Source organism: Streptomyces sp. NPDC018833 (assembly GCF_044390825.1).
Taxonomy (GTDB): Bacteria; Actinomycetota; Actinomycetes; order Streptomycetales; family Streptomycetaceae; genus Streptomyces.
The window spans coordinates 148,813-204,204 of sequence record NZ_JBIRZM010000014.1; the positions used below are offsets into that span (position 1 = coordinate 148,813).

Annotated in this window: 52 protein-coding genes and 3 pseudogenes (1 of these 55 only partly in view); 20 read left to right on the plus strand and 35 right to left on the minus strand. The window is 69.9% G+C overall.

Annotated features, from left to right (window positions below; translation table 11 throughout):
- Nucleotides 1-156 precede the first annotated feature (156 nt).
- Nucleotides 157-1,119 carry a hypothetical protein gene (locus tag ACH5AF_RS26055; protein WP_398904684.1) on the plus strand — a complete coding sequence of 321 codons (963 nt, stop codon included), beginning with the start codon at nt 157-159 and terminating at the stop codon, nt 1,117-1,119.
- A gap of 366 nt (nt 1,120-1,485) precedes the next feature.
- On the opposite strand, the gene ACH5AF_RS26060 is transcribed toward ACH5AF_RS26055, so the two are convergent.
- Nucleotides 1,486-1,719, minus strand: a complete 234-nt coding sequence (locus ACH5AF_RS26060; RefSeq protein WP_215186128.1) for a hypothetical protein — start codon at nt 1,717-1,719, stop codon at nt 1,486-1,488.
- Nucleotides 1,720-2,308: 589 nt separating this feature from the next.
- On the opposite strand from ACH5AF_RS26060, the gene ACH5AF_RS26065 reads away from it, so the two are divergent.
- On the plus strand, nt 2,309-3,223 hold the full coding sequence (locus ACH5AF_RS26065; RefSeq protein WP_398904686.1) for an SDR family oxidoreductase: 915 nt from the start codon (nt 2,309-2,311) through the stop codon (nt 3,221-3,223).
- A gap of 42 nt (nt 3,224-3,265) precedes the next feature.
- Here the strand turns inward: ACH5AF_RS26065 and ACH5AF_RS26070 are convergent, their stop codons facing one another.
- The 4 genes from ACH5AF_RS26070 to ACH5AF_RS26085 form a co-directional block, all read right to left on the minus strand.
- Nucleotides 3,266-3,835: a YrhB domain-containing protein gene (locus ACH5AF_RS26070; protein ID WP_398904688.1), complete on the minus strand. Its 570-nt coding sequence runs from the start codon at nt 3,833-3,835 to the stop codon at nt 3,266-3,268.
- 223 nt (nt 3,836-4,058) lie between these two features.
- Complete coding sequence (locus ACH5AF_RS26075) at nt 4,059-4,598, minus strand: hypothetical protein (RefSeq protein WP_398904690.1); 540 nt, start codon at nt 4,596-4,598, stop codon at nt 4,059-4,061.
- Nucleotides 4,599-4,671: 73 nt separating this feature from the next.
- Entirely contained in the window at nt 4,672-5,637 is a 966-nt protein-coding gene (locus ACH5AF_RS26080) for a hypothetical protein (protein ID WP_398904692.1), read from the minus strand.
- 528 nt (nt 5,638-6,165) lie between these two features.
- Entirely contained in the window at nt 6,166-6,780 is a 615-nt protein-coding gene (locus tag ACH5AF_RS26085) for a TetR/AcrR family transcriptional regulator (RefSeq protein WP_398904694.1), read from the minus strand.
- Between the two features lie 182 nt (nt 6,781-6,962).
- Here ACH5AF_RS26085 and ACH5AF_RS26090 point away from each other — a divergent pair, with 182 nt between their 5' ends.
- On the plus strand, nt 6,963-9,749 hold the full coding sequence (locus ACH5AF_RS26090; RefSeq protein WP_398904696.1) for an AAA family ATPase: 2,787 nt from the start codon (nt 6,963-6,965) through the stop codon (nt 9,747-9,749).
- Between the two features lie 102 nt (nt 9,750-9,851).
- Here the strand turns inward: ACH5AF_RS26090 and ACH5AF_RS26095 are convergent, their stop codons facing one another.
- The 3 genes from ACH5AF_RS26095 to ACH5AF_RS26105 form a co-directional block, all read right to left on the minus strand.
- Nucleotides 9,852-11,444: a cation acetate symporter gene (locus tag ACH5AF_RS26095; protein WP_398904697.1), complete on the minus strand. Its 1,593-nt coding sequence runs from the start codon at nt 11,442-11,444 to the stop codon at nt 9,852-9,854.
- Nucleotides 11,441-11,854 carry a DUF485 domain-containing protein gene (locus ACH5AF_RS26100; protein ID WP_398904698.1) on the minus strand — a complete coding sequence of 138 codons (414 nt, stop codon included), beginning with the start codon at nt 11,852-11,854 and terminating at the stop codon, nt 11,441-11,443. Before ACH5AF_RS26100 ends, ACH5AF_RS26095 begins: the two co-directional genes overlap by 4 nt.
- 277 nt (nt 11,855-12,131) lie before the next feature.
- A complete protein-coding gene (locus ACH5AF_RS26105) occupies nt 12,132-12,797 on the minus strand; it encodes a TetR/AcrR family transcriptional regulator (RefSeq protein ID WP_398904700.1) in 666 nt (221 codons plus the stop codon).
- Between the two features lie 183 nt (nt 12,798-12,980).
- On the opposite strand from ACH5AF_RS26105, the gene ACH5AF_RS26110 reads away from it, so the two are divergent.
- Both ACH5AF_RS26110 and ACH5AF_RS26115 read left to right on the plus strand, forming a co-directional pair.
- Nucleotides 12,981-13,607, plus strand: a complete 627-nt coding sequence (locus tag ACH5AF_RS26110) for a carboxymuconolactone decarboxylase family protein (protein WP_398904702.1) — start codon at nt 12,981-12,983, stop codon at nt 13,605-13,607.
- Nucleotides 13,600-14,403, plus strand: coding sequence for an SDR family NAD(P)-dependent oxidoreductase (locus ACH5AF_RS26115; protein WP_398904704.1), 804 nt, complete (start codon nt 13,600-13,602; stop codon nt 14,401-14,403). Before ACH5AF_RS26110 ends, ACH5AF_RS26115 begins: the two co-directional genes overlap by 8 nt.
- A 53-nt stretch (nt 14,404-14,456) precedes the next feature.
- Here the strand turns inward: ACH5AF_RS26115 and ACH5AF_RS26120 are convergent, their stop codons facing one another.
- The 7 genes from ACH5AF_RS26120 to ACH5AF_RS26150 all read right to left on the minus strand — a co-directional run bounded on the left by ACH5AF_RS26120 (nt 14,457) and on the right by ACH5AF_RS26150 (nt 20,930).
- The gene (locus ACH5AF_RS26120; RefSeq protein ID WP_398904706.1) at nt 14,457-15,116 is read right to left on the minus strand and encodes a TetR/AcrR family transcriptional regulator; all 660 of its coding nucleotides are present in this window, start codon (nt 15,114-15,116) and stop codon (nt 14,457-14,459) included.
- A 316-nt stretch (nt 15,117-15,432) separates the two neighbouring features.
- Nucleotides 15,433-15,795 carry a hypothetical protein gene (locus ACH5AF_RS26125; RefSeq protein WP_398904708.1) on the minus strand — a complete coding sequence of 121 codons (363 nt, stop codon included), beginning with the start codon at nt 15,793-15,795 and terminating at the stop codon, nt 15,433-15,435.
- Nucleotides 15,796-16,002: 207 nt separating this feature from the next.
- Nucleotides 16,003-17,280 (minus strand): ABC transporter substrate-binding protein, encoded by a 1,278-nt coding sequence (locus ACH5AF_RS26130; RefSeq protein WP_398904710.1) that lies wholly within the window; start codon nt 17,278-17,280, stop codon nt 16,003-16,005.
- Nucleotides 17,281-17,285: 5 nt separating this feature from the next.
- Complete coding sequence (locus ACH5AF_RS26135; RefSeq protein WP_398904712.1) at nt 17,286-18,500, minus strand: branched-chain amino acid ABC transporter permease; 1,215 nt, start codon at nt 18,498-18,500, stop codon at nt 17,286-17,288.
- Nucleotides 18,497-19,378, minus strand: coding sequence for a branched-chain amino acid ABC transporter permease (locus tag ACH5AF_RS26140; protein ID WP_398904714.1), 882 nt, complete (start codon nt 19,376-19,378; stop codon nt 18,497-18,499). Before ACH5AF_RS26140 ends, ACH5AF_RS26135 begins: the two co-directional genes overlap by 4 nt.
- Before the next feature lie 5 nt (nt 19,379-19,383).
- Nucleotides 19,384-20,175 (minus strand): ABC transporter ATP-binding protein, encoded by a 792-nt coding sequence (locus tag ACH5AF_RS26145; RefSeq protein ID WP_398904716.1) that lies wholly within the window; start codon nt 20,173-20,175, stop codon nt 19,384-19,386.
- Nucleotides 20,172-20,930: an ABC transporter ATP-binding protein gene (locus ACH5AF_RS26150; RefSeq protein WP_398904718.1), complete on the minus strand. Its 759-nt coding sequence runs from the start codon at nt 20,928-20,930 to the stop codon at nt 20,172-20,174. Before ACH5AF_RS26150 ends, ACH5AF_RS26145 begins: the two co-directional genes overlap by 4 nt.
- A 188-nt stretch (nt 20,931-21,118) precedes the next feature.
- Between ACH5AF_RS26150 and ACH5AF_RS26155 the strand changes: the two genes are divergently transcribed.
- From ACH5AF_RS26155 to ACH5AF_RS26165, 3 genes are all read left to right on the plus strand, one after another.
- Nucleotides 21,119-22,414: a PucR family transcriptional regulator gene (locus ACH5AF_RS26155; RefSeq protein WP_398904720.1), complete on the plus strand. Its 1,296-nt coding sequence runs from the start codon at nt 21,119-21,121 to the stop codon at nt 22,412-22,414.
- Nucleotides 22,411-23,076, plus strand: coding sequence for a TetR/AcrR family transcriptional regulator (locus ACH5AF_RS26160; RefSeq protein WP_398904721.1), 666 nt, complete (start codon nt 22,411-22,413; stop codon nt 23,074-23,076). The genes ACH5AF_RS26155 and ACH5AF_RS26160 overlap by 4 nt, the downstream gene beginning before the upstream one ends.
- Before the next feature lie 265 nt (nt 23,077-23,341).
- Nucleotides 23,342-23,599 (plus strand): hypothetical protein, encoded by a 258-nt coding sequence (locus ACH5AF_RS26165; RefSeq protein ID WP_398904723.1) that lies wholly within the window; start codon nt 23,342-23,344, stop codon nt 23,597-23,599.
- A gap of 133 nt (nt 23,600-23,732) precedes the next feature.
- Here the strand turns inward: ACH5AF_RS26165 and ACH5AF_RS26170 are convergent, their stop codons facing one another.
- Entirely contained in the window at nt 23,733-24,482 is a 750-nt protein-coding gene (locus ACH5AF_RS26170; RefSeq protein ID WP_398904725.1) for a TioE family transcriptional regulator, read from the minus strand.
- Nucleotides 24,483-24,540: 58 nt separating this feature from the next.
- On the opposite strand from ACH5AF_RS26170, the pseudogene ACH5AF_RS26175 reads away from it, so the two are divergent.
- The 4 genes and pseudogenes from ACH5AF_RS26175 (at nt 24,541) to ACH5AF_RS26190 (ending at nt 28,856) form a co-directional block, all read left to right on the plus strand.
- Nucleotides 24,541-25,744: pseudogene (locus ACH5AF_RS26175) on the plus strand (erythromycin esterase family protein).
- A gap of 606 nt (nt 25,745-26,350) precedes the next feature.
- Complete coding sequence (locus tag ACH5AF_RS26180) at nt 26,351-27,922, plus strand: sodium:solute symporter (protein WP_398904727.1); 1,572 nt, start codon at nt 26,351-26,353, stop codon at nt 27,920-27,922.
- Nucleotides 27,919-28,563, plus strand: coding sequence for an RNA polymerase sigma factor (locus ACH5AF_RS26185; RefSeq protein ID WP_398904729.1), 645 nt, complete (start codon nt 27,919-27,921; stop codon nt 28,561-28,563). Before ACH5AF_RS26180 ends, ACH5AF_RS26185 begins: the two co-directional genes overlap by 4 nt.
- Nucleotides 28,560-28,856: a hypothetical protein gene (locus ACH5AF_RS26190; protein WP_398904730.1), complete on the plus strand. Its 297-nt coding sequence runs from the start codon at nt 28,560-28,562 to the stop codon at nt 28,854-28,856. The genes ACH5AF_RS26185 and ACH5AF_RS26190 overlap by 4 nt, the downstream gene beginning before the upstream one ends.
- Nucleotides 28,857-29,260: 404 nt before the next feature.
- On the opposite strand, the gene ACH5AF_RS26195 is transcribed toward ACH5AF_RS26190, so the two are convergent.
- A complete protein-coding gene (locus tag ACH5AF_RS26195) occupies nt 29,261-29,587 on the minus strand; it encodes a DUF6193 family natural product biosynthesis protein (RefSeq protein ID WP_398904732.1) in 327 nt (108 codons plus the stop codon).
- Between ACH5AF_RS26195 and ACH5AF_RS26200 the strand changes: the two genes are divergently transcribed.
- The 3 genes from ACH5AF_RS26200 to ACH5AF_RS26210 are packed head-to-tail and all read left to right on the plus strand — an operon-like array spanning nt 29,569 to nt 32,218.
- Nucleotides 29,569-29,823, plus strand: a complete 255-nt coding sequence (locus tag ACH5AF_RS26200; protein ID WP_398904734.1) for a DUF3311 domain-containing protein — start codon at nt 29,569-29,571, stop codon at nt 29,821-29,823. The genes ACH5AF_RS26195 and ACH5AF_RS26200 overlap by 19 nt on opposite strands.
- Before the next feature lie 50 nt (nt 29,824-29,873).
- Nucleotides 29,874-32,030: a carbon starvation CstA family protein gene (locus tag ACH5AF_RS26205; RefSeq protein WP_398904736.1), complete on the plus strand. Its 2,157-nt coding sequence runs from the start codon at nt 29,874-29,876 to the stop codon at nt 32,028-32,030.
- Nucleotides 32,027-32,218: a YbdD/YjiX family protein gene (locus ACH5AF_RS26210; protein WP_398904738.1), complete on the plus strand. Its 192-nt coding sequence runs from the start codon at nt 32,027-32,029 to the stop codon at nt 32,216-32,218. The genes ACH5AF_RS26205 and ACH5AF_RS26210 overlap by 4 nt, the downstream gene beginning before the upstream one ends.
- A 301-nt stretch (nt 32,219-32,519) precedes the next feature.
- On the opposite strand, the pseudogene ACH5AF_RS26215 reads toward ACH5AF_RS26210, so the two are convergent.
- Together ACH5AF_RS26215 and ACH5AF_RS26220 are read right to left on the minus strand one after the other, a co-directional pair.
- A pseudogene (locus tag ACH5AF_RS26215) lies at nt 32,520-32,724 on the minus strand (site-specific integrase); the annotation flags it as partial.
- 22 nt (nt 32,725-32,746) lie between these two features.
- Nucleotides 32,747-33,217, minus strand: coding sequence for a MarR family winged helix-turn-helix transcriptional regulator (locus tag ACH5AF_RS26220; RefSeq protein WP_398904740.1), 471 nt, complete (start codon nt 33,215-33,217; stop codon nt 32,747-32,749).
- 161 nt (nt 33,218-33,378) lie between these two features.
- Between ACH5AF_RS26220 and ACH5AF_RS26225 the strand changes: the two genes are divergently transcribed.
- The 5 genes from ACH5AF_RS26225 to ACH5AF_RS26245 all read left to right on the plus strand — a co-directional run bounded on the left by ACH5AF_RS26225 (nt 33,379) and on the right by ACH5AF_RS26245 (nt 39,179).
- Nucleotides 33,379-34,878 (plus strand): MFS transporter, encoded by a 1,500-nt coding sequence (locus ACH5AF_RS26225; protein WP_398904742.1) that lies wholly within the window; start codon nt 33,379-33,381, stop codon nt 34,876-34,878.
- Between the two features lie 65 nt (nt 34,879-34,943).
- Nucleotides 34,944-35,870, plus strand: coding sequence for an NADP-dependent oxidoreductase (locus ACH5AF_RS26230; protein WP_398904744.1), 927 nt, complete (start codon nt 34,944-34,946; stop codon nt 35,868-35,870).
- 97 nt (nt 35,871-35,967) lie between these two features.
- On the plus strand, nt 35,968-36,672 hold the full coding sequence (locus ACH5AF_RS26235; protein WP_398904746.1) for a type 1 glutamine amidotransferase domain-containing protein: 705 nt from the start codon (nt 35,968-35,970) through the stop codon (nt 36,670-36,672).
- 89 nt (nt 36,673-36,761) lie between these two features.
- Nucleotides 36,762-38,081 carry an aldehyde dehydrogenase family protein gene (locus ACH5AF_RS26240; RefSeq protein WP_398904748.1) on the plus strand — a complete coding sequence of 440 codons (1,320 nt, stop codon included), beginning with the start codon at nt 36,762-36,764 and terminating at the stop codon, nt 38,079-38,081.
- A 48-nt stretch (nt 38,082-38,129) separates the two neighbouring features.
- A complete protein-coding gene (locus tag ACH5AF_RS26245) occupies nt 38,130-39,179 on the plus strand; it encodes an NADP-dependent oxidoreductase (RefSeq protein WP_398904750.1) in 1,050 nt (349 codons plus the stop codon).
- A 200-nt stretch (nt 39,180-39,379) separates the two neighbouring features.
- Here ACH5AF_RS26245 and ACH5AF_RS26250 read toward each other — a convergent pair whose 3' ends face one another.
- The 16 genes and pseudogenes from ACH5AF_RS26250 to ACH5AF_RS26325 form a co-directional block, all read right to left on the minus strand.
- Complete coding sequence (locus ACH5AF_RS26250) at nt 39,380-41,455, minus strand: 3-hydroxyacyl-CoA dehydrogenase NAD-binding domain-containing protein (RefSeq protein ID WP_398904752.1); 2,076 nt, start codon at nt 41,453-41,455, stop codon at nt 39,380-39,382.
- A gap of 62 nt (nt 41,456-41,517) precedes the next feature.
- Entirely contained in the window at nt 41,518-42,399 is an 882-nt protein-coding gene (locus ACH5AF_RS26255) for an acyl-CoA thioesterase (protein WP_398904754.1), read from the minus strand.
- Nucleotides 42,400-42,419: 20 nt separating this feature from the next.
- A pseudogene (locus ACH5AF_RS26260) lies at nt 42,420-42,701 on the minus strand (long-chain fatty acid--CoA ligase); the annotation flags it as partial.
- A gap of 216 nt (nt 42,702-42,917) precedes the next feature.
- Nucleotides 42,918-43,715, minus strand: coding sequence for an SDR family oxidoreductase (locus ACH5AF_RS26265; protein ID WP_398904757.1), 798 nt, complete (start codon nt 43,713-43,715; stop codon nt 42,918-42,920).
- A complete protein-coding gene (locus ACH5AF_RS26270) occupies nt 43,712-43,849 on the minus strand; it encodes a hypothetical protein (RefSeq protein ID WP_398904759.1) in 138 nt (45 codons plus the stop codon). The genes ACH5AF_RS26265 and ACH5AF_RS26270 overlap by 4 nt, the downstream gene beginning before the upstream one ends.
- Before the next feature lie 54 nt (nt 43,850-43,903).
- Nucleotides 43,904-44,938: a phosphotransferase family protein gene (locus tag ACH5AF_RS26275; protein WP_398904761.1), complete on the minus strand. Its 1,035-nt coding sequence runs from the start codon at nt 44,936-44,938 to the stop codon at nt 43,904-43,906.
- On the minus strand, nt 44,931-45,713 hold the full coding sequence (locus ACH5AF_RS26280; RefSeq protein ID WP_398904763.1) for an SDR family oxidoreductase: 783 nt from the start codon (nt 45,711-45,713) through the stop codon (nt 44,931-44,933). The genes ACH5AF_RS26275 and ACH5AF_RS26280 overlap by 8 nt, the downstream gene beginning before the upstream one ends.
- Before the next feature lies 1 nt (nt 45,714).
- The gene (locus tag ACH5AF_RS26285) at nt 45,715-46,950 is read right to left on the minus strand and encodes an acyl-CoA dehydrogenase family protein (protein WP_398904765.1); all 1,236 of its coding nucleotides are present in this window, start codon (nt 46,948-46,950) and stop codon (nt 45,715-45,717) included.
- The gene (locus tag ACH5AF_RS26290) at nt 46,937-47,749 is read right to left on the minus strand and encodes an enoyl-CoA hydratase-related protein (protein ID WP_398904767.1); all 813 of its coding nucleotides are present in this window, start codon (nt 47,747-47,749) and stop codon (nt 46,937-46,939) included. The genes ACH5AF_RS26285 and ACH5AF_RS26290 overlap by 14 nt, the downstream gene beginning before the upstream one ends.
- Nucleotides 47,746-48,564: an SDR family oxidoreductase gene (locus ACH5AF_RS26295; protein WP_398904769.1), complete on the minus strand. Its 819-nt coding sequence runs from the start codon at nt 48,562-48,564 to the stop codon at nt 47,746-47,748. Before ACH5AF_RS26295 ends, ACH5AF_RS26290 begins: the two co-directional genes overlap by 4 nt.
- Nucleotides 48,565-48,914: 350 nt before the next feature.
- Complete coding sequence (locus ACH5AF_RS26300) at nt 48,915-49,487, minus strand: hypothetical protein (RefSeq protein ID WP_398904770.1); 573 nt, start codon at nt 49,485-49,487, stop codon at nt 48,915-48,917.
- A gap of 625 nt (nt 49,488-50,112) precedes the next feature.
- Nucleotides 50,113-50,805, minus strand: a complete 693-nt coding sequence (locus ACH5AF_RS26305; RefSeq protein WP_398904772.1) for a TetR/AcrR family transcriptional regulator — start codon at nt 50,803-50,805, stop codon at nt 50,113-50,115.
- A 207-nt stretch (nt 50,806-51,012) separates the two neighbouring features.
- Nucleotides 51,013-51,978: an NAD(P)H-dependent flavin oxidoreductase gene (locus ACH5AF_RS26310; RefSeq protein ID WP_398904774.1), complete on the minus strand. Its 966-nt coding sequence runs from the start codon at nt 51,976-51,978 to the stop codon at nt 51,013-51,015.
- A 66-nt stretch (nt 51,979-52,044) separates the two neighbouring features.
- Entirely contained in the window at nt 52,045-53,571 is a 1,527-nt protein-coding gene (locus ACH5AF_RS26315; protein ID WP_398904777.1) for an AMP-binding protein, read from the minus strand.
- Between the two features lie 194 nt (nt 53,572-53,765).
- Nucleotides 53,766-54,404 (minus strand): HAD family hydrolase, encoded by a 639-nt coding sequence (locus tag ACH5AF_RS26320; RefSeq protein WP_398904779.1) that lies wholly within the window; start codon nt 54,402-54,404, stop codon nt 53,766-53,768.
- Between the two features lie 90 nt (nt 54,405-54,494).
- Nucleotides 54,495-55,392 carry the 3' portion of an acetyl-CoA C-acyltransferase gene (locus ACH5AF_RS26325; protein ID WP_398904781.1) on the minus strand. Its footprint extends 302 nt past the window's final position, so 898 of the gene's 1,200 nt are visible here — the last part of the coding sequence; its start codon lies beyond the right edge, outside the window; its stop codon occupies nt 54,495-54,497.

The window sequence follows — 55,392 nt, forward strand, 5'->3', positions numbered from 1 at the left end:
GGTTATCCCACCCCCCCCTAAACACCGGGGTCTACACCTCCGCCCGGCCGCGGTCCCACGAACCCCCTGGGGGGGGGGCCGCCCCGCCCCCGGGGGGGGGGGGGCCCCCCCCGCCCCCCCCCCCCCCCCCCCCCGACGCCGTTCAGGGAGGAACACATGAATCATCTCGACGTCGTCCGACTGCTCGGCCTCGACGCCCCGACGCGACCGGCGGACGGGTACGGCCGAGTCGTCCCCGAAGACTTCGAGTTCCTGGTCCAGGCTGTGCCGGCGGGAGTCTTCGCGGGCTCCGTACTGCTCGAACGGCCCGATGGCCTCCCCGTGCGCTCCCTGGAAGAGTTCACCCGGCCCACCTCACTGCGCATCGGGGACATGGAGCTGTCGCTGCGCAGCCGCGATCAGCGGCTGTGGCTCCCCCTCTACCCGGAGCCCGGCGGCATGGTGCCGTGGGGCCGCACCGCCACCGACGGCGTGCTGCTGTGGGACACCACCGCCGCCGACACCGCGGACTGGACGACCGTCGTCACAGACGACGATTTCCAACTGTGGCTCGACCTCCCTTTCCCCGCCTCGGAGTTGGTCGCGCGGGCGCTGCTCGGACGTAGCGAGGGGATTCCCGCATTCGAGACCATCGAGGAATACGAATCGGGTTCCTTCTGGAAGGTCGCCGACGACATGCGGGCGACGGCCACGGTCCTGTCGAACCCGGACATCGGCGCAGTGGAGGAGCTTGTCGCCCGGATCCGGAACATCGGTGTTCCGGGCGTCCGGCAGTACGCGCAGGAGCTCGCCGACCGGGCCGTGGAGAATGCGAGGGAGTCGTCCATCGTGTTCCCGGAGGACTACCTGACGGTCATGAGGGAGTTCCCCGGGGGAGTGATCGCAGGGATGCGGGTGTTCCCCGTCGCCAGGGTCGCCTGGCTGACCGAGGACCCGGTGTTCCTGCAGTGGGGCGAATGGGAGGGCAGGGCGTTCGGCTGGCTCGCCCTGACGAGCGACCCGCAGGACTGGCGCGTCGGGTACGTCGAGCCGGGGGGCACCTCGCTCACGCATCTGGAGGACCAGACCTTCGCCTCGTTCCTGCGACGTCGGCTGCGGGGCGACAACTCACTGTTCTGACGGGGCGCCCATGGAGTGGCAGATCCTGGTGGCGGGACCTTCTGGGCCGCTCGGGCACCGACTCCCAGTCGACGGACCGCCACGTGCGACTGGCGCAGAGCATCACCATGGCCGCCTTCAGCGTTCCCGGGTCGTTGGTGCGGACATGGGACGCGCCGAAGTGATGCGCGAGTCCGAGCTGGTCGGCAGCGCGGCCGACAGGCACAGGTTCCTTCACGGCGTGCCGCTCAACCGGTCCATCCTGGGGGCGGCCGGATCTGTCTGATGCTCACGGAGCCATCGGGACGACTTCCGGTGGTTTCTCGCAGTGCCATGTGGGGACCCGAGTCACCCAGGGCACCGACAGCTCAGGCGGCCTGCAGTCGGTCAGCGTTCGCGCTGGGTGGCGGCGCCGGTCCGGCCGGGGAAGTCGACGTCCGCTTCCGCTGGCGGTAGTGGCCGGTGCCCCTCGGACCAGTGGTTCACCCAGCCGCACACCCCACACGCGTACCGGCCGTCGATTCCCGCGACCCGGGTTCCGCATCGGTCACAGTCGGTCCGGGTGATCTTCGGACCGTCGTCTGCGGCGGCCGGCTGGGGTGCTTCCTGTGGCGCGCTCATTCTGTCGAGGGTAGTGCCCTCGCGTCTGCGGCGGGCGTACTGCCGCTGATGGGCCCGCAGTTCGGACAAGACCACGACCCGTTCGGACCCTGCTGGGCTGTTCCCCCGCACCTCGGGCAGTTCACAGGCTGCTCCCTCCGCCGAGCCAGACATCCGTCAGGATCCCGCGCGATCAACCGGACCCGTAACCCCCAGGACCGGCCGTTCTGCCGTTCCGTACAGGTACCTCGCCGCCGGCGTCATCCCCTGCGCGGACACCTCCGGTGGCGTCGGCCGAGGAACACGCCTGCCAGTGCGCCCACGGCACCGATCGCCGGCAGAGAGCGGTCACCCGAGTGTCTGCGATGCGCCATGAACTGCGCGGAGCCTTCGGCCGCGTGAGCGGGGGATGGTGCCGGCGGCCCCTGTTCCGGGCTTCGTGCGCAGCTGGCGCCGTCTTCAACATCGGCAAAGTGCCAGGTGGCGTCAAGGCGACCGAGGCTCGTCACGGTTGTCGAGGCAGGACAGGGAGGCCCGGCTTGGCCCACTGTGCGGCCCTGTGGTGCCGCGGGCCGCGTGTCGGCAACTGCCGTCCGCTACCGTGTCGGTCATGACAGTCCTGGTCATCGGTGGCAGTGGCTTCCTGGGGACCGAACTGGTCCGTCAAGCCACCGCGGCGGGGCACGAGACGGCCGCGACGTTCGCCTCCCGGCCCGGCAGGACCCCAGGCGTGGCCTGGCATCCTCTCGACGTCCGGGATCCTGCGCGGGTCGCCAGGGTGATCACCGACGTGGCCCCCTCAGTCGTCATCAACGCGTCCAGCGCCAGGTCCGACTGGGCGATCACCGCTGACGGCGCTGTCCGCGTGGCGCTGGTCGCCGCCGAGCAGGGCTGCCGCCTGGTCCATGTCTCCAGCGACGCGGTGTTCTCCGGCGCGGACGTCCGCTACGACGAGAGCTGCCTGCCCGATCCGGTCACCCCGTACGGCGCCGCAAAGGCCGCTGCCGAGACGGGGGTGCGGCTTCTGGTGCCGGGTGCCGCCGTCGCCCGCACCTCACTGATCATCGGACACGGCCGATCCGTGCACGAGCGCACGGTGCACGCCCTGGCGGTCGGCAGCCGCGACGGGGTGCTGTTCACCGATGACATCCGCTGCCCGGTCCATGTCGAGGACCTGGCAGCCGCTTTGTGGGAGATCGCGCTGTCCGACGCGGCCGGGGTGTTCCACCTCGCCGGGCCGGACGCGGTGAGCCGTCACGACCTCGGCGTACTCATCGCCCGGCGCGAAGGGCTCGACGGCGCGCGGCTGCCCGCCGGGCGACGAGTCGATGCCTCCCTGCCCGGGGCCCTCGACGTACGCCTCGACAGCCGCGCCACGCAGCAGCGGTTGCGGACCAGACTCCGCGGCGCCCGCGAGTTCCTCCGCGGAGACGGCCCTGGCGTCAACCCTCGCGACCAGATGTCACCTATCCAGCAAGGTGGCACTCCGCTCCCGACCTCTGAAGCGCTCACCCAGGCCCACTAGACCGCTCAGGGGCTTACCAACGGCGAAGTCAACCTGTGAGAGTCAGGTTGTCCGGCCTGGATTTCCCGGGCGGATGGTCGCCACAGCGAGCACCGGGTTGATGGGTTCGACGAGTTGTTCGACAGCGACCGCCACGAGGTGGGCTGGGGCATCGCCGTCCAGCAATGCGCTCAGGTACGCAAGGGCCTGCGCAGGCGACAGGACCGGCAGCCTCTGCCGCAGGGTGCGCACGGACTGCATGCGCCCGTGGGTGGCAGCGACTGCGCGTACCTCATCATGTAGATCGTCTACCGCAGTGCGGACAGCCAGGCCACGGATACGAACGCGGTAGTCGGCCTCCCACTCTCCGCCCATCGCGGAGACGACTCCGATCTGGTGCAGCCCTCCGTCGATGCGGTCGACAAGGTACGGCCCGTTGCCGGCCAGCATGGCTTCGGGGTTCCGGGTGCGCACGAACTCCTCGGACTGCCAGTCGATGATCCACACCAGCTCGTGCTCCTCGACATGCACCACAGACATGCGCATGGAGGCCACGCCCGCAGCCGACCACTTCTCATACTTGCGGTCCAGCTCTTCCTCAACGATCCGAACCGCGACTTCTCGCTCGATCACGCCTGCAGCATCCCCTACGGTCACCCGAAGCGACGAGCAAGTTTCTCGCCCCAAGAGCGCAGTAGCGCCAGTGGCTACGGGATTATCCCGGGCGTTTCGCCTCTGGGACCGATTACGACGCGCCGGCACTGATCGCCTGGGAGCGGCGGCCTGGCCGGTGGGCTGTGGCGGGGCGACTGCACAGACATAGCCGGCGCCGCCGGCGACACGGGCCCCCACGCCCTCACGGCCGGCTGTTGAGGAATCCGATCGCGACCGCTCCCCACCACCCCAACTGCGAGACGACGGCTGAGATTCCGCCGCGCACCAGCAGTCGCCGCGTCGCCCCCTCGTCTCCCTGCTCCTGAAGAGTCCGGTGCAGGGCCTGCGCATGCACCCCGTTGATCGCGATCAGCAGGACCAGCGCCAGTTTGACCCGGATGAGCGCGACGGCCGGATCGGGGCCGAGGACGACGCCGCTCAGCACCATGCCGGCCAGGCCCGTCCAGACGGGTACATGCAACGGTGCGGTGAAGTCCAGTACTTGGCGCAGGGTCCGCTTGCCGCACAGCCACAGCAGGCCGTAGTAGTCGATGGTGAGCACCGAGCCCATCCCCAGGACCAGTGCCCCCAGGTGCACGAACAACGCCGTCGTCCGCAGGCCGGGACCGGCCTCCACCCGCGTGGCGACCCACACACTGGCCACCCAGACCAGACAGACCAGGACGTCGGCGGGCCAGACCAACCGCCGGGAAACCGAGCCGCGTGATCGACCGGGGCCCATGAGATCACCTCTTGTGGTGGCGGCGCGGCGGGGCGGGTACCAAGGCCCCACCCCGCCGCGCCCCGCGGCACGTTCAGTCCTTGGCAACCCAGCCGACCATGATCCCCATGACGTCGTCGTGCACGTGCCCTTCGATCTCGTACCTGCTGGTGATCTTCAGGACGTCACCCCGGTCGATCCTGCCGAGCGGGTTCCCGCTGCACGGTGGCATGTCGGAGATCTCGGTGTTCCCGTGGGGATCGATGAACTCGGGAGTGCCGCCCTCCTCGGCCACGATCTTGCACAGGAGTTCGCCGGTCGTCAGGTTCTCGGTCCACACGGAGTGGCCCGCGTGGTGGAGGTGCCCACGCATGTGCACCAGCTTTCCGGAGACGGTGGACCGCCACTGCCGGGTTTTCTCACTGACGCCCTCGGGGGCGTCGTACACGCTGCCGAGACAGCCGCCTGCATCCATCCAGATCGGCGTGACCGGCTTGATTCCGGAACCCGTCGCAGACTCATGGGTGAAGGTGACGGAAATGTAGACCTCCTTGCTCTGCGGCGCGTGGTTCATGAGGTCGTACAGCATGTTCCACCGCTCGCCCTTCCCGACCTTGACGCCGTATCCGGACGGCAGGACGGTTTCCACCCGCTCGTTGCCGGTGGCGAATATCCGCTGTGGACCGTTGCATACGGTGTCGCGCTTCCAGTGGTTGCCGAACACCGCGTGGTGCAGCATCGGCCCGGTGTTGACGTTGGCGTTCGATCCGTCCGCGTAGACGAGATTGGGCTTGAATCCCGTGATGAAGCAATCGTCGCACGGCTTTTGGACGTTAAACTTGATCCGGTTTCCGGTCCCCCCGTGGTCGTGTCCGTCCGTGGCCGGGATGGTGAACGGCCCGTACCGTACGGTCGTCGTCTGTACGCCGGTGGCTTTCTGCTGGGCCGGCGCGGCTTGCCGGGCGGCTGCGGCGGTCGTGGGGAGCGCCGTAACGGCCAGCAGTGCGCCGGCTGCCAAAGCGGTGGTGACGGCGGTAAGGGCCGGTCTTGACTGAGACACGAATTCCTCCTTGTGAGGGGGCAGTCGAACGGATTCCGGCGGCGTGCGTCCGAGGACGGAACCGTCGGCTTGTCAGGAAAGGATCCGCCAGGAAAGGATCCGCAAATTGATCCGCATTGCGGGGGTCATTGCGACAGCAGTCGGCCCAGGACGGAGCTGTTCCGGAGCCTGCACCGGCTGCTTTCCGCGTTCCGGTCCCCAGACGATGGGGCGGTCGGAACGGTTTGCGATTTCACCCTCTGCGACTTGACCGCAGAGTGACGGGCGACCTTTCTCCTGTCAACAGACCCGAAGACGACCGGAATTCGGGAATATTCCTGTCGTGTCGCTGACCAGCATGTTCGGAGATCTCTCGGCCGGCCTCACCAGTGCAACACCGGCGACTTCGCCGATTCACCCGGGCGGCCCGCCGGTGACGTCCGACCGCTGTCCTGGTGCGCCGACCGCCATGGGCTCCAGGCCCCGCCGTCGTACGCGAGTGGTGCCGGGCGGAACACCTTCCGGCGAGGGCGTGATCAGAGGTGGCGATCAGTCGGCGGGGCCGGTCGCCAGTCCGGCGAACAGGCGATGTATCGAGGCGGTCCAGGCGCCGTGGTCCGGGCCCTTGACGTCGAGTGAGGTGAGGACGTCCATCCCGAGAGACACCGACAGCACGAGGCGGGCACAGAACGCGGGGTCGATGTCGGCGGTGAGGGAGCCGTCCTGCCGGGCCAGTTCGGCCAGCTCCGTCAGGGATTTCTCGGCTCGGTGGAGGGCGGCGTGGACCTTGCGGGCGACCTCCCCGTCCCGCCTGGCCGCGGCGAGCGCCTCGCTCACCAGCGGCGCCCAGGAACGCTGGTGAGGGTCGGAGTGATACGTGATGACCAGCTGGAGCACGTCGGCGGGGGCTGCCCCTTGGTTGAGTGCCCGGCCGAGTCTGCGCCCGGCGGCGGCAAGACCGTAGTCGACCGCCTCGGCGAGCAACTCCGCCTTGTTCCGGAAGTTGCCGTAGATGGCGCCGGTGGAGAGCCCGGCACGACGGGCTATGTCCTGTACGCGCGCGCGATCGTAGCCCTGCTCACCGAATTCCTGGACTGCTGCCACGATCAGCCGTTCGCGAACCACGGTGCTCGACGGTCTTGCGAGGGAATCAGGCTCTGCCACCACCCCAGCGTAACCGGGCCGGCCCCGGGGACACACGGCCCGCAGGCGTACGGGGACCGGTCGGTCCGGCTTTCGCGGGTCGGGGGGCGGGATTCGGACAATCGCCCTCGGCCGATTGCGTTTCAGCGGGAGAATAATCATTATTCTCGACCAGAGAACAGCGACCTGGGAGGCGTACGTTCATGACGTACGGCGCCGAGGACCCCATCGTCGGCAGGCGGAACGAGCGCCGAAAGCTTGTGGCGAGGCTCGAAGCCTGCCGCAGGGGAGCCGGCGGGGCCCTGCTGCTGACGGGGGATCCGGGGATCGGCAAGACCGCGTTGCTCCGCTACGCGATGCACCTCGTGGACGACGTCCGGGCGCTCTGCGCCGACGGCGTGCAGGCGGAGCAGACCCTCGGCTACGGAGCGGTCCAACGACTCGTCCGGCCGCTGGCCGACGACCTACGCGGGGTGCCGCCGTCCTGCCGGCAGGTCGCGGAGCGACTGCTTCGCGGCCTGGTCCCATCCCCGGAGGAGCGGTCACTCGTCCCGGTCGCCCTATTGGAGCTCCTGGCGACCGCAGGCGGCAGGCGTCCGGTGCTGGTCCGTGTCGACGATCTGCAGTGGGTCGACGCGGAGTCCCGGTACGCCCTCGGCTTCGTGGCCCGCAGGATCAGCACCGAACGCGTGATGATCCTCGCCGCGACGGACGGCGACGCGGCTGCGCTGATGCCAGGTGTGCCGGTGCTCCACCTCCCGGGCATGAACGACCGCGACTGCCTGCGGCTGATCGCGCGGTACCAGCCCTCTCCGGTGGCGCCCGCCGTACGCGAGGCGCTCGTCCACACGGCCGGTGGCAACCCCGTCGTCCTGCTCGAGTTGCTGCGGACACTGGGCCCCGCTCAGCTCAGCCAGCCCTTCCGGCTGCCCGACCCACTGCCGCTGGGACCGTGCCTCGCGCATCTCAGACTTGGTCCGTTCCGTCGGCTTCCCGAGGACTGCCGGCGACTGCTGGTGCTGCTCGCCGCCGAACCGCGCCTGGATCTGCCCTCCCTGTTCCGCGTGGCGCACCAGGTCGGTATCACCCCGGCAGCCCTGAAACCCGCCGTGGCCGGGGAGCTGGTCACCGTGGACCAGGCCACCGTCTCCTTCCGCCGCGCCGACCTTCCCGAGGCCATCTACCGCGGTGTGGATCTGACCGATCGGCACTGGGCGCACACGCTGCTGGCGCGCGTGTTCGCCGACACCGACGACAACCGCCGTTGGTGGCACGAGGCCGCACTGCTGCCGGGCGCCGACGCCCACCTGGCCGACGAGTTGGAGCGCCAGGCCGCCCAGGCCCGCCGACACGGCGAGTACGCCCACGCCGGGGCGCTGATGACACGCTCGGCCGAACTGACAGCGGAGGATGCCCGCCGGGGAACCCGCTTGCTCGCCGCCGCGGATGTCGGCAGGCGCGCCGGGCGGCTGCGGCACGCCGCACGCCTGCTGGAGCGGGCGGAGCCCCTGGTCGGTGGGGACGCGATGTCCGTACGGGGACACATCGCCTACCTGCACGCAGTGATCTCGCAGCACTGCGCAGCGGCACCTGATGCCTGCGACCGGATGATGGACGCCGCCGACGCGCTCGCCGGCGCCGACCCCTCCCTCGCGGTCAAGGCGCTGGTGGCCGCAGGGGAGACGGGGCTGCATGCCGGAGACACGGCCTCACTGGTGCGGGCCGGCGAACGCGTGCCGGCCGTACTCGACGCCTCTCGTGAACCAGTCCAGCCGGAGACCCGGTGGTCCGCCGGCATTCTCCTGGCGGTCGCCGATTCCTTTCAGGACCGGCTTCTGGAGGCGGTGTCCCGGCTGCGCGAACACCTGGCCGCCGCCACGTCGATGGACGATCCCGTTCTCCTCGTATGGGGAGCCCAGGGCGCGCTCTTCATCGCCGACGACCTGCGCGCCCGTGCGCTGGCCACCCGCGCGGTGGCCCGGGCACGCGAGGAACGGGACACACCGACCATGGCGTACGCCATGCAGTACCTCGCCTACCCCGAATGCTGGCTGAACGGGCCGGAGGCGGCGACGCTCACCGCTACCGAGGCGCTGCGGCTGGCCCATGAGACGGGCCAGCTCCACTGTGTCCGCACCCTGATGGGGATGCTGATGCTCGCCGCCGGACTCGCCGGGGATGCCGAGACCTGCGAGCAGTACGCGGACCGCGTCGTCGGCGACGCGGCGGCAGGCGTGGGACTCGCCTCCGCCCTCGGCCTGTGGGGCCTGGCCCACCTCGATCTCGCCTCGGGGAACTGGAGCGAGGCCGCGGCCAGGCTGCATCGGCTGACCAGAACCAGGCAACGACACCCGGGTATCGCGCTCGAGGCCGCGCCCACCTATGTGGAGGCCGCCGTCCGTGCTGGTCACCGCCCTCGGGCAGAGCGGGCCGCGGCGGGCTTCATCCGGTGGGCCGAGGTGATCGGCCGGGGGTGGCCGGCGGCCCTTGCGGCACGCTGCCGTGCGCTCCTTGAAGCGGACCGAGCCGAGGAGCACTTCCGGCTCGCCCTGCACATGCACCCACCCGGTGATCGTGAGCTGGAACGGGCCCGCACAGCCCTGCTCTACGGCGAGCACCTCAACCGCGAGCGGCGGCGCGCGGACGCCCGTGCCCATCTCCGGGAGGCGGCAGAAGTCTTCCGGAGACACGGGGCACGGCGGTGGCTCGACCGAACGCGCGCCGAGTTGCGGGCCGCTGGTGACGACGGGCCCACCGAGGACAGGGACTCCGCCGGGCCGAGCAGGACGACAGAAGTGCTGACTTCCCGTCAACACCAGATCGTCCTGCTCGTGGCGAAGGGAGCGACCAACAAGGAGGTCGCCGCCCGCTTGTGCCTGAGCCCCCGCACGGTCGACTACCACCTGCGACGTATCTTCGAGCGCCTGCACGTCACTTCGCGTGCCGACCTGATCCGCCGTTTCGCGACCGAGCCGGCACCCCGTACGTGACCTGCGACGAGGACGCGGCTTGCGACCTCCTCAGCGCTGGCTCGCGGACCACGCCGTCGCCCCCTCTCGCCACGGTGACGTCGCCGCGCGCCGCGCTGCGCTTCACGAGGCGTCGCTGCCTACGAGCATGCGGTGTTCGAACGCGGACCGGGCAGCGCGCTGGGGCTTCTCCCTGCTGAGCACGGAACCGAGCCATCCGAGCACGAAGGCCAGCGGGACGGAGACGATGCTCGGATACCTCAGCGGGAACACGGCGAAGTCCAGGTCGGGGAACAACGCCGTGGGAGTTCCGGAGACGGCGGGAGACAATACCGCCAGAGACACCGAGCAGATCAAGCCCCCGTAGATGCTCCACACCGCTCCGGTGGTGGTGAAGCCCCGCCAGTACAGGCCGTACAGCAGGGCGGGGAGGACGGCTGAGGCGGCGACCGCGAAGGCCAGTCCGGCGGCGAAGGAGACGTTGATACGCGAGGCCCACAGGGCGAGGGCCGTCGCCGCGGAGCCGATCAGCACCACCGACACCCGGGCCACCAGCACTTCCTGGAACTCGGTGGCGCGCCCCTTCCTGATCACCACGCCGTAGATGTCGTGCGCCACCGAGGTGGCTGCGGCGAGGGCGACGCCCGCCACGACGGCCAGGATGGTGGCGAACGCCACGCAGGACATCAGGGTGAGCATCTGCGACCCGCCGAGGGCGTCGCTCAGCAGCAACGTGGCCGTGTTCCCCGAGGAGTTCCCGCTCATGACCTCCTGCGGGCCGACCAGGGCCGCCGCGCCGAACCCCAGTACCCCGGCCGTGACACAGAAGACGCATGTCAGAACGGCCGTCCATTGGACGGACTTCCGGGCGGCTCGTGCGGTCGGCACCGCTCCCAGGCGGAGCAGAAGGTGCGGCAGGCCTGCGGCTCCGAGCACCGCGCCCAGTTGCAGGCTCAGCCCGTCCAGCGTGTCGGCAGCACCGCCCTGGGACCGTGCTCCGGGCGCCAGGAAGCGCTCGCCGACGCCGCTGCGGTCGGCCGCGGCCCCGAGCAGGTCGCTGGGATTCCAGCCGAACTCCGCCAGCACCAGCAGGGCCAGGAACCCGCTGGCGACCAGCAGAAAGGCCGCCTTGAAACACTGCACCAGGGTCGCACCGTGCATACCGCTGAGCGCCACATAGATGATCATCAGGATGCCGAGGAACAACATCAGGAGGTTCTGGGCGGCGACTCCCGAGATGCCGAGCAACGGGGCGGCGAGGGCCCCGGCCCCCACCAGCTGGGCCGTCAGATAGAACAGGGAGATCACCAGCGTGGCGAGCCCCAGGGCCAAGTGCACCGGTCCCGGGCGCAGATGGTGCGCGAGCACGTCGCCGACCGTGAAGCGGCCGGTGTTGTGAAACGGCTCGGCGATCAGCAGGAGGATCACTGCCCAGGCGACGATGGGGCCCAGCAGGTAGGGGATGCCGTCGAACCCGGCCAGGGCGATCAGCCCCGGGGTGCCCAGCAACGTCGCTGCGGAGATGAAGTCGCCGAACAGGGCGATGCCGTTGCGCGAGGAGGACAGCCCGCCACCGCTGACGAAGAAGCGGCGGGGCGTGTCCTTCTCGGCGGCGTCCATCAGGGACATGAGCACGACACCGACGACGAAGACCGCGAAGACGGTGAGGACGAGTCCGGTGCGGTTCTCCTGTGCGAGCACCAAGGCTGCGTTCACCGCTCCTCCCCTGGGTACCCGAGCCCCGCACGGACCCTCTCGACCAGCGGATCCAGGGTGGTGTCGGCGTAGCGCGCGTACCACCGGCAGGCCGCCAGCGTGGTACCGCACTGCAGCAGCGCCAATGCGAGCCCGAGATTCAGGTGGCCGACGAGTCTGATCGCCATCACGTCACGCGCCGTGCTCGCCAGGAGCGCGTTGACCAGGTAAAGGCCAAGCACGGCGGTGGCGACGGGGAAGACCTTGGAACGGCGCGCGGCGCGCAGCTCCGCGAGGGCGGTCATCACCTGTGGCGCGGCGCCCACTTCCTCGGGAGGCCCGCCGGCGTACGACGGCGGTCTCCTGCGTGGCTCATGGAACCCGTAGGGCAGTTCATGGGATCCCGGGGGCGGCTCGTATCTCCCGTACACGACATCAACTCCTCGCTGCAAGCGGTGGCGTCAGGTCGTCGTAGGGTCGGGATCGACCTTAACCGAACGCCGTTCGGTGCGGGGGGAGCCTAGAGTGGACCACGACGCCGGACAAGGCGTCGGCGTGAAGTCGGCACAGGAAAAGCACCCTGCGGCAGCGGACGCACGGGGTGGCGGGGATCGGACGCGCGGACGAGGAGTCGGCGGCGGGGTCAGTCGTTCGGGCGAGGAGCCGGCCGTGGACTCAGTCGTGCGGGCGAGGAGTCAGCCGCGGGGATCAGTCGTTCGGACGAGGAGTCGGCTCCGGAGCCTGGTGCGACACGACGCGCTCGTGGAGGCGGCCGAGGCCGTCGAGGAACATCTCCAGGGCCAGCTCGAAGCTGTCACGGTCGATCGTGTCGGCATGGTCGGCCAGCCGGTGGGCATCCGCCAGCTGCGCATACCGCTCGACGTAGACCTGCACATCGTCGTCGAACCCGCGGGAGAAGGAGGTCATCGCCGATCCGACGACCAGGTACTTGGTCGAGGCTCCGATCATCGTGGCGTAGCGCGGGGGCCATCCGGCGCCGACCAGCCCGCCGTGCACGGCGTCGGCACGCCGCAGCGAGGCCTCACGGCGGGCCGGACCGTAGGCGAGGAACGGCACGATGTGCGGATGGGCGGCGAGAGCCGCGCGGTAGGACCGGGCCCAGGAGGCCACCCCGTGCCGCCAGTCGCCGGTTTCGAAGCCGGAGACGTCCACGCCCTCCATGATGGTGTTGGCGACCTCATGGAGGACGTCGTCCTTGGTCCTGACATGCTCATAGAGCGAGGAGACCTGGACCCCGAGCTCTCGGGCGAGCTTGCGCATCGACAACTCGGCGAGCCCGTCACGGTCCACGATGGCCAGCGCCGCGGCGCAGATCCGCGCCCTGGAGAGGATCGGCCTGGTCGGTCGGGCCACCGCTGCACCCCCGCATCGCTCCGCGCTCCGCCCTTCGTAGCGCCATGATTCTGCCGCTCACGGTACCCGCAGTTCGATAACCGAACACCGCTCGGGTCGAAGTCACTCGGTCTGCGGGGGAGAATTCACTTGCTAAGCGTTCAGCCAGTCACTTATGGTGAGCGCCTCATGTGGGAGGTCGCCATGTCAGAGCGCCACGAACTCGCCGAGCAGACTCCTGCGCTTGCCGCGCAGACTCGTCCGCGGCTGATGCCGCTCCCCGAGGAGCGTTGGGATGCAAAGGCCCGGAAGCTGCTGGCCGCCGCACCCCGCGACCCAGGGGGCCGGGTCCCGAACATCTTCACCACACTCGTGCGCCATCCCGACCTCTACGAGCAATTCATGCCTTTCGGAGGCCAGTTGCTCCGTAGGGGCCGACTGCCGGAAAGGCTTCGCGAGTTGCTGATCCTGCGTACGTCGCGCAACACCGGCGCCCTGTACGAGTGGGGCCGACACCTCCCGCTGGCGAAGACCGCGGGCGTCACGGATGCGGACATCGACCGCATCACAGAAGGGGCGGAAGCGCACGGCTGGTCGGACCTCGAGAGGCACCTGATCCGGGCTGCGGACGAGTTGCACAGCGACGCAAGGCTGTCCGAGGCCACCTGGGAGGCCCTGGCCGAGCACTTCGACGACGCCGAGCTGATCGAGATCGTCATGCTGGTGGGGCAGTACCACATGGTGGCCTTCTTCCTGAACGCGACCGGTGTGGAACTGGACCCCGGTTTCGAGAGGCCGGGCTTTGTTGAAGGGGGCCGGAGCCATGGATGAGGGTCACCTCGAGCAGGCGGCCCGTCGCCTGGCCGGCCGCAAAGTGCTGGTGATCGGCGCGGGCACCCGCCCCGACGACGACCCGCGGGCACCTGTCGGCAACGGCCGTGCGATCGCCGTCCTCGCCGCCCGGGAAGGCGCAGACGTGGCCTGCGCCGACGTGTCCGCCCCTGCGGCGGCAGCAACCGCCGAACTCGTCAGCTCCGAAGGGACCTTGAGCGTCGCCGTGGTAGGTGACGCCACGGATGCCGAGCAGTCGGCCGCCATGGTCGCCGAGGCGGTCCTCGGGCTCGGCGGACTGGATGCGCTTGTGGTCAACGTGGGTGTGGGTCTCGGCACCGGCCTGACGGGCTCGTCACCCGAGGACTGGGACCAGGTGCTCTCCCTGAATCTGCGTGCGCCCTTTCTGGCCGCCAAGCACGCCCTGCCGGCGATGGCCGACGCAGGCGCCGTCGTCTTCATCGGGTCGGTCGCAGGATTGCGCGCCGCCACGAACTCGCCTGCCTACGACAGTTCCAAGGCCGGTCTGTTCGGGCTCACCCGCCATGTCGCCAAGGAGGCAGGCGCTCGCCGGATCCGGGCCAACCTGGTCGTCCCCGGCCTGATCGACACCCCCATGGGACGGCAGGCCTCGGCCGGGCGAGCATCCCGGACGGCCTCCTTCGAGCGCATCCCGTTGGGCCGCCAGGGCACCGCCTGGGAGGTCGCCGAGGCCGTCACGTTTCTGCTCTCCGACCACGCCTCCTACATCACAGGCCAGAGCCTGGTGGTGGACGGCGGACTCAGCGCCGTATGACGCGCGGCGGCCCGTCCCCGCCCGCCGCTTCATCCGGCCCCAGGCGACGGGGCTCAGTCGTCGCCCGGCGTCGACGTGAGCCCGAACACCAGTGTCTCGTGGGCAGCCCGGGCGATGTCCGCCAGGCGGGTCCGGGCCGAGTCCAGTTGATACTGCAGGAGTACGCCGCGAGCGATGCTCTCCACCAGGAACGCCTGCGCGACCACGTCGACGTCGGGGCGGATGCTCCCATCGGCGATCCCCCGCCGGATGTCCTCCTCGACGCCGGTCCGCACGAGACTGAAATGCTCGGCCATCAAGCCCTTCATTCCGTCGGTGCTGCCGACCGCCTCGACGAGGAGCACCAGCAACGCCCGTGCCCGCACTCCTGGTTCGGGCTCCGCCAGACGGGCGAAGAACTTGTCGAGCTTGGCCAGCACGGCTTCGAGGCCGCTCATCCGGGGGTACCCGGGCAGCGCGCGGAGCCGGTGGACGAAGGTCTCGCGGATATCGGCGACAACGGCTTCGACGAGCCCGGCTTTGGACGTGAAGTGGTAGTTGACCATGCCTCGGCTGACTCCGGCACGGTCGCCGACCTTCTTCACCGTCAGCCCGCGGTAGCCCTCCGCCGCGAGGATCTGCAGCGCCGCGTTCAAGAGCCTGCGGCGGGAGGCCTCTCGCTGGTCATCGCGCTTGGTCGGGGGGCGTCGTGCTGCCGCGGATGGTTCGCTCATCGGACCAGCAGTATGCCACTGGCGGTTCGGCTCCCTGGCCCTCGGCGGCCACCCTTCACGCGCCGACACCTCCGCGGACCGCCACCGCATCGGCCGCTGTCGCGGCGGGCCACCGGCCCCGCTCCTGCGGAAGCAGGGCCGGCAGGAGTTCGCCGTGGACACCATGTCCGACACCGTGGACACCATGTCCGACACCGTGGACACCATGTCCGACACCGTGGAGGCCGACCGTCGGACGGCCGATGCCGCACCGCGGCCGGCGCGTGCACCCTGCGTACAGGCCACGGCGGTTGCGTTCGCCATCCCCGATGTGCACTCACTCGTCCCCGCTTCGGGGCGGTTCCGCAACGCCAGGACGGAGCTCACCGAGTCCGGGCCCGCGCCACCAGCGCGTCGCGGTAGTGACGCACTTCGGCCACGGCCGCCGCACTGGCGGCCTGCTGCACCATGCGCAGCCCAGCAATGGCTTGGGGCTCTGCGGGTGGTGACGCTGGAACGCGTCCTCGACCGCCGCGAGAAGGTCCGGGCGCTGCGCGGCTTCGGCGCCCGGCACTTTGCCCGGGGACAGAGCCGCCGGCAGCGCGGTCCTGGCCCGCTCCAGCACCGCGACATGGACGTCCTTGCTGCTGAAGTGCCAGTGGATCGACCCGACAGGCAGACCGCACGCGGCGGAGTTCATCGAGATGGACGTGGCGGCACACCGGTGGCGCGACATCGGTTCGCCGACGCCTTCCAGTACGGCGTCACGCGACCGCGCACCGCGGGTCCCGGGCCGGTGCCTGCGCCATGCGGCCGACTCCAGCGGACGCACAGAGCCCGCAAGGCAGGCGAACGGACGGGGGCGGTCCGCAGATGTCGGGAATCGACTCGGACCGCCCCCGTCGGCTCAATTGGCCGGGGAGCCGAACTCCTTGCGGGTGTCCACGGGCTGGCCGAACAGCTGCCACCGCTCACCCTTGAACCGCATCAGCTGCATGGTCTCGATCGGGAAGGCGTCGCCGCGGCCCGTGGCCAAGGTGACCCCGGGCAGAAGCATGTCCACCTTCACGTCCTTGAGGTTGCGCACCGCGTCCCGCAGCCCCTCCCGGGTCGGGCACTTCATCGCGTCGAGCGCCTTGTGCAGGCTGGAGGCGACGGCCCAGCCGTAGGCGTTGTACTGGTTGGTCGGGTCGGAGCCTGGCGCGTACTTGCGCAGCGCGTCCTTGTACGCCTTCATCTCCGCGTCGTCGGCCCACTGAGGGTCGGCGGGGTCCTTGAAGTAGGTCGCCGAGACCAGACCCTGGACGTTCTTGAAGCCGACGGGCTTGAGCACGGTGGCGGACGCGGACACGGCGTTGACGATGTGCAGCGGGTTCCACTTGGTGTTCTTGGCATCGGCGGCGAGGGCCTGACTGCCGAACTTGGGCGTGGTGATGTTCAGCAGCACATCGGCCTTGGAGCGGGCGAGGCTCGACATCTGCGCCGCGACGGAGGGGTCGGTGACCTCGTAGCTCTCCTCGGCGACCACCTTGATGCCGCTGCCGGCGACGGCCTCCGTGAACCCGCCGAGCAGGTTCTTGCCGAAGTCGTCGTTCTGGTAGAGGACCGCGACCTTGGCCTTCGGCTTCTCGTCCTTGAGGTACTTGGCGTACACCCGTGACTCGGACACGTAGTTGGGCTGCCAGCCGATGGTCCACGGGTGCTTGTCGTCCGTACCCCATAGCGACGCACCCGTGGCCACGAAGGGCTGCGGCACCTTCCGCTTGTTGAGGTAGTCCCACACGGCTGCCGTGGACGGGGTGCCCAGGGTCTGGAACACGGCGAAGACCTTCTCCTGCTCGACCAGTCTGCGGGCCTCCTCGACCGCCTTGGGCGGCTGGTAGCCGTCGTCGCGGACGACGAATTCCACCGTGCGACCGTCGATGCCGCCCTTGTCGTTGACGGACTTGAAGTAGGTGTCCACGCCCTTGCTGATCGTGCCGTACGCGGAGGCCGGTCCCGACAGCGGGTAGATTCCGCCCAGCTTGATGGTCTTGTCGGTGATGCCGGTGGTCTGCTGGCCCTTGCACGCGCCGTCGGCGGCGGTGCCCTGTTCGTCCTGCTCCCGCCGGCTGTTGCAGGCGGTGGCGAGGAGCAGGACGGCGGACGCGGCCGCAGCCGCCCGCAGAACGGTGGTCTTGCGCATGTGATTCATTCCTTTTCCGTGCGGGGCGGTGCGCCCACGGGTTCGGCGTCGACGGGTGCGGGATCCGCGGGTGCGTCGGAGGGTTGTGATGCGGATGTGGACTCTGGCGTCGAATCGGACGCGGACTCGGACGCGGACTGGGTGTCCGACCCGGAGTCGGATTCGGACGCCGACTGCGTGTCCGACCCGGAATCGGACGCGGACGCGGGCGTCCGGTCGGCGGCAGGGGTGGCGCGGGTCAGGCGGCGGGCGGCGGCACCACGGACACGGACCGCCAGACCGGCGAGTCCCGTCGGGGCCACGAACATCACCGCGATGATCAGCAGGCCGAACACCACGCCGGGCGCCGCATCGCTGACGTCCTGGGCCACGCTCGGCACGTACATCACGAACGCCGCGCCCAGCAGCGGTCCGTACAGAGAGGCCAGCCCCCCGACCACCAGGCCGGCCAGCAGCGTGATGGACAGGACGAAGCTGAAGGATTCGGGTGAGACGAAACCGATCACCCAGGTGTACACACACCCGGAGACACCCGCGAACATCGCGCTCCACGCGAAGGCGAGGGTCTTGTGCAGCGACAGCCGCACGCCCATGACCTCCGCCGCGCTCTCGCTGTCCCGCACGGCGAGCAGTGCCCGGCCGACCCGGGACCGCAGCAGGTTGCGGGCGAGCAGCAGAGCCCCCGCGGCGACGGCGAGGACGACGAAGTACATCCACTGGTCCTCGGCCAGTCCGCTCCACGCCGGCGGCTGCAGCTTGTCCACGGTCAGTCCCATGGAGCCGCCCGTGACCGGTTCGAGCCGCTTGAGCAGCGGCGGCAGGAACACCGCGAACGAGAGGGTGACCAGGGCCAGGTACAGCCCGCGCAGCCGCAGGGCGGGCACCCCGAAACCGAGGCCCAGCAGGAAGCACCCGGCTGCCGCCACCGGCAGCGTGGCCAGGTGGCCGGTGTCGTACCGGTCGAGCATGACCGCCGCAGTGTAGGCACCCGCCGCGAAGAACGCGCCGTGCCCGAGGGAGATCTGGCCGCCGAATCCGACCAGCAGGTTCAGTCCGACCAGCGCCACGGCGTACAGCAGCACCATGGTCAGCTGGAAGACCTGGAAGGGGGCGAGGTAGAACGGTGCCCCTACGGCGACCGCCGCCACGACCAGCGCGGTCAGTGCGGCCCGCAGGCGCCGGGCTCGGTCGGTGCCGAGTGCTGCGAATATCGTGCTCATGCGCGCTCCACCGCCGCCCGTCCGAACAGGCCCTGGGGCCGCACCAGCAGCACCGCCAGGATGATCACCAGGGGTACACCCACCTTGAGATCGGCACCGATGACGTCCACGTACGCCCCGGCCAGCGTCTCGGCAAGGCCCACGACCAGGCCGCCGACGACCGCGCCGACCGGGCTGTCGAAGCCTCCGAGGGTGGCCGCGGCGAACGCGTAGATCAGCACTCCGCCCATCATGTTGGGCTCCAGGAACAGCACCGGCGCGACGAGCACGCCCGACACCGCACCGACCGTCGCGGCCAGCCCCCAGCCGAGCATCAGCACCCGGCCCACCCGGATCCCCGACAGCCGCGCGGAGGCGGGGTTGCAGGCGACCGCCCGCATCACCAGGCCGATGGAGGTGTGCTGGAACATCAGGTAGAGCAGGCCCATCACGACGGCCACGACCGCGATGATCCCGAGGGTCGACCAGTCCACGAGCACCCCGGCCAGGTCGACGCCGCCGTCGGGGAACTGCTGCGGGAAGTCCTTCACGGTGAACGACCAGATCAGGCCGGCCATCGCGTTGACGAAGATGAACAGGCCGACCGTGACGATCACCAGCGTCAGCTCGGGCGCACCCTGCACGGGGCGGATGACGATCCGTTCGACCAGCATGCCGCCGGCGAACGACACCGCCAGGGTGACCGGCAGCGCCAGCCAGAACGACATCCCGGACGCCACGAGCTGCCATGCCACGTACGTGGAGATCATGGCGAGCTCACCCTGCGCGAAGTTGACGATCCCGGTGAACCGGTGGATCAGCACCAGGGCCAGCGCCAGACTGGCGTAGACGGCGCCGGAGCCGACCCCTTCCACCATTTGCTGGAGCAGTTCACTCACGGCACTCACCCGCCCTTCCCGGAACGGACGGAGACACCGAGGTACACCTCGGCGACCTGCCCGTCCTCCCGGATCTGTTCGGCCGGTCCGGACAGCACCAGGCGGCCGGCCTCCAGTACGTGGGCCCGGTGCGCGACATCCAGTGCGAGCTGGGCGTTCTGCTCGACGACGACCACAGTGGTGCGTTCCTCCTCGTTCACGACACGGACGATCTCGAAAAGCTCCCGCGTGACCAGCGGCGCGAGCCCCAGCGACGGTTCGTCCAGGAGCAGCAGCGAGGGCCGCAGCATCAGCGCCCTGCCGATGGCGAGCATCTGTTGCTCGCCGCCGCTGAGACTGCCCGCGGCCTGACGGGACCGCTGGCGCAGCTTGGGGAAGTAGCCATAGATCCGTTCCAGGTCGGCGGCCACGGCCGCGCGCTCGGCGCGGCCCGAGCGCAGGTGGGCGCCGATGCGCAGGTTCTCCTCGACGGTCAGGTCGTTGAAGGTGCCCCGGCCCTGGGGCACATGAGCCACGCCGAGCCGGGCGGCCTGCTCGGGCGCGCGGCCCAGCAGTTCCGTTCCGTTCAAGGTCACCGAACCGCGGCCGCGGACCATGCCGCACAGTGCCCGCAGCGTGGTGGTCTTGCCCGCGCCGTTGGGTCCGAGGATCGCGCACACCTCGCCGCGTGCGACGGAGAAGTCCAGGCCTTGGAGCACCTGTGCCTGGCCGTATCCGGCGTGCAGGCCGGACACTTTCAGGAAGTCCGGCTCCGCCGTCTCCCCGGCCTCGGCGCGGTCGGTGGTCGGCTCGCTCATGCCGCCACCCCCAGGTACGCCTCGAGGACGGCCGGATCGCGCTGGATCTCCTCCGGCGGGCCCTCGGCGATCTTGCGCCCGAAGTCGAGGCACACCACCTTGTCGCACAGGCCCATCACGAACCCCATGTGGTGTTCGACCACCACGAGCGTGAGGTCGAAGTCCCGGCGCACCGCCCGGACCAGGTCCGCGAACTCGCCGACCTCGCCGTGGCTGAGGCCGTTGACGGGTTCGTCGAGGAGCAGCAGCCGGGGCCGTACCGCGAGTGCTCGGGCGAGTTCGACGCGTTTGAGGGTGCCGAACGGCAGCCCGGAGGCGGGGTGGTCCGCGACGTCCGCCAGGTCGAGCAGTCGCAGCAGTTCGTCCGCCTGGTCGCGCAGTTCCGCCTCCTCCCGCCGGACGCGGGGCAGCCGGAGCGCCGCGGCGAAGTGTCCGGTGCGTCCCCGGCTGTGGGCACCGACCATGACGTTCTCCCGGACCGTGAGCCGCGGGAACAGTCCCAGGTTCTGGAAGGTGCGGGCGATGCCGCGCCCGGCAACGGCGTGCGGCGGGAGGGCGAGCAGGTCCTCCCCCTCGAACCGCACCGTCCCCGCATCGGGGGTGCAGCGCCTGGTGAGGCAGTTGAACAAGGTGGTCTTTCCGGCTCCGTTCGGCCCGATGAGCCCCACGGCGGTGCCCGGCTCGACGGTGAACGCGACACCGTCCAGTGCCGTGATCCCGCCGAAGCGCACGCTGACAGCGTCGACCGCGAGCATGAGTGACGTCCCTTCCGTGGTGCTGGGGGGTTGGCGAGCGTCACAGTAGGTGGGGGCCTTACGGGCGCACATTGGGTGCGAGCACCCAACTTCACGGTCACCGATTTGTGCGCCGCGCCCAGCCCCCCCGGCAAGTGCCCCGCTGAGCCTGTTGACGGGACACGAGGAGAACCGCGACGATCTGCACCATGTCTCGCGGTCCCGCCCTGGGCACCTCCGCACTCTCCGAACCGCTCATCCGGGAGCGGCACCGGGTCGTGCACGCCGTCCAGGACCGGCTCGAGGACGTGGCGAACACCGCCATCGCGGTGATGCGCACGGAGATCCCGTCCTACACGCTGCAGGACGAGCGGTTCTTCGACGACGTACGGGAGCAGGTCCTCATCCACTACCGGATGCAGATGGCGGCGCTGGCCGGCGACCGGGACATCGCCCCCGAAGACCTGGTCTTCAGCCGCGCGGCGGCCATGCGCAGAGCACGCGCGGGGTTCGCCCTCGAGGACTGGATCAGCGCATTCCGGGTCGGCCGGCAGGTGTTGTGGGACGCACTGCTGGACTGCGCCGGCACGTCCGCCGAGGCACAGCAGGCCACGCTGTCCCTCGTCACACCGCTGATGCGGTACGTCGACTACGCCAGCACCCATGCCGCACAGGCCTATGTCGAGTACCAGCAGCACGTGGTCGCGGACGCGGACCGGGAGCGCCGGGACCTCCTGGACCAGCTCCTGGCCGGCGCGGCGCCGCCTCGCGGTCCCCTGCTCGCCGCGGCACAGGCCTACGGCATCGGGCCGCACTCGCCGATGATGGCGGTCGTGGCCGTGTGCGTCGGCGACACCCGCACCGGCGACCTCTCCTCGGCCGAGCACGGCTACGCCACCAGCGCGTCCATCAGCGTCGCCGGGCCGTGGGCCGGCCGGACCCTGGTCGTCGTACGCCACGGCGAGGTGGTGGCCGTGCCCGTGGTCCGCACCGGCATGGACGCGGAGGACGTCTGTGCCCACTTCGAGGCCGTGCAACGGCGGCTGGCGCGGGAGGGAAGCATGCTCTCCATGGGCATCAGCACCGTCGCCCATGGTGCCCGCGAACTCCCGCGCGCCTACGAGGAGGCACGGGCCGCCCTCGACCTTGTACCGAGCACGGGCGGGGTGGCGGCGCTGCCGCGCCTGTCCCCCTTCGACTACCTGGCGCTGCGCGCCGACGACCTCGCCCGCCAGTTGGTCGATCCCCGCGTGCGTGCACTGCTGGAGGAGGACCGCCGACGGGGCGACACGCTGGCGACCACCATACGGGCCTTCGCGGAGGCGGATCTCAATCTGCGGCAGGCCGCCGACCGGCTGCGGGTGCACCACAACACGGCGCACTACCGGTTGCGCCGGATCGAGGAACGCACCGGACGCAATCCGCGCCGGATCGCCGACCTCCTGGAACTGCTGGTCGCCCTCGCCATCCGCGACGGGGCCGGGGAAGGCGGGGATCGACAGTGAGCGGCATCGTGCAGTCAACCGGGGCGGAAGCGGCACGTCAGCGGCCGGACGGGCAGGCACCTACGGGTCTGCCGGAAGGGCACGCCGAGCGCGACGGCTCGGTTCGGCATGCCCTGCTGAACACCGCGCTGGAGGTCTTCAGCGACCGTGGTTACACCGACGCCGGCCTCGCCGAGATCGCGGCACGTTCCAGCCTCCCGCTGGGCAACCTCTTCCAGCACTACGGCGGAAAGCGTGGGCTCTACCTCGCCCTGTGGGAGGAGTTCCAAGAGGAGCAGGAGCGCCGGACCGCGGCCACGCTGGCCGCCGAGCGCGACCGTGGCGTGGACGATCCCATCGCCCTCTTCGTGGCGGGAGCCAGGGCGTATCTGGAGGGCGCCTGGGACAACCGGCGGTTCGCCAGGCTCCTCGCGGAGGACGACGGTCCGGTCGGCTTCGACACGCTGCGCCGCCACTGGGACCGCGCGTGGGTACGGCGAAACGCCCGGCTCCTCGAGGTCGACGAGAAGCAACGTGCCGGCCGGGTCCGGGTGAGTGTGCTGACCACCATCATCGGAGGGGCGGCGCGCGAGCTGGGCAACTGCACGGACGAGGCGGAGGCCCAGGAGATCGTGGAAGAGGTGTGCGGCATCCTCATCCACCTGTCGACGCCACCCGGCTGACCGACCGGCGCACGTGGCGGCGTCCCCGTGGTCTTGTCCGGGCACGGATCTCGCCCTCGCCATCCCGAGGCCGTCGGCCACCTCCACCTCAGCACCACCCGATGGCGGGGTGCGGAACGCGGCAGTGGCGGGACAACACCCGTGCTTGCCGATGTGCCGGGGCGTTTGGGTCGCTCCCTGCGCCGCCTTCACTGTCAGACCCGGCTCGTAGCGTCAAAGAGGAGGGCTTGGAGAGGCCGGGCCCCGGCAGGGTCAGGAGCGAGCCATGGGCGAGATCGCATTGGGCAGGGAGAATCTGGACCGGCTGTTGGCCGACAGCACAGGCGCGTACGGCGTCCCGTATCAGCAGGCCTTCAACCGGCTCGCGGGCTCGCACCGCGGCCGGCCGGTCGCCGAGATCCTTCCCCTGCTGCGCAGGGCAGCCGAGGAGGCCTTGCTGGAGTTCACTCACGCCGATCTGGCAGAGCAGGCCGAGGCGATCAGCACCGGCGAGCGGTACGTCCTGCGGGTCACGGTCACCTGACCGCCAGGCCGGCGCTCACCCACAAAATTGCGGCCCCTGGGTGATGGCTTGCCCGGGGCCAGGCCGACATCGGCGGACGGGTCGGCGGAGACGGAACCGTTGGTGACTTCTCTTGTGTCCGGCGACCGAAGTCTCATCCGCGCTCACGGAGGTACGCCTCAAGCTCCGCGGCCCCGGTCAGCATCGCCCGCCCGCGGGCGGACAGCCGACCGTGCCAGTCGCACAGTGCGGCCTCCAGGGGCCCCAGCCCGCCGGCCGCCCGCACCTGGGCGATCAGCGGGGCGATCCGCTCCAGCAGGTAGCCTCCCCGCCTGAGCTGGTGGGCCAGCCGGGCGTCCCGTACGTCGGCCTCGTCGTACACGCGGTACCCGGTCAGCGGGTCGCGGCGCGGGCGCACCAGCCCGGCGCGCTCCCATTTACGCAGCGTCGCGGGCCGGATTCCGAGCTTGTCCGCCAGCGGCCCGATGAACGTGCCGCCGGGCCCGGACGCCCCGGCCGGCTCGGACCCCGCACCGGGCTCGGGCGCCGTGGGGGGCTCCAGGTCGCGGAGGGCGCTCTCCACGGCCTGGAGGGTCCGCCGGTCGTCGAGGAGTTGGGCGTGGCTCTCGTCGATGAGGCGGAATGCCTCATCGACCGCGCCCTGGTTCACGGCCCGCATGATCGACGTCGCCGTCTGGTGGCCGTGGCCGGGCACCAGGGCGAGGAATGCGCGCAGGGCGCCCGCGTGCAGCGAGGTGTAGGTGCGGTAGCCGTGGGGTGTGCGACCGGCGGCCGGAAGGATGCCGGCCTCCTCGTAGTTCCTGATCGCCTGCGTGGACAGACCGTGCCCGCGCGCCAGATCAACCGGCCTGAGTCGCTCTCCGTTTTGAAGCTTTCGTTGCATGGTCCTGCCGATGTCGCGGAAAAGTTTCAACCGAGGGTTCAACGATACCGTTGAAGGCATGGCTACTGACATCAAGGACACCGCCCATGCCGTCGAGGCTGCCGCCGTCATGAAGCTGCTCCCCGGCCCGGCCTCGGCTGCTCGCCCTGGGCGAGCCCACCCACGGCGAGGACACTCTGCTCGACCTGCGCAACGAGCTCTTCCGGCAGCTCGTCGAGCAGGAGGGCTACCGGACGATCGCGATCGAGAGCGACTGCATGCTGGGCCTCGTCGTGGACGACTACGTCACCTCGGGCACGGGCACCCTCGACGAGGTCATGGAGCGCGGAATCAGCCACGACTGGGGCACCTCCGCGGCCAACCGCGAGCTCGTGCGCTGGATGCGCGCCTACAACGAGGGCCGGCCCCCGTCCGAGCGGCTCCGCTTCGCCGGTTTCGACGGCCCGCTGGAGATCACCGGCGCCGCGAGCCCCCGGCAGGCCCTGACCGCGCTCCACGGCTACCTCTCGACCTGGGTGGACGCGGACCTGCTCCCTTGTACCGCGGAAACGCTCGATTGCCTGCTCGGCGCCGACGCCCGTTGGACCAATCCCGCCGCCATGAGGGACCCGGCCCAGTCGGTGGGGCAGGCGGCCGAGGCCGGTCAGCTGCGGCTGCTCGCCGACGATCTGGAGGCGCTGCTCGACGAGCAGACACCGCACCTGATCACGGCGACTTCGCGGGACGACTGGGACCGGGCACGCCTGTACGGGCGCACCGCGACCGGCCTGCTGCGCTACCACTACTGGATGGCCGACACCTCACCGGCCCGCATGACCCGACTGGCGGGTGTGCGGGACCAGATGATGGCCCACAACCTCCTCGCCGTCGCCGCTCGGGGCCCGGCACTCGTCCACGCCCACAACTCCCATCTCCAGCGGGCGAAGAGCACGATGCGGATGGGCGGGATGCCACTGGAGTGGTGGAGCGCCGGTGCGCTGGTGAGCGCCCAACTCGGCGAGGGGTACGCCTTCGTGGCCACGGCCCTCGGCACGATGCGGCACCAGGGAGTGGACACACCGCCGCCGGACACTGTCGAAGGACTCCTGTACGCGCTCCCGGAGGACCGCTGCCTCATCGACGCCCCGCGGCTGGCCACCGCCCTCGGCGACACGCGGTCCGCGCCCCGCGTATCCCCCTGGTTCGGCTACGCCCCGCTTGACCCGGCCCACCTGGCGGACAGCGACGGCATCGTGTTCGTCAAGGACGTCCCGCAGAGCTAGTACCCCAACGGCGTCTTGCGTGGTACGGCCGGCGCGTTGGGCACGCCTTTCCTTCTCGCTTCCGGCCCCGTCCACTCGCCGCCCAGAGGTCGGGGCCGATCACCTCGTGGGGGATCGACCGCGCTCGCCGCGGGCCAGGGCGAGCACGCTCGAGTCGGCCGCGCCACCAGGGGCGACGATCAACCGGACGACGTCGCTCGCGGACTCATCCCCGTCGCGATCACCTGCGTCGCGCAGAAAAATCGGGGACCGTGTCGCCACCGTACCCGCGCGCCCGGGCGAAGCCCTTGCCAGTGACGAGATCCCTTCCCCGGGCGCGTGGGCACGATGAAGGCGGGCTCTTGCGGTGTGACCCGTCGCCGGGGTCGCTGCCGGCCGACTGCGGCGTGCACTGTTCGCTTCCCGGCAGTCTCCATCGTTACCGTAATCTCCTCATTTCTACGGTTCTGTGGAAGAGTCGCCAGTCCCGCGATCTGGTCGACAGTGAGTGTCCAGAAGATTTCCGCCACATTCCTGTCATCGAGATCCGCGCCGAACGCAACTGGCAGGCAACGGGACCGTGCACCCGGGGCCATGCCCCCAGACGGACGCCAAGGACGGTGACCGATGACAGAAGGCCCCATGGCCGCGGCGTTCCTCGCCGTCATCGTCGGTGCGTCCGTGATTGCCCTCACCGCGCGCCGCCTGCACAGCAACGACGCCTTGCCCTCCCTGGAGGGATGGGCACTGGCCGATCGCAGTCTGGGGACCGTTTGGACGTGGCTGCTGCTGGGCGGGACCGTATTCACCGCCTACACCTTCATCGCCGTACCCGGCCTTGTGTACGGAACCGGAGCGCTGGCGTTCTTCGCCCTCCCCTACACCGTGATCGTCTGCCCGTTGGCCTTCGTCCTGCTGCCCCGGATGTGGAGTGTGGCCCGTACCAACGGCTACGTCACCTCCGCCGACTTCGTCCGCGGACGCTACGGCTCGCCGCCCCTCGCCCTGGCGGTCGCACTTACCGGCATTCTCGCGACCATGCCCTACCTGGCCCTGCAACTCCTGGGTATCCGCGCCGTCCTCAGTGCAGGCGGTCTCTACCCGAACGCCGCCACCGGGGACCTTGTCATGGCCGCGATCTTCACCGGCCTCGCAGTGGCGACCTACCGGCACGGCCTGCGCGCACCCACCGTGATCTCGGCGCTCAAAGCGATCGCGGTATACGGCTCGGTCGCGGCCATCACATGGCTTGTCCTGGCCCGCTTGGGCGGGCCCGGTGCGGTCTTCGACGAGGCGGCCAGTCGGCTCGCCGGACCGGGCTCCGGCGGCGTCTCCCTCGCCCTGGGCCCCGGTCAGCAACCGGCCTTCGCCACCCTCGCCGTCGGATCGGCACTGGCACTGCTCATGTACCCGCATGTCCTCACCGCGGCATTCGCCGCCTCCGGCCCGGACACTCTGCGCAAGGTCTCCATCGCCCTGCCCGCCTGGACCGCTGTTCTCGCCCTGTTCGGACTGCTCGGCATCGCCGCGCTCGCCGCGGGCGTGCAGGCCCCCGACGGGGGCGCCGAGGCGGCCGTCCCCGTCCTGGTGGACCGCCTCGTGCCGGCGCCGCTGGCAGGCCTGGTCTTCGGGGCCATCACGGTGGGCGCGCTCGTGCCCGCTGCCGTCATGTCGGTCGCGGCTGCGACCTCGTTCGTGCGCAATGTGTACGCCGAGTACTTCCATCCCACCGCTACGCCCAAGCGTCAGGTGAGGATCGCCAAAGTGGTCACCCTCATCGCGAAGGCGGGAGCCATCGCCTTCGTGTTGGGGCTCCGGGACCAGGCTGCGATCAACCTCCAGCTCCTCGGCGGCGTGTGGATTCTCCAGGTCTTCCCCGCGGTGGCCATCGGACTGTTCACAGCCAGACTGCACCACCGAGCACTGATCGCCGGATGGGCCGCCGGCATGGCGTCCGGCACGGTCATGGTCGTTCGAGAGGGGTTCTCCCCCCTCGTGTCCCTCCCTGGGCTCGGCCCTTCCGGCCGGCCCCTGGAGATCTATGCGGGGCTGGCGGCCCTGCTCCTGAATCTGGCGATCACCTTGGCCGGCACCGCCCTACTGAACCGGATCGGCACGGCCCGGGGCGCGGACACCACCGTGTGGGCCCCGTGCCGACCGGACGGACGCCTTCCTGGGACGGGAGAGAGCACCTCATGAGACGAACCACCCCCACCAGTGTCTCGCCGCCTGCGGGACCGCCGGTCGCCGGCGGTGACGGAACCGATGGCACACCTGTGCGGCATGGGACGGCCGACAAGCCCACTCAGGCCGCACCGCCCGCGCCGCCCGCTCCGCGCGGTCCCGCCGACCAGGAACGAGAGGCGGCCGTCGTCCGGCTCTTCGACGAGCACTATCCCTCGATGCTCCGCCTCGCCGCGCTGCTGGGCGCCGATGACCCGGAGAACATCGTGGCCGAGGCCTACTACCAGATCTACCGAAAGTGGCGGAAGCTACGGGACATCGAGTCCGCGGCGGGATATCTGCGCACTATCGTCTGCAACCTGACTCGTATGCGCATACGTCATCTCCAGGTCGCCCGTCGGCACACCGAGGCACCACCCCCCGACTGGATCGCCTCGGCCGAGAACTCGGCGCTGCTCCGTGACGACCAGCGGACCCTGGTCCAGGCTCTGCAGCAACTGCCCGCCCGGCAGCGCGAAGCTCTCGTGCTGCGCCACTGGCTGGGCTTGAAAGAAGGTGAGATCGCCGCGGCGATGGGCATCTCCGCAGGATCGGTCAAGACCCACACCTCACGCGGCCTCGCCGCTCTCAACAAGGCGCTGGAGGCCCGGCGATGAACAGCACTCCCAACGCCCGGGGTACCGAAGAGCAGCTCAGTGAGGCCCTCGAAGCCCTCGCCGGGCAACTCCACCCCGCCCCCGATGCCTTTCGCACCGCCCGTGGCGGCTGGCTCCGGAGGGAGCGCAGGCGTCGCCTGGTCCTCACGGTCCTCATCACGGTCGTCTTCGCCCTCGCCGTACTGATCGGCCTCTGGGTCCTGAACCAGGCACCTCCCGGCTCCAGTGCGATCTTCAGCCATGGGCACAACCCCACTGCCATGGTTTCCGCCGAACCATTCGGGATCACGTAGAACTCGTCCGTGTGCCTGAACCAGCTCTCCTTCCTTCAGCCTTGTGCTGGGGCTGCAAACTCTCCGCCCGGTCGCCGACGTCCGCAGCGGCCACCCGGCGCAGCCGCCTGCACGGTTTACGGAAGAGCCGGTCCCGAGCCGCGCGATGGCCGCGTGGGTGAACCGGCCAGGAACAGGGCGACAGCGGGAAGGCCCGGCTGGTCGTTCGCCAGGCCATGGGCATCAAGGGCGGGTCTTCTCTCAAGATCTTGGGTGACCGGACAGCCGCCTGGGCAGAACCGGGAGTTGACGCGGCCTCACCGAGGCGGGCCGGGGCAGCCGTCACCGTCGTCAAGGCGCTCCGCCGGGACCGGGCCGAGGGCGCCGGGCGTCACAGGTTTCGTCGTCGGGCGTTACCTGCCGGGTCAGGCTGCCGTCCCACCCCCGGCCGTGGTCGCCCGCCTCGATGCGGAACGCCGGTGAGGCGAAGGGCGGGTACTGGTGGAGGGGCGCAGCGTCCAGTGGCTGGTGGCCGGGTAGAGCCGCCGTGGCGCCGGCTCGGCGCACGCCGCCTCGACGAGCGCGTGGCCACAGCGGATCAAGCCCGTTGCGCGGATGGCCGATCCGGATGACAGGAATCCAGGGGAAATATTCTGGATATTCGCTGTCAACCGGTCACCGCCGTTCGGCAACTCTTTGGAAAACCCACCGATGGCGCGACAGGAGTCACGGCATGACACCGCTCGTCCCACACCGGTTGCGGCGCATCACGGCAGCCGTGCTGCTCCTCGCTCCAGCGGCCGGGCTGTTGTGGGTTCCCTGGTACGGCGGTGCACGCCCGAGGCTGGCAGGAGTGCCGTTCTTCTACTGGTACCAGCTGGCCTGGGTGCCTGGATGCGCTCTCGCCCTGCTCGGTGTGTATCTGCTGACCAGGAACTCGCATCGCCGTCCCGACCCTGGTCGCCGGCATCGCCGGCCCGGTCCCTGATCCGCAACACAGCACGTCGTCACCGAACACCCCAGAGGTGAGGAGCCGCCATGTCCGAATCCGCCCTGCCCGAAGCCCCCGGGCCACAGCACCGGGCCAACCGCTTGACCCCGCGCGCCATCCTGCTGTGGAGCACCGTCGCCGTCGCTGGGGCGATCGGCTGGAGTGTGCTGGCCCTGTCCAGGGGCGAGGAGATCTCGGCCGTCTGGCTGGTGGTGGCGGCCCTTGGCTCGTATGCGATCGCGTACCGCTTCTATTCGCGGTTCATCGCCCGCCGGGTTCTGGAGGTCGACGACGCGCGTGCCACTCCGGCGGAGCGGCTGGAGGACGGTGTCGACTACCACCCCACCGACAAGCGGGTGCTGTTCGGCCACCACTTCGCGGCCATCGCCGGTGCCGGCCCTCTGGTCGGCCCTGTCCTGGCCGCACAGATGGGGTATCTGCCGGGCACTGTCTGGATCATCGTGGGCGTGATCTTGGCGGGCGCGGTGCAGGACATGATCGTCCTGTTCCTGTCCATGCGCCGGGACGGCAAGAGCCTGGGACAGATGGCCCGGGACGAGATCGGCAAGGTCGGTGGTGCCGCCGCGCTGATCGGCGTTTTCGCCATCATGATCATCCTGCTCGCGGTCCTGGCCATGGTCGTCGTCAACGCGCTGGCGGAGTCCGCCTGGGGGACCTTCTCGGTCACCATGACCATCCCCATCGCCCTCTTCATGGGCTTCTACCTGCGCTACCTGCGGCCCGGCCAGGTCGTGGAGACCAGTGTCATCGGTGTGGTGCTGCTCCTGCTCGCCATCCTCGGCGGCGGCTGGGTCGCGGACTCCTCGCTGGCCGGGTACTTCCTCTGGAGCCCGGAGACCCTGGTCTTCTGCCTGGTCGGTTACGGTTTCGTCGCCTCCGTGCTCCCGGTGTGGATGCTGCTGGCCCCCCGCGACTACCTGTCGACGTTCATGAAGGTCGGCACCATCGCGCTGATGGCCGTCGGCGTGGTGATCGCCGCCCCGGTGCTCAAGGCCGAGCCGGTGACCGAGTTCGCCTCGACGGGAGCCGGTCCGGTGTTCGCCGGGTCGATGTTCCCCTTCCTGTTCATCACCATCGCCTGCGGTGCCCTGTCCGGCTTCCACGCCCTGATCTCCTCCGGCACCACGCCGAAGCTGATCCAGAAGGAGTCCCAGGTCCGGATGATCGGCTACGGCTCCATGCTCACGGAGTCCTTCGTCGCCGTCATGGCCCTGATCGCCGCCTGCGTGCTGGAGCCGGGTCTGTTCTACGCGATGAACTCCCCGGCCGCGCTGCTCGGGCCGACCGTGGAAAGCGCCTCCGAGGCGGTGAGGAACCTCGGCTTCACCATCACCCCGGACCAGCTCGCCGCGGCGGCCAAGGCCGTCGAGGAGGAGACGCTGGTCGGGCGGACCGGTGGCGCGCCCACCCTGGCCGTGGGCATGGCGGAGATCTTCGCCACGGTGTTCGGCGGGGCGGGGATGAAGGCCTTCTGGTACCACTTCGCCATCATGTTCGAGGCGCTGTTCATCCTCACCACGGTGGACGCCGGCACCCGGGTCGGCCGGTTCATGCTCCAGGACATGCTGGGCAACGTCTGGAAGCCGATCGGCCGGGTCACCTGGAAGCCGGGCATCTGGATCACCAGCGCCATCGTCGTGTGCGCGTGGGGCTACTTCCTCTACGCCGGCGTCACCGACCCGCTCGGCGGCATCAAACAGCTGTTCCCGCTCTTCGGCATCGCCAACCAGCTGCTGGCCGCGGTCGCCCTCGCCGTCACCACGACGCTGCTGATCAAGCACGGCAAGCTGCGCTGGGCCTGGGTCACCGGCATCCCGCTGGCCTGGGACGTGGCAGTCACCTTCACCGCCGGCTGGCAGAAGATCTTCTCCGACAACCCGGCGATCGGCTTCTTCGCCCTTCGGGAAAAGTACGCCAAGGCCATCGAAGACGGCCAACTGCTGCCGGGCGCCAAGAACATGGACGACATGCACACCATCGTGCTCAACAACACGGTCGACGGTGTGATCATGGCCGTCTTCCTTGTGCTGGTCCTCACGGTCCTGGTCAACTGCGCCGTGGTGTGCGTCCGCGCCGTCCGCTCCACCGAGCCGCTACCGACGACCGAGGCGCCGTACGTCGAGTCCCGCATCGAGTTGCCCGACCAGCGGAGCCCCGAAGAGCTGGTGGGGACGCGCTCATGACGACCGTAGGGAAGCTGCTGGGCGCTGTGCGCTGGTACGTACGGGAGGTGACCGGCGAGGCCGACTACGACCGCTACTGCGAACGCCACCGCCACCACCACCCCCATGTGCCACTGCCCACCCGCCGCGAATTCCAACGTATCCACACGGCACGCCGCGAACTGGACAGACCCAGCCGCTGCTGCTGAACGATCCCTTCCGGCAGGCCTCTCCCTCGGATCCTCGTCCGGGGGGAGAGCCCACCGGGGCCCGACCGCTGCCGCCGCGAACCCCAAGACCGAACCGCAGCCCCAGAGCCGGGCGGGACCCACCATCCCGCCCGGACATCCCCCCGAACCACGGGGCGGGCGTCACCGTCCCTGACTGCCGGCGCTCGCTCCGCTTCTCAGCCGCGCACGAGCCGTCCACTCGTCGGCCGCGCCTCTGCGCGGGAGGCGTCCCGGCCGTCAACGGTGGATACGACCGCTCAGCGCCGGCAGTCCCCCGGCAGCGGGCCTGCCCGTACGACTGCCGGGCCGGGCCGGTGTCCGGGCACACATCCCGCGACGAGACGACCTTGCCCGGTCCCGGGCGGTGGATGGGTGACGAACACCGGGCCGCGGGTGCGCCTCTTGATCAGGCGGGGCAGCAGCCGCGCAGGGCCGGCGTCCCAGTCGTCCGTCTCCAGCACGAAGTCCTCACGCGCCCGACTCCTGGGCCGACCCGGGAGGTTGAGGTCAGATTGTCTCGTCGGGGTGCAGGCGCCCCAGCAGCTCGTAGAGGCTGCGGCGGCCCTCGTCGTCGAGACGGTTGAAGGCCGCCGAGGTGGCCCGCATATCGGCGCGGATCACACGGACCGCCTCCAACCCCTTTTCCGTCGCGACCACGTTCTTGATCCGCCGGTCGGCCGGGTCGAGATGCCTGGAGACCAGTCCATGAGCCTCCAGCCGGTCGACAAGCCCGGTGATGTTGGAAGCGTCGCAGGCGAGCATTCCCGCTAGAGCGCGCATGGGCAGGGGCTGCCGGAGCAGGATGAGCATTTTGGCCTGCGTCATGGTGAGGCCCTGCACCGCGGCCGCCGCGGCGAGGTCGCGGTAGTAGCCGGCAGCGGCGCGCGCCAGGCGCTCCAGGAGGTCGACGTGGGTGGGCTCGCTCCCCTTCGGGTCAGGGGTTTCGGGAGCCGGGTGCGGGGCGGGGGTGCGGGACATGTCTGCAGTTTAGGTGAAGCTCAAAGTTTGACTTCCTCAACCATTGAAGTTTACCTTCGTCGTCGTTGCTTGAGTTCATCAAGCATCTAGCTGTTTCGAGCCGAGCCCCTTCCCCGGGCTCGGGCGCCACCCCCGCCCCGCCCGCCCCGAAGAGAGCCCCCGTGTCCCACACCGTTGCCCCGTCGCCCGGCCGACACCGACGTGAGATCGCAGTCGTCCTCGTCCTGAGCCTCGCCGCCATGGTCGTGTCGATGATGCAGACACTGGTGGTCCCGATCCTGGGTCTGATCGGGACCAGCCTCGGCAGCACTGCTGCCGAAGTCAGCTGGGTCACGACCGCGACCCTGCTCTCCGCAGCCGTCTTCACTCCCCTGCTCGGCCGCCTGGGTGACCAGCACGGGAAGAAGCCGACCCTCATCGGCGTGCTGGTGGTGATGATCGCCGGCTCGGTCCTGGCGGCCACCACCGACTCGCTCCTCTGGCTGATCGTCGGCCGCGTTCTCCAGGGAGCCGCCACGGCGATCTTCCCGCTCGCGCTCTCGGTACTCCGCGAGGAGGTCTCCGCCCACCGGCTGCCCGGAGCGATGTCTCTGGTCAGCGGCACCCTGGCGTTCGGAAGCGGCTTCGCACTGGTCACCACCGGCCTGCTGACCCGCGGCGAGAACGCCGACTACCACCCCGTCTTCTGGATGGCCGCCGGGCTGGCTCTGGTCACACTCCTCGCCGTCGTCCTCCTCGTACCGGCGAGCCGCACCAAGACCGGAGGGCGCACCGACATCCTCGGCGCCCTCACCCTCGGGCTCTTCCTGGTCCTGCTGCTGCTGCCGATCTCCCAGGGTCACGAGTGGGGCTGGACCTCCGCCCGCACTCTGGGCAGCTTCGCCGGAGCGGTCGTCCTGGCCGGTGTCTGGGCCTTCACCGAGAACCGCGTGCGCGAACCACTGGTCGACATGAGGATGTTCCTCCACCGCCCGGTGCTGTTCAGCAACCTCGCGGGCCTCTTCGTCGGATTCGGGATGTTCGCCCAGTTCCTGGGCGTCTCCTATCTGGCTCAGATACCGCAGGACATCGCGGGCTACGGCTTCGGCGCATCCGTTCTCCGCGCCTCGGTCGAGTACCTGCTGCCCAGCACGATCGCCTCCCTCGTCGCCTCCCAGTTCGGCGGCCTGCTGATCCGCAGGATCGGCCCACGCCTCACCCTCGCGCTCAGCGCGGTGATCGGCACGGCCGGCTTCACGTGGCTGGCCGCCGCTCACTCCTCGACCCCCTCGGTGATCGGCGCCGGAATGGCTGTCGGAACGGCCATCAGCCTCGGCTACGCCGCGATGCCCGCACTGATCGTCGCTGGAGTGCCGCCTCACCAGACCGGCGTCGCCAACGGCATCAACTCGATCTCCCGCTCGGTCGGAAGCTCGATCGGCAGTGCGCTGATCACGACGCTGCTCGCCTCCCGGACCATCGAGAACCTTCCGGCCGGAGTGCCCCCGCTGCCCGCCGAGAGCCAGTTCACCCTGAGCTTCACCATCGCCGGTGCCGCCTTCGCCGTCGTCCTGGCCATCGCACTGCTCGGCCTGAAGCGGCAGCGGCAGGCGCCCCGTGCGGAACACCGGCCCGCCGCCGAACCGGCCCCCGAGCCGGCCGCCGCCACCGCGGCTGCCTGACGACCCACCCGATCCGCACCCCTGCGATCCCGCACCACCGCACGACCACAGCAAGGAGCACCACCATGAAGGCCATCACCTACCGCGCCTACGGCGGCCCGGACGTCCTGGAGTACGGCGACGTCCCGAACCCGAAGCTCGCCCCGGACACCGTACTGGTCCGCGTGATGGCCGCCTCCGTCAATCCGGTCGACTGGAAGATCCAGGCCGGATACCTGGACGGCGTCATGGACACGGTCTTCCCCGTCATCCCCGGCTGGGACGTGGCGGGCGTCGTCGAAGAGGCCGGTGTCAGCGTCACCGAGTTCGCCCCGGGCGACGAAGTGATCGGCTACGTCCGTGAGGACTTCGTCTCCCGCGGCACCTTCGCCGAATACGTCGCCGCCCCGGTCCGTACGCTCGCCCGCAAGCCCGCCAACCTCTCCTTCGAGGAGGCCGCGGGCATCCCGCTGGCAGGTCTCACCGCCTACCAGGCGCTGACCCGCGCCCTGAACGTGGGCAGCGGCGACACCGTACTGGTGAACGCCGCGGCGGGTGGGGTCGGCTCCTTGGCCGTACAGATCGCCCGAGCGCTCGGCGCCCGTGTCATCGGCACGGCGAGCGAGCGCAACCACGACTACCTGCGCGGGCTCGGCGCCGAGCCGGTCGCCTACGGCGATGGCCTCACCGACCGCGTCAGCGCACTGGCGCCGCAGGGTGTGAACGCCGTGCTCGATCTGATCGGCGGCGAAGCCCTGAAGCTCTCCCCCGGGCTGCTCGCCGAAGGCGGCCGCCTGGCCTCCGTCGCCGACGGCGCCGTCCTCGGCCTCGGGGGCCGGTACGTCTTCGTCCGGCCCGACGCCGAGGACCTCGAGGCGCTCACCGTCCTCGCGGAGCGGGGGCAGCTGCGCGTGGACGTGGCAGCGACATTCCCCCTCGAGCAGGCCGCTGACGCACAGCGGCTCAACCAGGGGGGTCACACCCGCGGCAAGGTGATCGTCACCATCGGCTGAGCCGCCCACTGCCCCCACGCCATCACCGGCACACCCCCTGCCGGACGAGAAAACCCCCACCACCGCGCGCCGCGCGCACCTCCCGAAGGAGACAGTTGTGACCGCAGTTCTGTTCGTCGTCACCGGTTCCGACCACTGGACACTCGCCGACGGCACCCTGCACCCCACCGGCTACTGGGCCGAGGAACTCGCCACACCGCACCGGCTGTTGCGCGAGGCTGGGTTCGACGTCACCGTCGCCACGCCCGGCGGCGTCGCTCCGACCGTCGACGCCGTCAGCCTCGCCGCCGAGTCCACCGGCGGCAAGGAGCAGGCCGACGCCATCGCCGCGTACCTGGCTTCCATCCGCGCCGACCTGGAGCACCCGGTCAAGCTCGAGGAGGTGGACCTCGACGCGTACGCCGCCGTCCTCTACCCCGGTGGCCACGGCCCCATGGAGGACCTCGCCGTCGACGCCACCTCCGGCCGCCTGCTCACCGCTGCGCTGGACTCCGGCAAGCCGCTCGCCGTGCTCTGCCACGCCCCCGCGGCCCTGCTCGCCGCCCGGCACGAGGACGGCAGCTGGCCGTTCGCCGGTTACCGCATGACCGGCTTCACCAACGACGAGGAGACCTTGGCCGGTTTCGCCGACAAGGCCACGTGGCTGCTCCAGGACCGCCTGGTGGAACTCGGCGCCGACTTCCGCGCCGCCGCCCCGTTCAGCGAGCACGTCGTGGCGGACCGCAATCTGCACACCGGCCAGAACCCCGCCTCCTCCGAGCAGCTCGCCCGGAACATCATCGACATCCTGAACCGCGGCTGATCCCCTGCCGACGCCGACGCCTGGGCCTGCCCGGCGGCGCGGCGACGACGCCCCCGCCCCCGTCCACGTACCGCACCTGTGAGGGAACCATGAACCACTCTGCGCCCGCGCAGCCCGCCGAGCTCGTCGCCCGGCTGCGCGCCACCTTCCGCGCCGGCACCACCAAGCCCGTGGCCTGGCGTACCGGGCAACTGCACCGGATGCGTACTCTGCTCACCGAACAGGGGGAGACATTCGCCGCGGCGCTCCACGCCGATCTGGGAAAGAGCTCCACCGAGGCCTACCGCACCGAGATCGACTTCGTCATACGCGAGATCGACCACACCCTGGAGCACCTCGACGACTGGCTGCGCCCCGAACAGGCCCCCGTCCCCGCGTTCATCGGGGAGGCGAGTGCCTGGACGCAGTACGACCCCCTGGGCGTCGTCCTGGTCATCGCCCCCTGGAACTACCCGGCGCAGCTCCTGCTGGCCCCGGTGGCCGGTGCCCTGGCCGCGGGCAACGCGGTGGTCGCCAAGCCCAGCGAACTGGCCCCGGCCACGTCCGCCGCCCTGGCCCGCCTCCTGCCGCAGTACCTCGACACCGACGCGGTCGCCGTGGTCGAAGGCGGGGTCCCGGAGACCACCGCCCTGCTGGAGCAGCGCTTCGACCACATCCTCTACACCGGCAACGGCGCGGTCGGCCGCATCGTGATGGCCGCGGCCGCCCGGCACCTCACCCCCGTCACCCTCGAACTCGGCGGCAAGTCCCCGGCGTTCGTGGACCGGGGCACCGATCTGGACACCGTCGCCGCCCGCCTCGCGGCCGGGAAGTTCCTCAACGCCGGGCAGACCTGTGTCGCGCCCGACTACGTCCTCACCGACCCCGAGACCGCACGCGCTCTGGAGGGAGCCCTGGCCAAGGCGGTGGAGGGCCTGTACGGACCGGACGCCTCCGCCTCCCCGGAGTACGGCCGTATCGTCAACGAACGCCACTTCGACCGGCTGACCGCCCTCCTCACCTCCGGCCGCCAGGTCACAGGCGGGGCGTACGACCGCGAGACGAAGTACATCGCGCCGACCGTCCTGGCCGAGGTGGCACCGGACGCACCCGTCATGCGGGAGGAGATCTTCGGCCCGATCCTCCCGATCGTCGAGGTGGCCGGACTCGACGAGGCCATCGACTTCATCAACGACCGCGACAAGCCGCTGGCCCTCTACGCGTTCACCGAATCGGACACCGCCCGGGAGCGGCTCGCCGCCGAAACCTCCTCGGGCGGCCTCGGATTCGGCCTGCCGCTGGCCCATCTCACCATCTCCGACCTGCCGTTCGGCGGCGTCGGCGAAAGCGGCATGGGCAGCTACCACGGCCACTACTCCATCGAGACCTTCAGCCACCGCAAAGCCGTCCTCGCCAAGCCGCTCAGCTGATCCCCCTCCAGCCATGCAGTGAACACGACAGAAAGAGACGTCCCCACCATGAGCGCTCTACCCACCACCAGCCGTGAATGGCACCTGGTCGCCCGCCCGAACGGCGTGCCCCGGCCGCAGGACTTCGCCCTGCGCGAGGTGCCCCTCGCCTCGCCCGGCTCCGGTCAGATCCTCGTACGCAACCTGCACTTGTCGGTCGACCCGTACATGCGCGGACGGATGAACGACGTGAAGTCCTACGTCCCTCCCTTCCAGCTGAACCAGCCGATGGACGGAGGCGCGGTCGGCGTCGTCGTCGCCGTGGGCGACGACTCCGCCGTCGGCCCCATCGCAGTGGGTGATCACGTCCTGCATGGGCTCGGCTGGCGGGAGTACGCGCTCCTCGACGCGGCGAACGTTGTGAAGGTCGACGCCGCGAACGCTCCGCTGAGCACGTACCTCGGTGTCCTCGGCATGCCCGGACTGACTGCCTACGCGGGCCTGCTGCGCGTGGCGGAGTTCCACGAGGGCGACACCGTCTTCGTCTCCGGCGCGGCCGGTGCTGTCGGCAGCAAGGTCGGGCAGATCGCCCGGCTCAAGGGCGCCAAGCGGGTCATCGGCAGCGCCGGCTCGGACGAGAAGGTCGAACTCCTCCTCAGCAAGTACGGCTTCGACGCCGCGTTCAACTACAAGAAGGCGCCGGTGGCCGAGCAGCTCAAGGCCGCGGCCCCGGACGGCATCGACGTCTACTTCGACAACGTCGGCGGCGACCACCTCGAGGCCGCGATCGGCGCCCTCAACGTGCACGGCCGCGCGGCGCTGTGCGGGGCCATCGCCCAGTACAACGCCACCGAGCCGCCCCCCGGCCCGCGCAACCTCGTGGTCGCCATCGGCAAGCGCCTGACCTTGCGCGGTCTGCTGGTCTCGGACCACAACGACCTGCAACAGCAGTTCGTGGAGGAGGTCGGCGGCTGGATCCGCGAGGGGAAGCTCCACTACGAGGAGACCGTTGTGGAAGGCATCGAGAACAACGTCGAGGCATTCCTCGGCATGCTCCGCGGCGACAACACCGGCAAGATGATCGTCACCTTGCCGACACGGGCCGCAGTCGGCAACTGACCATCGCGGGCGGACCGCACGGCAGAGTCCGCACTCCCCTCAGCGCGTGGGCCCGGGGCTCCTGTCACCGGGCCCCGGGCCCCGGGCCCCGGGCTGCGCGTGCCGGCTCCGCACGGCGCGACGGCCGGCCGCGACTCCTCCTGGAGAAGTCGCGGCCGGCCGCCGCGTAATCGCCGGGTCCCGCATCTGCGGTGATGGCGTCAGTTGAATGTGCCACCCTCGTCGGCCAGCCGCATCAGCAACGGCGAGGGCTCCCAGCCGTCATCTCCGTGGAACCGCCGGAGTCCGGAGAGGACCTGTGCGGCGCCCACCGTGTCGGCGTAGAACATCGGTCCGCCGCGGTACCTCGGGAAGCCGTACCCCGCGATGTAGACGACGTCGATGTCCGAGGCGCGCAGGGCTATGCCTTCGTCGAGGATGCGCGCGCCCTCGTCGATGAGTGCGAAGACGAGGCGCTGCACGATCTCATCCGCCTCGAAGGTACGGAGCTCGGTGCCGTGCTCGGAGTGGAACGAAGTCAGCAGCTCTTCGACGGCAGGGCTCGGGATCGCCTCTCGGCTGCCGGGCGCATAGTCGTACCACCCGGCGCCGACCTTCTGCCCGAAGCGTCCCATTTCGCACAGGGCATCGGAGATCTCCTCCCGGGGCGTGCCGGGGTCCTGCGCGTAGCGCCTTTTGCGGATCGCCCATCCGATGTCGTTGCCCGCCAGGTCGGCCATCCGGAACGGGCCCATGGCGAAGCCGAAGTTCTCCGCGGCGGAATCGATCTCGGCGGGTGTCGCGCCCGAGCGGAGCAGATCCATCGCCGCATCCCGGTACTTGGCGAGCATCCGGTTGCCGATGAAGCCGTCGCACACCCCGGCCACCACACCGGTCTTGCCGATCCGCTGTCCCACCGCCATGGCCGTGACCAGCACGTCGTCCGAGGTCTTGGCCCCGCGCACGATCTCCAGCAGTTTCATGACATTCGCGGGGCTGAAGAAGTGCATGCCGAGGACGTCCCCGGCGCGCCCGGTCACCGCGGCGATCGCATCGATGTCGAGGGTCGAGGTGTTCGACGCCAGAATCGCGCCGGGTTTCGCCACCTCGTCGAGCCGGGTGAACACCGAACGCTTGACGTCCATGTCCTCGAATGCCGCCTCGATGACCAGGTCGCTGTCCGACACGTCCGCATAGTCCAGCGTCGGCGTCAGAAGCGCCATGCGCTGCTCCAGCCCGTCGGCCGTCAACTTCCCCCTGTCCACTTGACGTTGGTAGTTGCGGCGCAGGACGTCCAAGCCGCGGTCGAGCGCCTCCTGGCTGCTCTCCACGATGGTGACGGCAATCCCCGCGCCCAGAAAGGTCATCGCGATGCCGCCGCCCATCGTTCCGGCACCGATGACTGCCACCTTGTCCACCGTCCGTGCCGGCGTCCCGGGCTGGACGTCGGGGACCTTGCGGGCGGCCCGCTCGGCGAAGAAGGCATGGCGCAACGCGGCCGACTGCTCGCCGTTCATCAGCTCCAGGAATGTCCTGCGCTCCTCGGCCAGGCCTTCATCGAACGGTGTGGTTCCCGCCTTCTCGACGAGTGCCAGAGCCTGCGCGGGCGCCACGAATCCGCGGCTGCGCCGGCGCAGGCGCTCGCGTATCGCACGTGCCGCGGCCGCGTCGTCGCGACCGACGCTGAGGTCCCGGACCCGAGGAAGCGGCCGTACCGCGGCGACCTCGACCGCGAGTTCCGTCGCCGCCGCCATCACGTCACCGTCCACGATCCGGTCGAACAGCCGTTGGCCCGGGAGGTCTCCGAGCTCCCGCGCCGTACGAGGTGCCCCGCCACTGATCATGTCCGCCGCGACGCCGGCTCCCACGACACGGGGCAGCCGCTGCGTGCCGCCGGCGCCGGGGACCAGACCGAGGTGCACCTCGGGGAGACCGATCCTGCTGCTCGATGTCGCGACCCGATAGTGGGCGCCCAGCGCGAGTTCCAGTCCGCCGCCCAGACAGGTGCCGTCGATCGCCGCCACGACCGGCTTGCCGGCGTCCTCCAGGGCCGTGATGACATCGCCGAGGCTCGGTGCGGCGGTGGTCCTGGCGGTCCCGAACTCCGAGATGTCGGCCCCGGCCGAGAAGGCTCCCTCGCGGCCGGTGAGCACGACGGCTTCGACATCGGTGGAGTCCAGGGCACGCCGCAGACCCTGCACGATGCCCTTCCTCGTTGCATGCCCGAGCCCGTTTACCGGAGGGTTGTCGATGCGGAGGATCGCTGTGCGTCCGGTGACGCTGTAGTGGGTGGACATGCCTGGCACCACTTCCTGAATTCGTTGATCAACGGATGTCGGCGATGGTCGGGCCGAGGGGATCACTGAACGCTCGCTGAGGCGTGCGCACCACGCGTCCCTTCTTCTGTGTCGCGGGCCGCCATCGACCGGGGCCGGTCGAAGCGCATGAGTCCCTCCTGCGCGACGGCAGCCACCAGACGCCCGCCCGTGTCGAACAGCCTTCCGTGGGTGAGCGCCCGGCCGTGCTCGGCCGAAGGGGAGACCTGGTCGTACAGCAGCCACTCGTCCGCGCGGAAGGGACGCAGGAACCACAGCGAGTGGTCCAGCGACGCGCCCTGTACGGCGGTTCGGGGATGTGGCAGCCGCGCGGATCCCAGCAGCGCGATGTCGCTGAGATAGGTCAGTGCGCAGGCGTGGACGGCACCGTCATCCGGCAGCGGACGTCCGTACCGGATCCACACCCGCTGGCAGGCCGGCGCCGCCGGAACGTGGCCGGTCTCCCCCCTGGGCACCCATCGCATCTCCCAGTGGCGCCACTCCGCGGGCCGCGGCATGCCCCAGCCGTTGATGCGGTCGGACTCCGGGATGTCCTCGGGTGCCGGCACCGCCGGCATGTCCACCTGGTGGGAGAATCCTTCGTCCCCGCGATGGAACGACGCCGTCATCGTGAAGATCGCTTCCCCTGCCTGGACTGCGGTCACCCGGCGGGTGCAGAAGCTGCCACCGTCGCGGATCCGCTCGACCGGAAAGTCCGTCGGCTCGTGCGGACGGCCGGGCCGCAGAAAGTAGCCGTGCAGCGAGTGGGCCGAGTACGACCGGTCGAGGGTGCGCGCCGCGGCCATCAGCGACTGGGCGGCGATCTGGCCACCGAACGTCCGCGCCCACTCGCTGGGGATGGGCCCGGACCGGAACCGGTCCGGCGCGGTCTCGTCAAGGGCCAGGATTTCTGGCAGGCCGGCCATCCTCTCGCTCCTCTCGCTCGTCACGCGGACGTCGCCCCGCGCAGTTCGCGGCGCAGGATCTTGCCGCTTGTTGTCTTGGACAGTTCGTTCCGGATGCTGACGGTCCGCTGGGCCGTGTGGGCGGCCAGGTGCTCGCGGCAGTAGGCGACCGGTTCATCGGGCGCGGCAGATGCGCCGGGCCTCAGGCTGACGAAGGGCGCCACGGTCTCACCGCGGTTGTGGTCGGGCACACCGACCACGGCGGCCTCGCGCACCGCGGGGTGCCGGTAGCGGACGTACTCGACCTCGCGAGGCCACACCTTGGTGGTCGGGCTGTCGTGGGCGGCTGCCACCGCGTCGGCCAGCAGTTCCAGCGTGGTGCGGTGGGGGGCCGGGTCCACCTCCGCGATCCGTTCGGGGTACTGCGCCGTCCACGGCCTGTCGTCGAACCAGCTCATCGCTGCCAGAGCCGCCTTTCAGGGGGGAGAGTGTGTGGCGGTGTTTCCCGTGTGGGCGCGGTGACCTTCACATGCGACCGGTCAGCGCGTCCCGGAGATCCCGCCGTCCACGGGGATCACCGTGCCGGTCAGGTATGCGCCCGCGCGGGAGGCGAGGAAGATCGCCGGACTCGCGATGTCCTCGGGGGAGCCGACGCGGCCGAGGGGCACCCGTTCGACCACGTCGTCCCGCAGCTCGGGGTCGTCCAGGACGTGCGCCATCATCCTGGTGGGGAACGGGCCGGGAGCAAGGGCGTTGACGGTGATGTGATCACTCGCGAGCGTGGCGGCCATCTTGCGGGTCAGCATGTGCACCGCCGCCTTGCTCGCGACGTAGGAGAAGTTGTCGGAGGCGGAGACGACGAGCCCGTCGATCGAGCCGATGTTGATCACTCGCGCGGGGTCCTCCGCGGTGGCGGCCGCCCGCAACTGCGGCAGCAGCCGTTGCGTCAGCGAGAAGACGGCCTTGACGTTGACGTTCAGCACCTTGTCGAACCCCGAGTCGGGGAACTCGCCGATCGGCGCACCCCAGGCGGCTCCCGCATTGTTGACCAGGACGTTCAGCCGCGGCGCGACCTCCGCGACCCGCTCGGCCAGGCTCTCGAGGCCCTCGGCGGTGGACAGGTCCGCCGGGTGCGCCAGACAGGTTCCGGCGCCGGCGGACCTCAGGGCGGACAACTCCGCTGCCGCCTTCTCGCACGCCTCGGCCTTGCGGGAGGAGATGATCACCGTGGCCCCGGCCGCCACAAAACCGTGCGCGATCATCAGCCCGATTCCGCGTGAGCCGCCGGTTACCACCACGGTCTTTCCGCTGACGTCGAACAGTGCGGCGGGGTTCACGACACCACCTCGAACTGGCCCGTCGCGTCGATCGCGTGCGCCGCCGGCTCCTGTGCTTCGGTGTTGTCGTTCGCGCCGCGGTAAACCTTCCCGATCGACGTAGGCGCCGCCGATACGAGGGCTGCTTGCCTCATCACCAACTCCTTTGGTATGCGTGGGTGTCAAAGTCCCGTGGCCATGCGACCGGGTCAGATGCCTGCCGTGTCCGCGACTTCGTGGGCCTTCGCCACCAGCGCGTCGATGCGCTCCGCGGTCGGGGTCCCGGACGCGGCCTTGTTGCGCGGTTCGTCCATCGCGCGGCGCATGACGCCCTCCGCGATGATCGCGACCTTCCACAGTCCCATCGCGTGCCAGTAGCCCAGCGCCGTCAGGTCGCGTCCCGACGCCGCCGAGTAGGCCGCCACGAGTTCCTCGCGGGTCGGGAAGCCGTCGAGAGCGGCCGCGCCGAAGTCGCCCGAGGTGCTCTCACCCTTGGCCGGCCAGTAGGCCAGCAGGCTGCCCATGTCCGCCAACGGATCCCCCAGTGTCGACAACTCCCAGTCGAGCACCGCCGTCACCTCCCCGGTGTCGCAGGAGGTGATGACATTGCGCAGATGGAAGTCGCCGTGCACGAGCGTCACTTCGCGCTGCTCCGGAACAGCTGCGGCAAGGCGTCGCGTGAGGTCCTCGAGGGCGGGCAGCCCGCGGGTCCTGGACCTCTCCCACTGGCCCGACCACCGCTTGAGCTGACGCTGCGCATACGGCTTGTGGCTGGCCAGACCGGTCAGCCCGGCCGTCTCGAGATCGACCGCGTGGATCTTCGCCAGCGTCCGCGGCAACGACATCCCGATCGCCCGGCGGCGTTCGGGCGTCAACGACCGCGCGATCGGCATCGTGTCGACGACCTGGCCGTCCACGAACTCCATGAGCAGCAGTGGAGCATCGGTCACGGCAGGATCATCGGTGAGCCCGAGCACCCGCGGGGTCGGGACGGCGGTGCCCTCCAGCGCGGCCAGAATCCGCGCCTCGCGGGCCACGTCGTGCGCCGATGCCAGCAGGCGGCCCAGTGGTGGGCGCCGCAGCACCCACCTGCGGCCGCCCTGGTCCCGTACGAGATAGGTCAGGTTCGACTGGCCGAGCCCGATCCGCTCGAAGACCAAGTGCCCGGTGAAGTCGACGCCGAGGGTCCCGAACCAGCGGCTCACCGCCCCGACGTCGATCCCGACGATGCCCGCGCTAGACACCGATGCCGACTCCTTGCCTGAACGGGAGCGCGTCACCGAGCAGTTGCCCGCCGTCGATCACCATGGTCTCGCCGGTGATCCAACTGGCGGCGTCGGAGACGAGGAAGGCGACCGCCGAGGCGATGTCGGCAGGCTCTCCTATCCGCCCGAGCGCCGTCGAGTCGGCCACCGCCTGCTCGTGCTCCTTCCAGAGAGCCTCGGCCAGCTTCGTGCGCACCACACCCGGTGCCACCGCGTTGACGCGAATCTTCGGCGAGAGTTCCAGGGCCAGTTGCTTCGTGAGATGGATGAGCGCGGCCTTCGACGCGTTGTACAACCCGATGTTCGCCTCGAAGGCCATACCGCCGACCGACGCGGTGTTGACGACCGCCCCGCCGTGCTCGCCCATCCAGGCCCGCGTGGCCAGACCCGTCCACAGGACGGGAGCCCACAGGTTCACGTCGAAGGTCTTGGCGAACCGCCCGTGGTCCTGGTCGATGACCGGCCCGTAAGCCGGGTTGGTCCCCGCGTTGTTGACGAGGATGTCCAGGCTTCCGAAGCGCTCGAGCGTCAGATCCACACAGCGCTGGGCCGCCTCCTCGTCGACCGCGTGCGCACCGACGCCGACGGCTGTGCCCCCGACCTGGGCCGCGGCGGCGTCAGCCGCTTCCTGGGACCGGGAGGTGAGAACGACGTTTCCGCCGGCCGCGGCGATGGCCCGGGCGATCGCCAGCCCGATACCGCGCGAGGCGCCGGTGACGACGGCGGTGCGACCGGTGAGATCGAGTCCTGTCATCTCAGCTCACCGCCGGCGTCGCCGTCGCCGCGTCGCGGTACTGCCGCAGTTCCTGCCTGGCGATGGCCCGCTTGTGGACCTCGTCGGGGCCGTCCGCCAGCCGCAGCGTCCGCAGACCCGCGTACATCATCGCCAGCGGGAAGTCCTCGGTCACTCCCGCTGCCCCGTGCACCTGGATGGCGCGGTCGACGATCTTCAGCGCGATGTTGGGGGCGGCCACCTTGATGGCCGCGATCTCGGTGCGCGCTTCCTTGTTCCCGACCGTGTCCATCAGATACGCGGCCTTGAGCGTGAGCAGGCGGATCATCTCGATGTCGATGCGCGCTTCCGCGATCCAGTCCTGGATGTTGGACCGGTCGGCAACCGGACGACCGAACGTCACCCGTGACTGCGCGCGCCGGCACATCAGCTCCAGCGCCCGCTCGGCCGCACCGATCGCCCGCATGCAGTGGTGGATACGACCGGGCCCGAGCCGGGCCTGGCTGATCGCGAAGCCCTCGCCCTCGCCCTTGAGCACGTCCTTGGCCGGCACCCGCACGTCGGTGAAGTCGATCTCGGCGTGCCCCTCACGGTCCTGGTAGCCGAAGACCGGCAGCCCGCGCATCACCGTGATCCCGGGAGCGTCGATCGGGACGACCATCATCGACTGCTGCCGGTGCGGGGCAGCGGTGGGGTCCGTCTTCCCCATGACGATGAGCACCCGGCAATTACGGTGCAGGGCATTGGACGCGAACCACTTACGCCCGTTGAGCACGTACTCGTCGCCGTCGCGCTCCATCCGCAACTCGATATTGGTGGCGTCGGAGCTTGCCACGCGCGGCTCGGTCATTGCGAAGGCCGAGGCCATCGTCCCGTCGAGCAGGGGCCTCAGGTACTTCTCCTTGTGCTCGTCGGTGCCGAAGAGCGTGAGCACCTCCATGTTGCCGGTGTCGGGGGCGTTGCAGTTGCACGCCTCGGAGGCGATGTGACTGCGCCCCATGATCTCGGCCAGCGGCGCGTATTCGAGATTCGTCAGCCCCGGGCCCCACTCGGGGTGCGGGTGGAAGAGGTTCCACAGTCCGCGCTTACGCGCCTCCGCCTTGAGATCCTCCAGGATCGGCGGGTGGAAGTTCGGGTCGCCCGACGCGCGCATCTGCTCGTGGTACACCTCCTCGGCGGGGTAGATGTGCGAGTCCATGAACTCGAGCAGATCCGCCTGGTACTTCTTGGCGCGGTCCGACATGTCAAACAGGGACATCTGAGCTCCTGACGGGGAGTGAGGGAAAGTTCGGCGGGCGCTTGTCGAGGTGACTGGCCACGCCTTCGACGAAATCGGCTCCGCGGAAGGCCCGGAGCATGGCGCCTTCCGCCCGGGTCACGGAATCGGCGTACGTGCCGTCCGCGTCGCCCTGGAGTTGGCTCTTGATGGTGGCCATGGATGCCGGGGAGCAGCGCGTCGCCAGATCGGCGGCGTAGGCGACAGCGGCATCGACCACACTGCCGGTGGGGACCAGGTGGTCGAGAAGTCCGATACGCAGCGCCTCCTCGGCGTCCACCATGCGACTCGACAGCAATAGGTCAGCGGCCCGGCTGTGCCCCACGAGCCGCGGCAACAGCCAGGAGATCCCGTACTCGGCGATCAGCCCGCGCTGCGCGAATGCCGTGGTGAACCGGGCCGCGGGCGAGCCGAAACGAATGTCGCAGTAGAGCGCCTCCACCATGCCCAGGCCCGCGGCCACCCCGCCCACGGCACCGATCAGCGGTTTGCGCAGGGTCAGCGGCACGTCGCGCCGTCGGCGCCGCGCCCTGTCCGCCTCGGAGACCTCGCCGACCGCCTGCAGCCGTTGGAGGTCGGCGCCGGCGCAGAATCCGCGTCCCGCGCCGGTGACCACGACGGCGCGTACGTCCGGGTCGTCTTCGGCGGCGTCGAGCAGTGTGAAGTAGCGATCCTCGAGTTCGTCGGTCCAGGCGTTCAGCTTGGCCGGCCGGTTGAACGTGAGCACCAGCACGGGCCCGCGGTGTTCGGCGAGGACGAGTTCGCCGGATCCGCCGGTCATGCCTGCGCCAGCAGGGAGTTCTGGTAGCGGCGCATCCCGCGCAGCCAACGGTCGTAATCCGAGCCCTTCTGCCGGTACATGTCCAGAACGTCTTCGTGCGGCAGGATCAGGAAGCGCTTCTCCTCGATCGCGGCGAGGACGGCGTCGGCGACCTCGGTCGGCTCGAGGACGTCACCCGCGGACGTGACCGCCTGCGCGGCCGCTCTTCCCAGCGCGTCCCCGGAGTCCTTCCCCAAGGACAGCATCCTGGTGTTCACCCCCATCGGGCACAGACAGCTGACATGCACCCCGCGATCGCCATAGGTGACACTCAGCCATTCGGCGAAGCCGACGGCCGCGTGCTTGGTGACGGCGTAGGTGGCGGAGCCGATCTGGGTGAGCAGCCCGGCCGCCGAGGCGGTGCTGACGAAGTAGCCCTCGCCGCGCTCGAGCCACTGCGGCACCAGCAGCCTCGCCGCACGGATGTGGGCTCGAAGGTTCACGTCGATCGAGAGGTCCCAGTCGTGCTCGCCCACGTCGAGGCCCGGTGCCCCGGCGATGCCCGCGTTCGCGAAGTAGAGGTCGACCGGTCCGAACGCGCTCTCCGCGAGGGCGATCAACTGCTGGATCTGGGCGGTGTCCGACGCGTCGGCGCCGGCGCTGACGGTGCTTCCGGGGTGGTCGGCGTTGACCTTCTCCGATACTGCCCGTGCGGTGTCCGCGTCGAGGTCTGCGACGACGACCCGCGCACCGGCGCGAGCGAGCCGTGCGACCAACGCGCCGCCGATGCCTCCACCGCCCCCGGTGACGACGGCGACTCTTTGTGCAACGTTCACAGCGAACCCTCTCCGTGGCGGGGTGTGCCGTGCCAGGCCACCCCGAAATGATGTGACCGTGGCTTGCACCATGTATATTTGAATCCGACGTCAAGTTCAACTGTGGGGGTGCACACACCACGTGGAGATGCCCGCCTGTTCCACAGAACTGCCGCCGCGGGTTTCACCGTTGGCCTCGCCGCCCGTTGGTCCGTCTCCAGAGGGCACGACAGCCGACGGGCGCCGCGCGCACCGGCTCCACACCTCTGTCTCGGCCCGCCCCGGCTCCGACGGAGTCCGGTGGCACTGCCGGGGTGGCCGACTGGTGCGACTCAAGGGGGCACGGAACCCATCCGCGCCGACCCGCAGTGTTACGTATGGGGGCCGGTCAGCCTGGCTGCGGGCAAGCGGCCCTGCTCCACGTCTGCCCGGGGGATGCGGATGCCCAGGATGTCGCCGACGGCCTGCCACACCACGCCGCACGGACCACCCTCCTGCGCGTCGAGAAGGTCATGCCACTGCGGGATGGTGTACCCCTCCGGGCAGGTCGCCCCGGCGGCTTTCAGGCCCTCGCCCAGGGCGGCCAGCTTGCTGCCTTCTACCGCATGCGGGCGGTCCGTCAGATCGTCGCCGAAGTTGTTCAGGTACACGTTCCCGTCGCCGGGCGCGTAGACGAGATAGCTCGGGTTGACCGCTACGTTCGCGTTCAGGCAGATCAGCTCCTCCCCGGCCGCGGGGGTCATCTTGTCCTCGTCCTCGAAGAACCATTCGCACCAGGTGCACGCCCCTCGGTCTTCCAGAACGTACGCCCACTCACCGGACGCGCCGTACATGCAGGACGCGTCCCGGGTCGGGTGGAAGTCGCGGTACGGCATACCGCGCAACAACTCCTCCTCATTCGCGCCCAGCCTGAGCAGCAGGTCCCGGACAGGGACCCCGCGCATCGCGGTCATGGAGAGCCCGCCGAGCATCCCGTCAGCCGCCGGTTTATCGAATGCGTGCTGCCCAATCCACTTCAAGCCTTCCGTCACTGCACTGCGCTTCCTCGAGGGTGTCGTTGGGTGCCGACCGTGATGATGTCCCGGTTTCCGGCCCGAGGCCGGGGCATCATGACGGTCGCTGGTCGCGGGGCTGGTGTGTGGTCCGGCTGGGATACTCGGGCTGGTCGGTAGCGGTGGTCGCTCTGTCAGGAGATCTGCCAGGTGGTCGCCGGTGCGGCAGAGCCGGTCAAGGCCGGTCCAGGCGGAAGATGCCGTACGGGTTGACGCTGGACCGGAACAGTGCGGTCAGGCCGTGCCGGTCCTCACCCGAGGGCCTCGATGCCCATGCTGGTTCCGCCAGCACCTGCTGGAGCAGCAGCGTGGTCGTGCTGCTGCTCGATCAGGTTCCAGCGGATCGGCCGGATCAGCGAACCGCCGAGCGCCGGCCGGCCGGACGCAGCATCGTCAGGACGTACAGGCGGATGCTGCCGATGTTCTTCAGCCGCGGCAACAGGCGGAAGTTGCGGGCACCAGGACCGTCGAACGGTCGGAGGGCGCCGGCTCCACCCCGGGCGGCGCTACTGCCGCATCAGCGGTCGCTGGGGAACCGCAGGGCGTTCGCCCAGAGCCGCGTGACCGTGGACACGAGCTCCTCGAAGTCCACCGGCGTACCTTCCTCGCGCCCTTCGCCCAGCACGAACGCCTTGTAGGCCACGACGCTGACCATCCCCGAGAGCGCATGGGAGGCCATCATCGGATCGATCTCACGGTCGGCGACACCCCGCGCCTGGAGGTCGGCGATGCCGCGGGCGTTGCGGCGGACGAACGCATCCGAGCGTCGGCTCCGGAACTCACGGAACACCGGCTCCACTTGTGCGACCTGCTCAAGCAGCCCCATCAGCTTCGCGTTCCGTTTGTACGCCTCGAGATACGCGCGATTGCTCGCCTCGAGTACCGCAAACGGATCGTCAGTACCCTGCACCCGGCCCATGCCGGGGTGCAACATGTCCTCCTGCGCCTCCAGGAGGACGGCGGCAAGCACCTCTTCCTTGTTGGCGAAGTAGGTGTAGAAGGAACCCGATGCGCATCGGGCCTCTTTGGCGATGTCGACCAGGCGGGTGTCGAGGTAGCCGTCCCGCTCGAACACCTTCCGCGCGGCCTGCACCAAGGCGGCGCGTGTCCGCGCTCCGCGCTTCGTCGTCGGCGGCTCGCGAAGTGGCGAGAGAGGCGCCATCGGCGGGGCCTTCTCGCTGTCATTCTCCTCGGGCACAGTGGTGTCCATCTCCAAAACCCTACTTGAATCCGACGCCAGAATCATAAATGTGCGAGGGTGCGCGAGGCCCGCGGAACTTCCGGAGCCGCGTGCCGAACGTCCGCAGGCAAACCGAAGCGGCCGGAGTCCGCGAGCGAGGCGGCGCCGCTCGGACCACGTCGCCGGTACTCGCCGAGACCGGCACTCAGTTGTGTGGTGCGGCTGCACCGTACACCGTCACATGCGCTGAAGCCGACGCTTCGCCTCGGCGTACTCACCGGCGAGGCGCTCGACGACCGCCGCCGCGGGAAGTACCGCCCCGACCGCGCCGACGCCCTGACCCGCGCCCCAGATGTCCCGCCACGCCTTCGCCTCCTTGACGTCCCGGTTTCCGAAGTCCATTGCGGACGGATCGGAGCCGGGCAGTGCGGCCGGATCGAGCCCCGCGGCCTCGATGCTGCCGCGGAGGTAGTTGCCGTGCACGCCGGTGAACAGGTCGGAGTACACGATGTCCGCAGCGGTGGAGTCCACGATCATCTGCTTGTACCGGTCCTCCGCGTTCGCCTCGTCGGTGGCGATGAAAACGGAACCCACATAGGCGAGGTCCGCGCCGGCGGCCTGCGCCGCGAGGATCGAGCGGCCGTGGGCGATGGAGCCCGACAGCAGAAGAGGGCCGTCGAACCAGTCGCGAATCTCCTGGACGAGCGCGAAGGGTGACTGGGTGCCGGCGTGTCCACCCGCACCCGCGGCAACGGCGATCAGTCCGTCCGCGCCCTTGTCCACCGCCTTGCGCGCGAACCGGTTGCTGATGACGTCGTGCAGCACGATGCCGCCGTAGGAGTGGACCGCATCGTTGACATCGGCCCGCGCGCCGAGAGAGGTGATGACGATCGGCACCTTGAAGTCCACGACGGTCTCGAGGTCCTCCTCCAGTCGTGAGTTGGTCTTGTGCACGATGAGATTGACCGCGAACGGCGCGGACGGCGCCTCGGGACGATCGGCGTCGTGCTTGGCCAGTTCATTCGTTATGTGCCGCAGCCATCCGCGCAGCGCCGACTGGGGCCGTGCGTTCAGCGCGGGGAAGGAACCCACGATGCCGGAGGCGGACTGGGCGATGACCAGCTCCGGATCGGACACGATGAACATCGGCGATGCGACCACGGGCAGGCGGAGCCGGTCCCGCAGGACGGGAGGCAGGCTCATGAGCAACTCACCATGTGTCATACGTCTTTCTTGTGCGGCGGACACATCTCGTCCGTCGGCGGATGTTCAGTGGCGGCGGGCGGGGACGTCGCCGGGTGCGGGCTCGCGGGTCAGCTCCGTACGGTCGATGGAACGCTTGAGGATCTTCCCGCTCGGGCCCTTGGGCAGCGCGTCGACGAACCGGATGATGCGCGGGACCTTGTAGGCGGACAGCCGCTCTCGTGTCCAGCTCGACACCTCTGCGGCACCGAGTTCGGAACCGGGCCGGGCGGCGACGAGCGCGGCGACCTCCTCGCCGTAGTGGTCGTCGGGAACGCCGATCACGGCTGCCTCGATGATGTCCGGGTGCTCGTAGAGGACTTCCTCGACCTCACCGGGGTAGACGTTGTAGCCGCCACGAATGATCAGGTCCTTGATCCGGTCGACGATGCGCAGGTCGCCGTCCGTGTCGGTTTCGCCCAGGTCGCCGGTCCGGAACCAGCCGTCGGGCGAGATTGCCGCGGCGGTGTCCGCGGGGCGGTTCCAGTAGCCGCGCATCACTGTGGGCCCCTTGATGTGGACCTCGCCGACGGTACCCGGCGGGCACTCGTTCCCGTCGATGTCCCGCACCTGCACCTGCAGCCGTGGGACCGCCCGCCCGGTGTACCCGGTCTTGCCGCCGCGGTCGATGTCGTTGAAGGTGCCGAACGCGGTGGTCTCGGTGAGCCCGTAGCCTTCGAGGATGGTGCAGCCGAACCGGGCCTCGAAGGCCCGGGCGATCTCCCCGGGAAGGGATGCACCGCCGGAGACGGCGACGCGGAGCCCGGCGAAGTCCGCCGGGTTCGCATCACCCGCCGCGTGCAGCATCGCGTTCCACATCGTCGGTACGCCGGCCATGATGGTGAGCCGGTCGCGACGCATCATCTCCAGCATCGACGTCGGGTCGAACCGGGCCAGCAACGACATCGAGCCGCCCACGGTCAAGGTCGCCATCATGACGGACGCCTGGCCGAACACGTGGAACAGTGGGAGTCCCGTGCCGGTACGGTCGGCACTCGATCCGCGGCTGCACTCGGCGCCGATCTCCCCGGCGGACAACAGGTTCCCGACGGTGAGTTGGGCACCCTTCGGCCGCCCTGTCGTACCCGAGGTGTACAGGATGGCCGCGGTCTCGTCGCGGTCCCGGTCGACGACCGGGGCGGGGGCGGCATCCGTGACCGTCGCGCCGGGGGACAGCGTCCAGGAGGGCACCTTGAGCGTCGCGGCCGCCTCCGCGACGGCGGGGCCGAGGGCGTGCCATGCGATCGCCAACGAGCACCCGGCGTCGCCGAGGACGTACTCGGCTTCGGCCCGGGTGGACATCGTGTTGACCGGCACCACGACACAGCCCGCGGCCTGGATCCCGAGGTAGGCCACCACGAACTCGGGCACCGACGGCGCCGCCAGCAGCACCCGGTCCCCGGGAGTCAGGCCCGCGGCGGCCAAGGCACCCGCGTACCGTGCGCTCGCGTCGCGCAGTTGCCGGTAGGTCCATTGATCCGCGCCGCCGCGCAGCGCGATGTTGTCGGGAGTTGCGGCCGCGTGGCGGCAGACCGGGTCGAGAACATTAGCCATGGGCGATGCCTTCCGGGGATGTGGGCAGATGCGGTGCGGGTCCACTTTGCCCGAGTAGTAATGAATCCGGACTCGAATCACGTCTTTGCACAGCGAAGGGCAGGAGTGACGGGCGTCAGGACCGCGGCTCGGCTCGCCGGCGGTCTCGGCCCGGGCATGACTGCTCCCCCGCGATCGGTCGGTCGGTCCATCGGTCAGGCGGTGATCCGGAAGCGTTCGGCGAGTTGGCGGCGGGTGTCGGAGGCATCGGTGTGCAGCACGCCCGCGATTCCGATCCGCGCCGCTCCGTCGAGGTTCTGCTGCAGATCGTCGATCATGACTGCCTCCTCGGGGGCGACGCCGAGGCGTTCACATGCGATCGCGTAGATCCGCCGGGAAGGCTTGCGGATCCCGACCTCCGCGGAGATGACGACCGCGTCGGCCACAGCGGCGAGGTCGACGCCGTCGTAGGTTCCGGTCCCGAACGAATTGGATACCAGTGCAACGGGATACCCGGCGGCGCGGAGATCATCGAGCAGGGCGAGCACGTCCTGATCTATCGACATTCCCGCTTGCATCCGGGCCGTCAGCCCCTCCGCCTGTATGTCGGCGCCGTGGGCGCGCAGACGCTCGGCGAATCCTCGCTCGAAGGCTTCGGCGTCGATACGGCCGGACTCGTGATCGGCCAGGAGGGTGCGCGACGGCTGGTCCCGGCTCAGGAGATCGAGCGGCAGGCGCGGGTCGCCGCCGAGCGATGCGCCGAAGTCGGTGAATGCCCGCAACACACTTGAGGTGATGACCCCGCCGAAGTCCACGAGGACCGCGGTTCGGGCCTTTTCCACCGTCTTCGACACAGTACCCACTCCCTCTCTCACGGCCGGCTTTCCACCGGCCTCATGCGACGGCGGGCAGGTCCCACCGGCGCCCCAGCCGGGACGCGGACCTCAGACGACCTCGAACAGCCCGGCTGCGCCCATTCCGCCGCCGACGCACATCGAGATCACCACGTACCTGACGCCGCGCCGCTTGCCCTCGATCAGGGCGTGCCCCACCAGGCGGGCACCAGTCATTCCGTACGGGTGGCCGACGGAGATCGCGCCGCCATTGACGTTGAACCGCTCCGGGTCGATGCCCAGTTCGTCGCGGCAGTACAGCGCCTGGGAGGCGAACGCCTCGTTGAGTTCCCAGAGACCGATGTCGTCGACGGTGAGGTCGTGCTGCTTCAGCAGCTTCGGAATGGCGAACACCGGACCGATCCCCATCTCGTCCGGCCCGCAGCCGGCGACGGCCATGCCCCGGTACACCCCCAGCGGCTCCAGTCCGCGGCGCTCGGCTTCCTTCGACTCCATCAACACCGACGCCGAAGCGCCGTCCGACAACTGCGACGAGTTGCCCGCCGTGACGCTGGAATGCGCGGTCACCTGACCGTCCGGCAGCACCGGCGCCAACCCGGCCAGGCCGTCGAGTGTGGTCGAGGCGCGGTTGCCCTCGTCCCGGGTCAGGGTCACGGCCTCGTCCCGCGCCTCCCCCGACTGCTTGTCCAGGACCTTCTTGACGCTGTCGAGCGCCACGATCTCCTGGTCGAACCGTCCGGCCTGCTGCGCCGCCGCGGTGCGCTGCTGTGACACCAGCGCGAACTCGTCCTGGCGGTCCCGGCTCACGCCGTAGCGTTCGGCGACGATCTCCGCCGTCTGCAACATCGGCATGTAGATGCTCGGCTTGTGCTCGACCAGCCACGGGTCCGCCATGCGATGGGTGTTCATCCGGTCGTTCTGCACCAAGGAGATCGACTCGACACCGCCGCCGACAGCGACCTGCATTCCGTCGCCGATGATCTGCTTG

What these genes read in the sequence shown, in the direction of transcription:
- ACH5AF_RS26055 (WP_398904684.1), top strand. Translation starts at nt 157, where the DNA reads ATGAATCATCTCGACGTCGTCCGACTGCTCGGCCTCGACGCCCCGACG.
- ACH5AF_RS26060 (WP_215186128.1), bottom strand. Translation starts at nt 1,719, where the DNA reads ATGAGCGCGCCACAGGAAGCACCCCAGCCGGCCGCCGCAGACGACGGT.
- ACH5AF_RS26065 (WP_398904686.1), top strand. Translation starts at nt 2,309, where the DNA reads ATGACAGTCCTGGTCATCGGTGGCAGTGGCTTCCTGGGGACCGAACTG.
- ACH5AF_RS26075 (WP_398904690.1), bottom strand. Translation starts at nt 4,598, where the DNA reads ATGGGCCCCGGTCGATCACGCGGCTCGGTTTCCCGGCGGTTGGTCTGG.
- ACH5AF_RS26090 (WP_398904696.1), top strand. Translation starts at nt 6,963, where the DNA reads ATGACGTACGGCGCCGAGGACCCCATCGTCGGCAGGCGGAACGAGCGC.
- ACH5AF_RS26110 (WP_398904702.1), top strand. Translation starts at nt 12,981, where the DNA reads ATGTCAGAGCGCCACGAACTCGCCGAGCAGACTCCTGCGCTTGCCGCG.
- ACH5AF_RS26115 (WP_398904704.1), top strand. Translation starts at nt 13,600, where the DNA reads ATGGATGAGGGTCACCTCGAGCAGGCGGCCCGTCGCCTGGCCGGCCGC.
- ACH5AF_RS26120 (WP_398904706.1), bottom strand. Translation starts at nt 15,116, where the DNA reads ATGAGCGAACCATCCGCGGCAGCACGACGCCCCCCGACCAAGCGCGAT.
- ACH5AF_RS26125 (WP_398904708.1), bottom strand. Translation starts at nt 15,795, where the DNA reads ATGAACTCCGCCGCGTGCGGTCTGCCTGTCGGGTCGATCCACTGGCAC.
- ACH5AF_RS26130 (WP_398904710.1), bottom strand. Translation starts at nt 17,280, where the DNA reads ATGCGCAAGACCACCGTTCTGCGGGCGGCTGCGGCCGCGTCCGCCGTC.
- ACH5AF_RS26135 (WP_398904712.1), bottom strand. Translation starts at nt 18,500, where the DNA reads ATGAGCACGATATTCGCAGCACTCGGCACCGACCGAGCCCGGCGCCTG.
- ACH5AF_RS26145 (WP_398904716.1), bottom strand. Translation starts at nt 20,175, where the DNA reads ATGAGCGAGCCGACCACCGACCGCGCCGAGGCCGGGGAGACGGCGGAG.
- ACH5AF_RS26150 (WP_398904718.1), bottom strand. Translation starts at nt 20,930, where the DNA reads ATGCTCGCGGTCGACGCTGTCAGCGTGCGCTTCGGCGGGATCACGGCA.
- ACH5AF_RS26155 (WP_398904720.1), top strand. Translation starts at nt 21,119, where the DNA reads ATGTCTCGCGGTCCCGCCCTGGGCACCTCCGCACTCTCCGAACCGCTC.
- ACH5AF_RS26165 (WP_398904723.1), top strand. Translation starts at nt 23,342, where the DNA reads ATGGGCGAGATCGCATTGGGCAGGGAGAATCTGGACCGGCTGTTGGCC.
- ACH5AF_RS26170 (WP_398904725.1), bottom strand. Translation starts at nt 24,482, where the DNA reads ATGCAACGAAAGCTTCAAAACGGAGAGCGACTCAGGCCGGTTGATCTG.
- ACH5AF_RS26180 (WP_398904727.1), top strand. Translation starts at nt 26,351, where the DNA reads ATGACAGAAGGCCCCATGGCCGCGGCGTTCCTCGCCGTCATCGTCGGT.
- ACH5AF_RS26185 (WP_398904729.1), top strand. Translation starts at nt 27,919, where the DNA reads ATGAGACGAACCACCCCCACCAGTGTCTCGCCGCCTGCGGGACCGCCG.
- ACH5AF_RS26190 (WP_398904730.1), top strand. Translation starts at nt 28,560, where the DNA reads ATGAACAGCACTCCCAACGCCCGGGGTACCGAAGAGCAGCTCAGTGAG.
- ACH5AF_RS26200 (WP_398904734.1), top strand. Translation starts at nt 29,569, where the DNA reads ATGACACCGCTCGTCCCACACCGGTTGCGGCGCATCACGGCAGCCGTG.
- ACH5AF_RS26205 (WP_398904736.1), top strand. Translation starts at nt 29,874, where the DNA reads ATGTCCGAATCCGCCCTGCCCGAAGCCCCCGGGCCACAGCACCGGGCC.
- ACH5AF_RS26210 (WP_398904738.1), top strand. Translation starts at nt 32,027, where the DNA reads ATGACGACCGTAGGGAAGCTGCTGGGCGCTGTGCGCTGGTACGTACGG.
- ACH5AF_RS26220 (WP_398904740.1), bottom strand. Translation starts at nt 33,217, where the DNA reads ATGTCCCGCACCCCCGCCCCGCACCCGGCTCCCGAAACCCCTGACCCG.
- ACH5AF_RS26230 (WP_398904744.1), top strand. Translation starts at nt 34,944, where the DNA reads ATGAAGGCCATCACCTACCGCGCCTACGGCGGCCCGGACGTCCTGGAG.
- ACH5AF_RS26240 (WP_398904748.1), top strand. Translation starts at nt 36,762, where the DNA reads ATGAACCACTCTGCGCCCGCGCAGCCCGCCGAGCTCGTCGCCCGGCTG.
- ACH5AF_RS26245 (WP_398904750.1), top strand. Translation starts at nt 38,130, where the DNA reads ATGAGCGCTCTACCCACCACCAGCCGTGAATGGCACCTGGTCGCCCGC.
- ACH5AF_RS26250 (WP_398904752.1), bottom strand. Translation starts at nt 41,455, where the DNA reads ATGTCCACCCACTACAGCGTCACCGGACGCACAGCGATCCTCCGCATC.
- ACH5AF_RS26255 (WP_398904754.1), bottom strand. Translation starts at nt 42,399, where the DNA reads ATGGCCGGCCTGCCAGAAATCCTGGCCCTTGACGAGACCGCGCCGGAC.
- ACH5AF_RS26270 (WP_398904759.1), bottom strand. Translation starts at nt 43,849, where the DNA reads ATGAGGCAAGCAGCCCTCGTATCGGCGGCGCCTACGTCGATCGGGAAG.
- ACH5AF_RS26280 (WP_398904763.1), bottom strand. Translation starts at nt 45,713, where the DNA reads ATGACAGGACTCGATCTCACCGGTCGCACCGCCGTCGTCACCGGCGCC.
- ACH5AF_RS26285 (WP_398904765.1), bottom strand. Translation starts at nt 46,950, where the DNA reads ATGTCCCTGTTTGACATGTCGGACCGCGCCAAGAAGTACCAGGCGGAT.
- ACH5AF_RS26290 (WP_398904767.1), bottom strand. Translation starts at nt 47,749, where the DNA reads ATGACCGGCGGATCCGGCGAACTCGTCCTCGCCGAACACCGCGGGCCC.
- ACH5AF_RS26300 (WP_398904770.1), bottom strand. Translation starts at nt 49,487, where the DNA reads ATGCGCGGGGTCCCTGTCCGGGACCTGCTGCTCAGGCTGGGCGCGAAT.
- ACH5AF_RS26305 (WP_398904772.1), bottom strand. Translation starts at nt 50,805, where the DNA reads ATGGACACCACTGTGCCCGAGGAGAATGACAGCGAGAAGGCCCCGCCG.
- ACH5AF_RS26310 (WP_398904774.1), bottom strand. Translation starts at nt 51,978, where the DNA reads ATGAGCCTGCCTCCCGTCCTGCGGGACCGGCTCCGCCTGCCCGTGGTC.
- ACH5AF_RS26315 (WP_398904777.1), bottom strand. Translation starts at nt 53,571, where the DNA reads ATGGCTAATGTTCTCGACCCGGTCTGCCGCCACGCGGCCGCAACTCCC.